Annotated in this window: 54 protein-coding genes (2 of these 54 cut by a window edge); 25 read left to right on the top strand and 29 right to left on the bottom strand. The window is 73.2% G+C overall.

The annotated features are described in order from the left end of the window. A protein-coding gene (locus GA0070623_RS08630; RefSeq protein WP_067314995.1) for a deoxyguanosinetriphosphate triphosphohydrolase family protein crosses the window boundary here: on the bottom strand, positions 1–1086 show its 5' portion. The gene continues 426 nt to the left of window position 1, outside the view; only the first 1086 of its 1512 coding nucleotides appear in the window; it begins with the start codon at positions 1084–1086; its stop codon lies off the left edge, out of view. Between the two features lie 228 nt (positions 1087–1314). On the opposite strand from GA0070623_RS08630, the gene GA0070623_RS08635 reads away from it, so the two are divergent. Continuing rightward, positions 1315–3759: a Tex family protein gene (locus GA0070623_RS08635; protein WP_089003968.1), complete on the top strand. Its 2445-nt coding sequence runs from the start codon at positions 1315–1317 to the stop codon at positions 3757–3759. A gap of 137 nt (positions 3760–3896) precedes the next feature. Further along, on the top strand, positions 3897–4331 hold the full coding sequence (locus tag GA0070623_RS08640; RefSeq protein ID WP_067303534.1) for a hypothetical protein: 435 nt from the start codon (positions 3897–3899) through the stop codon (positions 4329–4331). Here GA0070623_RS08640 and GA0070623_RS08645 read toward each other — a convergent pair. From GA0070623_RS08645 to GA0070623_RS08655, 3 genes are read right to left on the bottom strand one after another with little or no spacing between them, the layout of a single operon-like run. Further along, on the bottom strand, positions 4294–5565 hold the full coding sequence (locus GA0070623_RS08645) for a glycosyltransferase family 4 protein (protein WP_067303532.1): 1272 nt from the start codon (positions 5563–5565) through the stop codon (positions 4294–4296). The genes GA0070623_RS08640 and GA0070623_RS08645 overlap by 38 nt on opposite strands. Before the next feature lie 5 nt (positions 5566–5570). Continuing rightward, a complete protein-coding gene (locus GA0070623_RS08650) occupies positions 5571–6605 on the bottom strand; it encodes an NAD-dependent epimerase/dehydratase family protein (protein WP_084261106.1) in 1035 nt (344 codons plus the stop codon). Continuing rightward, positions 6602–7342 (bottom strand): sugar transferase, encoded by a 741-nt coding sequence (locus GA0070623_RS08655; RefSeq protein ID WP_084261105.1) that lies wholly within the window; start codon positions 7340–7342, stop codon positions 6602–6604. Before GA0070623_RS08655 ends, GA0070623_RS08650 begins: the two co-directional genes overlap by 4 nt. Positions 7343–7563: 221 nt before the next feature. On the opposite strand from GA0070623_RS08655, the gene GA0070623_RS08660 reads away from it, so the two are divergent. The 3 genes from GA0070623_RS08660 to GA0070623_RS08670 are packed head-to-tail and all read left to right on the top strand — an operon-like array spanning position 7564 to position 11120. Continuing rightward, complete coding sequence (locus tag GA0070623_RS08660) at positions 7564–8607, top strand: polysaccharide biosynthesis protein (protein WP_067303529.1); 1044 nt, start codon at positions 7564–7566, stop codon at positions 8605–8607. After that, a complete protein-coding gene (locus tag GA0070623_RS08665; protein ID WP_197700065.1) occupies positions 8604–9608 on the top strand; it encodes a dTDP-4-dehydrorhamnose reductase family protein in 1005 nt (334 codons plus the stop codon). Before GA0070623_RS08660 ends, GA0070623_RS08665 begins: the two co-directional genes overlap by 4 nt. 54 nt (positions 9609–9662) lie before the next feature. Next, positions 9663–11120: an O-antigen ligase family protein gene (locus GA0070623_RS08670; RefSeq protein ID WP_157517464.1), complete on the top strand. Its 1458-nt coding sequence runs from the start codon at positions 9663–9665 to the stop codon at positions 11118–11120. Positions 11121–11164: 44 nt separating this feature from the next. On the opposite strand, the gene GA0070623_RS08675 is transcribed toward GA0070623_RS08670, so the two are convergent. The 4 genes from GA0070623_RS08675 to GA0070623_RS08690 all read right to left on the bottom strand — a co-directional run bounded on the left by GA0070623_RS08675 (position 11165) and on the right by GA0070623_RS08690 (position 15979). Beyond that, complete coding sequence (locus GA0070623_RS08675) at positions 11165–12418, bottom strand: glycosyltransferase family 4 protein (RefSeq protein ID WP_157517463.1); 1254 nt, start codon at positions 12416–12418, stop codon at positions 11165–11167. Positions 12419–12423: 5 nt separating this feature from the next. Beyond that, a complete protein-coding gene (locus GA0070623_RS08680) occupies positions 12424–13626 on the bottom strand; it encodes a glycosyltransferase (protein WP_067303520.1) in 1203 nt (400 codons plus the stop codon). After that, entirely contained in the window at positions 13611–14960 is a 1350-nt protein-coding gene (locus tag GA0070623_RS08685; protein WP_157517462.1) for a lipopolysaccharide biosynthesis protein, read from the bottom strand. Before GA0070623_RS08685 ends, GA0070623_RS08680 begins: the two co-directional genes overlap by 16 nt. Before the next feature lie 62 nt (positions 14961–15022). Then, positions 15023–15979 carry an NAD-dependent epimerase/dehydratase family protein gene (locus GA0070623_RS08690; protein WP_067303515.1) on the bottom strand — a complete coding sequence of 319 codons (957 nt, stop codon included), beginning with the start codon at positions 15977–15979 and terminating at the stop codon, positions 15023–15025. A 238-nt stretch (positions 15980–16217) separates the two neighbouring features. On the opposite strand from GA0070623_RS08690, the gene GA0070623_RS08695 reads away from it, so the two are divergent. Continuing rightward, the gene (locus GA0070623_RS08695; protein ID WP_067303511.1) at positions 16218–18248 is read left to right on the top strand and encodes a hypothetical protein; all 2031 of its coding nucleotides are present in this window, start codon (positions 16218–16220) and stop codon (positions 18246–18248) included. A gap of 59 nt (positions 18249–18307) precedes the next feature. Here GA0070623_RS08695 and GA0070623_RS31375 read toward each other — a convergent pair whose 3' ends face one another. Beyond that, complete coding sequence (locus GA0070623_RS31375; protein ID WP_269458977.1) at positions 18308–18814, bottom strand: acyltransferase; 507 nt, start codon at positions 18812–18814, stop codon at positions 18308–18310. A gap of 143 nt (positions 18815–18957) precedes the next feature. Beyond that, positions 18958–20091 carry a glycosyltransferase family 4 protein gene (locus tag GA0070623_RS08705; protein WP_157746963.1) on the bottom strand — a complete coding sequence of 378 codons (1134 nt, stop codon included), beginning with the start codon at positions 20089–20091 and terminating at the stop codon, positions 18958–18960. Between the two features lie 364 nt (positions 20092–20455). On the opposite strand from GA0070623_RS08705, the gene GA0070623_RS08710 reads away from it, so the two are divergent. After that, a complete protein-coding gene (locus tag GA0070623_RS08710; RefSeq protein ID WP_231932720.1) occupies positions 20456–21148 on the top strand; it encodes an LbetaH domain-containing protein in 693 nt (230 codons plus the stop codon). Here the strand turns inward: GA0070623_RS08710 and wecB are convergent. Together wecB and GA0070623_RS08720 are read right to left on the bottom strand one after the other, a co-directional pair. After that, positions 21077–22201 (bottom strand): non-hydrolyzing UDP-N-acetylglucosamine 2-epimerase, encoded by a 1125-nt coding sequence (gene wecB / locus GA0070623_RS08715; RefSeq protein WP_067303498.1) that lies wholly within the window; start codon positions 22199–22201, stop codon positions 21077–21079. The two genes, GA0070623_RS08710 and wecB, sit on opposite strands and share 72 nt — an antisense overlap. Before the next feature lie 10 nt (positions 22202–22211). Further along, entirely contained in the window at positions 22212–23507 is a 1296-nt protein-coding gene (locus GA0070623_RS08720; RefSeq protein ID WP_067303495.1) for a glycosyltransferase family 4 protein, read from the bottom strand. A 179-nt stretch (positions 23508–23686) separates the two neighbouring features. Between GA0070623_RS08720 and gmd the strand changes: the two genes are divergently transcribed. From gmd to GA0070623_RS08735, 3 genes are read left to right on the top strand one after another with little or no spacing between them, the layout of a single operon-like run. After that, complete coding sequence (gmd, locus tag GA0070623_RS08725) at positions 23687–24700, top strand: GDP-mannose 4,6-dehydratase (RefSeq protein WP_067303492.1); 1014 nt, start codon at positions 23687–23689, stop codon at positions 24698–24700. Beyond that, on the top strand, positions 24697–25899 hold the full coding sequence (locus GA0070623_RS08730; protein ID WP_067303490.1) for a glycosyltransferase: 1203 nt from the start codon (positions 24697–24699) through the stop codon (positions 25897–25899). Before gmd ends, GA0070623_RS08730 begins: the two co-directional genes overlap by 4 nt. After that, positions 25896–27020 (top strand): DegT/DnrJ/EryC1/StrS family aminotransferase, encoded by a 1125-nt coding sequence (locus GA0070623_RS08735; protein ID WP_067303487.1) that lies wholly within the window; start codon positions 25896–25898, stop codon positions 27018–27020. Before GA0070623_RS08730 ends, GA0070623_RS08735 begins: the two co-directional genes overlap by 4 nt. Before the next feature lie 79 nt (positions 27021–27099). Here the strand turns inward: GA0070623_RS08735 and GA0070623_RS08740 are convergent, their stop codons facing one another. The 5 genes from GA0070623_RS08740 to glgC all read right to left on the bottom strand — a co-directional run bounded on the left by GA0070623_RS08740 (position 27100) and on the right by glgC (position 32821). Next, complete coding sequence (locus tag GA0070623_RS08740) at positions 27100–28374, bottom strand: MATE family efflux transporter (protein ID WP_067303484.1); 1275 nt, start codon at positions 28372–28374, stop codon at positions 27100–27102. A gap of 22 nt (positions 28375–28396) precedes the next feature. Further along, positions 28397–28573 carry a hypothetical protein gene (locus GA0070623_RS29885; protein WP_157517460.1) on the bottom strand — a complete coding sequence of 59 codons (177 nt, stop codon included), beginning with the start codon at positions 28571–28573 and terminating at the stop codon, positions 28397–28399. A 26-nt stretch (positions 28574–28599) separates the two neighbouring features. Continuing rightward, positions 28600–29658 (bottom strand): hypothetical protein, encoded by a 1059-nt coding sequence (locus GA0070623_RS08745; RefSeq protein WP_157517459.1) that lies wholly within the window; start codon positions 29656–29658, stop codon positions 28600–28602. A gap of 222 nt (positions 29659–29880) precedes the next feature. Further along, positions 29881–31518: a phosphoglucomutase (alpha-D-glucose-1,6-bisphosphate-dependent) gene (gene pgm / locus GA0070623_RS08750; protein WP_067303476.1), complete on the bottom strand. Its 1638-nt coding sequence runs from the start codon at positions 31516–31518 to the stop codon at positions 29881–29883. A gap of 70 nt (positions 31519–31588) precedes the next feature. Further along, entirely contained in the window at positions 31589–32821 is a 1233-nt protein-coding gene (gene glgC, locus GA0070623_RS08755) for a glucose-1-phosphate adenylyltransferase (RefSeq protein ID WP_067303473.1), read from the bottom strand. A 95-nt stretch (positions 32822–32916) separates the two neighbouring features. On the opposite strand from glgC, the gene glgA reads away from it, so the two are divergent. Then, on the top strand, positions 32917–34119 hold the full coding sequence (gene glgA, locus GA0070623_RS08760) for a glycogen synthase (RefSeq protein WP_067303550.1): 1203 nt from the start codon (positions 32917–32919) through the stop codon (positions 34117–34119). Between the two features lie 58 nt (positions 34120–34177). Here glgA and GA0070623_RS08765 read toward each other — a convergent pair whose 3' ends face one another. After that, positions 34178–34633 carry a type II toxin-antitoxin system VapC family toxin gene (locus GA0070623_RS08765; protein ID WP_067303470.1) on the bottom strand — a complete coding sequence of 152 codons (456 nt, stop codon included), beginning with the start codon at positions 34631–34633 and terminating at the stop codon, positions 34178–34180. After that, positions 34623–34862 (bottom strand): AbrB/MazE/SpoVT family DNA-binding domain-containing protein, encoded by a 240-nt coding sequence (locus tag GA0070623_RS08770; protein WP_067303465.1) that lies wholly within the window; start codon positions 34860–34862, stop codon positions 34623–34625. The genes GA0070623_RS08765 and GA0070623_RS08770 overlap by 11 nt, the downstream gene beginning before the upstream one ends. Positions 34863–35035: 173 nt before the next feature. Here GA0070623_RS08770 and GA0070623_RS08775 point away from each other — a divergent pair, with 173 nt between their 5' ends. Together GA0070623_RS08775 and GA0070623_RS08780 are read left to right on the top strand one after the other, a co-directional pair. Next, a complete protein-coding gene (locus GA0070623_RS08775; RefSeq protein WP_067303547.1) occupies positions 35036–35311 on the top strand; it encodes a type II toxin-antitoxin system Phd/YefM family antitoxin in 276 nt (91 codons plus the stop codon). Then, positions 35308–35565, top strand: coding sequence for a Txe/YoeB family addiction module toxin (locus GA0070623_RS08780; protein WP_067303462.1), 258 nt, complete (start codon positions 35308–35310; stop codon positions 35563–35565). Before GA0070623_RS08775 ends, GA0070623_RS08780 begins: the two co-directional genes overlap by 4 nt. Positions 35566–35574: 9 nt before the next feature. Here the strand turns inward: GA0070623_RS08780 and GA0070623_RS08785 are convergent, their stop codons facing one another. Continuing rightward, entirely contained in the window at positions 35575–36777 is a 1203-nt protein-coding gene (locus GA0070623_RS08785; protein WP_067303458.1) for a helix-turn-helix domain-containing protein, read from the bottom strand. 16 nt (positions 36778–36793) lie between these two features. After that, positions 36794–36991, bottom strand: coding sequence for a hypothetical protein (locus GA0070623_RS30930; protein WP_231932721.1), 198 nt, complete (start codon positions 36989–36991; stop codon positions 36794–36796). A 252-nt stretch (positions 36992–37243) separates the two neighbouring features. Between GA0070623_RS30930 and GA0070623_RS08790 the strand changes: the two genes are divergently transcribed. Together GA0070623_RS08790 and GA0070623_RS08795 are read left to right on the top strand one after the other, a co-directional pair. After that, the gene (locus GA0070623_RS08790) at positions 37244–37471 is read left to right on the top strand and encodes a winged helix-turn-helix domain-containing protein (RefSeq protein ID WP_067303456.1); all 228 of its coding nucleotides are present in this window, start codon (positions 37244–37246) and stop codon (positions 37469–37471) included. A gap of 174 nt (positions 37472–37645) precedes the next feature. After that, positions 37646–37873: a winged helix-turn-helix domain-containing protein gene (locus GA0070623_RS08795; protein ID WP_331715205.1), complete on the top strand. Its 228-nt coding sequence runs from the start codon at positions 37646–37648 to the stop codon at positions 37871–37873. A gap of 263 nt (positions 37874–38136) precedes the next feature. Here GA0070623_RS08795 and GA0070623_RS08800 read toward each other — a convergent pair whose 3' ends face one another. Both GA0070623_RS08800 and GA0070623_RS08805 read right to left on the bottom strand, forming a co-directional pair. Next, complete coding sequence (locus tag GA0070623_RS08800; RefSeq protein WP_067303453.1) at positions 38137–38448, bottom strand: hypothetical protein; 312 nt, start codon at positions 38446–38448, stop codon at positions 38137–38139. 76 nt (positions 38449–38524) lie between these two features. Further along, a complete protein-coding gene (locus GA0070623_RS08805; RefSeq protein WP_157517458.1) occupies positions 38525–38833 on the bottom strand; it encodes a hypothetical protein in 309 nt (102 codons plus the stop codon). 416 nt (positions 38834–39249) lie between these two features. On the opposite strand from GA0070623_RS08805, the gene GA0070623_RS08810 reads away from it, so the two are divergent. The 4 genes from GA0070623_RS08810 to glgB all read left to right on the top strand — a co-directional run bounded on the left by GA0070623_RS08810 (position 39250) and on the right by glgB (position 44479). After that, positions 39250–39642: a type II toxin-antitoxin system RelE/ParE family toxin gene (locus GA0070623_RS08810; protein ID WP_067303446.1), complete on the top strand. Its 393-nt coding sequence runs from the start codon at positions 39250–39252 to the stop codon at positions 39640–39642. After that, positions 39642–39956, top strand: coding sequence for a transcriptional regulator (locus GA0070623_RS08815; protein WP_067303443.1), 315 nt, complete (start codon positions 39642–39644; stop codon positions 39954–39956). Before GA0070623_RS08810 ends, GA0070623_RS08815 begins: the two co-directional genes overlap by 1 nt. A gap of 204 nt (positions 39957–40160) precedes the next feature. Beyond that, positions 40161–42389 (top strand): alpha-1,4-glucan--maltose-1-phosphate maltosyltransferase, encoded by a 2229-nt coding sequence (locus tag GA0070623_RS08820; RefSeq protein ID WP_269458978.1) that lies wholly within the window; start codon positions 40161–40163, stop codon positions 42387–42389. Then, positions 42377–44479 (top strand): 1,4-alpha-glucan branching protein GlgB, encoded by a 2103-nt coding sequence (glgB, locus tag GA0070623_RS08825; protein ID WP_067303439.1) that lies wholly within the window; start codon positions 42377–42379, stop codon positions 44477–44479. The genes GA0070623_RS08820 and glgB overlap by 13 nt, the downstream gene beginning before the upstream one ends. Before the next feature lie 33 nt (positions 44480–44512). On the opposite strand, the gene GA0070623_RS08830 is transcribed toward glgB, so the two are convergent. Continuing rightward, complete coding sequence (locus tag GA0070623_RS08830) at positions 44513–45496, bottom strand: App1 family protein (protein WP_407937993.1); 984 nt, start codon at positions 45494–45496, stop codon at positions 44513–44515. Between the two features lie 237 nt (positions 45497–45733). On the opposite strand from GA0070623_RS08830, the gene yaaA reads away from it, so the two are divergent. The 3 genes from yaaA to GA0070623_RS08845 all read left to right on the top strand — a co-directional run bounded on the left by yaaA (position 45734) and on the right by GA0070623_RS08845 (position 48369). Then, the gene (yaaA, locus tag GA0070623_RS08835; RefSeq protein ID WP_067303436.1) at positions 45734–46543 is read left to right on the top strand and encodes a peroxide stress protein YaaA; all 810 of its coding nucleotides are present in this window, start codon (positions 45734–45736) and stop codon (positions 46541–46543) included. Positions 46544–46639: 96 nt separating this feature from the next. Beyond that, entirely contained in the window at positions 46640–47308 is a 669-nt protein-coding gene (locus tag GA0070623_RS08840; RefSeq protein ID WP_067303433.1) for a hypothetical protein, read from the top strand. Positions 47309–47406: 98 nt separating this feature from the next. Then, positions 47407–48369: a TAXI family TRAP transporter solute-binding subunit gene (locus tag GA0070623_RS08845; RefSeq protein ID WP_269749283.1), complete on the top strand. Its 963-nt coding sequence runs from the start codon at positions 47407–47409 to the stop codon at positions 48367–48369. Positions 48370–48372: 3 nt separating this feature from the next. Here GA0070623_RS08845 and GA0070623_RS08850 read toward each other — a convergent pair whose 3' ends face one another. The 5 genes from GA0070623_RS08850 to GA0070623_RS08870 form a co-directional block, all read right to left on the bottom strand. Next, positions 48373–49797, bottom strand: coding sequence for a sensor histidine kinase (locus GA0070623_RS08850; protein ID WP_067303430.1), 1425 nt, complete (start codon positions 49795–49797; stop codon positions 48373–48375). Positions 49798–49807: 10 nt separating this feature from the next. Beyond that, the gene (locus tag GA0070623_RS08855) at positions 49808–50464 is read right to left on the bottom strand and encodes a response regulator transcription factor (protein ID WP_067303428.1); all 657 of its coding nucleotides are present in this window, start codon (positions 50462–50464) and stop codon (positions 49808–49810) included. 164 nt (positions 50465–50628) lie between these two features. Beyond that, positions 50629–52383: a CDP-glycerol glycerophosphotransferase family protein gene (locus GA0070623_RS08860; RefSeq protein ID WP_067303425.1), complete on the bottom strand. Its 1755-nt coding sequence runs from the start codon at positions 52381–52383 to the stop codon at positions 50629–50631. Between the two features lie 214 nt (positions 52384–52597). Continuing rightward, positions 52598–54706: a DUF6077 domain-containing protein gene (locus GA0070623_RS08865; protein ID WP_067303422.1), complete on the bottom strand. Its 2109-nt coding sequence runs from the start codon at positions 54704–54706 to the stop codon at positions 52598–52600. 176 nt (positions 54707–54882) lie between these two features. Then, positions 54883–55521, bottom strand: coding sequence for a TetR/AcrR family transcriptional regulator (locus tag GA0070623_RS08870; RefSeq protein WP_172898380.1), 639 nt, complete (start codon positions 55519–55521; stop codon positions 54883–54885). Positions 55522–55698: 177 nt separating this feature from the next. Here GA0070623_RS08870 and GA0070623_RS08875 point away from each other — a divergent pair, with 177 nt between their 5' ends. From GA0070623_RS08875 to GA0070623_RS08885, 3 genes are all read left to right on the top strand, one after another. Continuing rightward, positions 55699–56592, top strand: coding sequence for an ABC transporter permease (locus GA0070623_RS08875; protein WP_067303420.1), 894 nt, complete (start codon positions 55699–55701; stop codon positions 56590–56592). Beyond that, the gene (locus GA0070623_RS08880) at positions 56585–57403 is read left to right on the top strand and encodes an ABC transporter ATP-binding protein (protein ID WP_067303417.1); all 819 of its coding nucleotides are present in this window, start codon (positions 56585–56587) and stop codon (positions 57401–57403) included. Before GA0070623_RS08875 ends, GA0070623_RS08880 begins: the two co-directional genes overlap by 8 nt. Positions 57404–57570: 167 nt before the next feature. Continuing rightward, positions 57571–57671, top strand: partial view of a bifunctional cytidylyltransferase/SDR family oxidoreductase gene (locus tag GA0070623_RS08885; protein ID WP_067303414.1) — the 5' portion only. It continues 1414 nt past the right edge of the window; the window shows 101 of its 1515 coding nt (coding positions 1–101); the start codon lies at positions 57571–57573; its stop codon lies beyond the right edge, outside the window.

Genomic DNA, 57671 nt, shown 5'->3' on the forward strand with positions numbered 1-57671 from the left:
GGTGGTCCACCGGGCCGAGAACCGGGCCACGTACTGCTCGGCCTCGATCGAGCCGTCGAAGGGGAGCGCCAGCAGCCCGTCCACCAGCTCCTCCCGGACGTGCTCGACGGCGGCGGCGAAGGCGTCGTCGGCGGCGATCCAGCTGTCCTTGCGGTGCAGTTGGCGGCGCAGCGCCTCGATCGCCGAGCCGGGGCGGCGGGCCGCACCGGCCAGCGCCGCGTCGGTGACCGCGCGCAGGTGCCCGGCCTCGCGCTGCCAGGCCATCAGCTCGGCGGCGACGGTGCCCTGCTGGAGCACCCCCACCCGGTAGAAGTCCTCCACGTCATGGATGGCGTACGCGATGTCGTCGGCGGTGTCCATCACCGACGCCTCGACGGTCTGCTGCCACTCGGCGATCCGACCGGCGAACGGCGCGCGGGCCTGCCGCAGATCCTCGAGCTCGGTGCCGTACGCGCCGAACTTCAGCGAGCCGCTGTCCGGTTCGTCCGGCGGGGCGGCGGCACCCCGGGGGGCGGGACGCAGGTGCCGGGGGTGCGGATCGGGGTGGTCCAGCCGGGTCCACGGGTACTTCAGCATCGCCGCCCGGACGGCCGCGGTCAGGTCGAGGCCGGTGGTGGCCGCGCCGCGGATCTCGGTGCTGGTGACGATCCGGTACGACTGCGCGTTGCCCTCGAACCCGTCGGCCAGCCCGAGCCGCTGCCGGGCCAGCCGGTCGAGCACCCGCTCCCCCAGGTGCCCGAACGGCGGGTGGCCGAGGTCGTGGGCGAGGGCGGCGGCCTCCACCACGTCCGGGTCGCAGCCGCCGAGCTTGTCCAGCAGGCCCCGGTGCGCCGGGTCGGCGGTCAACCGTTCGGCGATGGCGCGGGCCACCTGGGCCACCTTGAGACTGTGGGTGAGCCGGTTGTGCACCAGCAGCCCGGAGCCGACCGGGCTGATCACCTGGGTCACCCCGCCGAGCCGGGCGAAGAAGGGCGAGGCGACGATCCGGTCCCGGTCGGCCCGGAACGGGCTGGCGGCGAGGTCGCCGAGCGCTCGGGCACTGCCACCGAAGAGCCGACGGGCGCGCGGATCCGCAGGTTGGTCCATGATCGCCACGCTAGCGCAGCGGGCCGACCGGCACGCCGGCTCGCCCCGGTCCCGGCGCGGCCGGACAGGCCGGGCACCGGCACGGCGGTGCGCGCTGCTCTCCGGCACAGCGGTGCGCGCTGCTCCCGGCACGGCCGTGCGGGGCGGGCACCGGCGGGGGTGGCGCGCGGCGTCGGGGGTGGGCGGCAGAATGCAGCAGGGAACCCGACACGAAGGCGGATCAACATCGTGACCCAGTCAGTCCATCAGCGGATCGCCGACGAGCTCGGCGTCGCCGAACGCCAGGTGCGGGCGGCCGTGGAGCTGCTCGACGGCGGCGCGACCGTGCCGTTCATCGCCCGCTACCGCAAGGAGGCCACCGGCCTGCTCGACGACGCCCAGCTGCGCACCCTGGAGGAGCGGCTGCGTTACCTGCGGGAGCTGGACGAGCGGCGGGCCGCGGTGCTGGAGTCGATCCGCGGCCAGGGCAAGCTGGACGAGGCGTTGGAAGCGCAGATCATGGCGGCCGACTCCAAGTCCCGGCTGGAGGACATCTACCTGCCCTACAAGCCGAAGCGGCGGACCCGGGCGCAGATCGCCCGGGAGGCCGGGCTGGAGCCGCTGGCCGACACGCTGCTCGGCGACCCCACCCGGGAACCGAAGGAGACGGCCGCCGCGTTCGTCGACGCCGGGCGCGGGGTGGCCGACGCCGCCGCCGCGCTGGAGGGCGCGCGGGCCATCCTCATCGAGCGGTTCGCCGAGGACGCCGACCTGATCGGCACCCTGCGCGAGCAGATGTGGTCGCGGGGCCGGCTGGTCTCCCGGGTACGCGACGGCCAGCAGGCCGCCGGCGCGAAGTTCGCCGACTACTTCGACTTCGCCGAGCCGTACCCGAAGCTGCCCTCGCACCGGATCCTGGCGATGTTCCGGGGCGAGAAGGAGGGTGTGCTCGACCTCACCATGGCCCCCGACGCCGAGGAGGACCCGGACGCCCCGCCGACCGGCCCGACCCGCTACGAGGCGGCCATCGCCGGCCGGTTCGGTGTCACCGACGCGGGTCGGCCCGCCGACCGGTGGCTGGCCGACACGGTGCGCTGGGCCTGGCGTACCCGGATCCTGATCCACCTCGCCGCCGACCTGCGCACCCGGCTGTGGCAGGCGGCCGAGGAGGAGGCGGTCCGGGTCTTCGCCACCAACCTGCGTGACCTGCTGCTCGCCGCGCCCGCCGGCAGCCGCGCCACCATGGGCCTCGACCCGGGCCTGCGCACCGGGGTGAAGGTGGCGGTGGTGGACGCCACCGGCAAGGTGGTCGCCACCGACACGATCTACCCGCACGAGCCGCGCCGGCAGTGGGACGCCTCGATCGAGACGCTGGCGAAGCTGGCCGGGGCGCACCGGGTGGAGCTGGTGGCCATCGGCAACGGCACCGCCAGCCGGGAGACCGACAAGCTCGCCGCCGACCTGATCAAGCGGTATCCCCAGCTCGGCCTGACCAAGGTGATGGTCTCCGAGGCCGGCGCGTCGGTCTACTCGGCCTCCGCGTACGCCTCGCAGGAGCTGCCCACGTTGGACGTCTCGCTGCGCGGCGCGGTCTCCATCGCCCGCCGCCTCCAGGATCCGCTCGCCGAGCTGGTCAAGATCGATCCGCGCTCGATCGGCGTCGGCCAGTACCAGCACGACCTGTCCGAGGTGAAGCTCTCCCGCTCGCTGGACGCGGTGGTGGAGGACTGCGTCAACGGGGTCGGAGTGGACGTCAACACCGCCTCCGCTCCCCTGCTGACCCGGGTCTCCGGCATCGGCGCGGGCCTGGCCGAGAACATCGTGCTGCACCGGGACGCCAACGGGCCGTTCCGCACCCGAGCCGAGCTGAAGAAGGTGGCCCGGCTCGGCCCGAAGGCGTTCGAGCAGTGCGCCGGCTTCCTGCGCATCCCCGGCGGCACCGACCCGCTCGACTCGTCCAGCGTGCACCCGGAGGCGTACCCGGTGGTCCGCCGGATCCTGGCCAGCACCGGGCAGGACCTCCGCTCGCTGATCGGCAGGTCGGCGATCCTGCGCGGGCTGCGGGCCACCGACTTCGTCGACGACACCTTCGGCCTGCCCACCGTCACCGACATCCTCGCCGAGCTGGAGAAGCCCGGCCGGGATCCGCGACCGGAGTTCCGCACCGCCACCTTCGTCGAGGGGGTGGAGAAGATCGGCGACCTGACCCCGGGGATGTTGCTGGAGGGCGTGGTCACCAACGTGGCCGCGTTCGGCGCGTTCGTCGACGTGGGCGTGCACCAGGACGGCCTGGTGCACGTGTCGGCGATGTCGCACACCTTCGTCAAGGACCCGCGTGACGTGGTGAAGTCCGGCGACGTGGTCCGGGTCAAGGTGCTCGACGTCGACGTGCCGCGCAAGCGGATCTCGCTGACCCTGCGGCTGGACGACGAGGTGCCGGCGGGCGGCGGCCGTCCCCCGGCCGACGGGGAGCGGCGCGAGCGCGGCGCCCCCCAGGGCGGGCGCGGCGACACCCAGGGCGGCCGCCGGGGCGGCGCGGGCGGGGCCGGCGGCCAGCGGGGGGACCGGGGTGGTTCCCGGGGCGGGGCGGCGCAACGGCAGGGCGGGGCGCAGCGGCAGGGCCGGGGCGGCTCCGCGCCGACGCCGGCCAACGACGCGATGGCCGAGGCGTTGCGCCGGGCCGGCCTGGCCTGACCCCGACCCGCGCCGCTCCGTCCCGGCACCAGACCGGGCGGAGCGGCGAACGGCCGGGCGCTGGGGCCGAACCAGGCTCGGTCGGGACGGTGTAACGGGTCGTCGCCGGGTCGCCGGCGGTGGCGTACCGTCGCGGCATGGGTGCTGACGGCGGTCCGGAGTGGCGGGAGCAGCAGCGGCGGGCGGTGCGGGCGCACGCGGCGGCCGACGCCCGCCAGCGCGACGGCGAACACGCGCAGGCGGAGGAGCTGGTGGCCCGGTTCACGGCCGAGGCGACCCGGCGCGGGCTGCGGACCACCCGGCTGGCGGCCCAGGGCTACGACGGGCGGAGCCGGTACCGGACCGGACTGACCGGGTGGTACGTGGACCGGGCCGGCCTGCGCGCGGTCGACGTCGACGGCCGGTTCTACCTGCTCACCGTGCCGTCGAGCGTGCGCGCCCGGGTGTTCGGCGTCGACCCGCCGCCGGCCCGGCCGCCCCTGGTCGTCGGCCGGGGCGGTCGGGACGGCGAGTCGGTTCCGCTGGGTGACCTGCTCACCCGCCGGCTCGCGGCCGGCGACGACTGGCCCTGAACCCGGGCCACTCCACCATCTCGCGCAGGGTCCGCTCGACCCGGTCGGCACCGGCGGCCACGGAGAACACCCGGTCGTAGTGCGCCCGACCCGCCTGGCCGAGCAGTTCCAGCTTCTCCCGGCCCAGGTCGCAGACCTCCCGCAGGGCGTCGCCGATCGAGTCGGCGTCACCCGGCCGGGCGGTGATCCCCGCGCCGCTGTCGCGGGCCACGGCGGCGGCGTCGCCCTCCGCGGCGACCAGCAGCGCCCGCCCGGCGGCGAGGGTCGCCTGCACCTTGCTCGGCATCGTGTACGCCGACATGCCGCCGCGCCGCAGGCTCACGTAGTGCACGTCCCCGGTGGCCATCAGCGCGGGCATCCGCTCCCGGGGCAGCTGCCCGAGGAACCGCACGTTCGTCGCCCCCACCGCCCCGGCCCGGCGACGCAGCCGCTCCTCGGTGGTCCCCGAGCCGGCGATCAGGCACACCAGCCGGGGGTCGCCGACCCGGGCACAGGCGTCGATCAGCGAGTCGAGCCCCTGCGCCTCGCCGAGCGCGCCGGCGTACACCAGCACCACCTGGTCGGTGCGGATCCCCAGCTCGGCCCGCAGGTCGGCGGTGCGGACGCCCAGCGTCTCGTCCGCCCACACCGGGACGTGCACGAGCTTGTGCCGGGGCACGCCCCGCCCGGCGAGCAGGTCGGCGGCCCCCGGCGAGACGTGGGCGACCCGGCTGGCGCTGCGGTACATCGCCCCGCACCACGCGGCCATCCCCCGCTCGATGACCCGCGACGCCCGGCCGGTGCCGAGGAAACCGCTCGCCACCACGCTGTCCGGCCACAGGTCCAGCACGTGCAGCAGCACCGGCACCCGGAGCGCGTACCGGGCGAACCACATCGGCAGGGCGACGCTGATCGGCGAGTTGCCGACCCAGAGCGCATCCAGGCCCCGCAACGCCGGGGTGCCGGAGACCAGCGCGGAGACGGCGAAGGACCCGTAGTTCGCCACCCGACGCGCGGCGGAACGGTCGTGGCTGGGATAGAGGGCCACCCGCCGGATCCGGATCGGGCCGTCGGCTTCGTCGAGCCGGCGGGCCAGCCGGTAGCCGTCGGCCAGCCGGCCGGTCGGGTAGTTCGGGAAACCGGTGAGCACCTGCACGTCGTGTCCCCGGTCGGCGAGTGCCCGGGCGAGCATCCCGGGCAGCGCCGCCGGCCCCGGTTCCGGGTCGAACCACTGGCTGAGCAGGCCGATCCGCATCGGCCTCACCCCGCCGCCACGCCGGCCACCGACCGGTCGGCCGGCTCACCGTCCACGCGCTCACCGTCGGGCCGCCCACCGTCGGGCCGCTCGCCGTCGGGCCGCTCACCGTCGGGCCGCTCACCGTCGGCCCGCTCGCCGTCGGGCCGCTCGCCGTCGGCCCGCCACAGGGCGCGCAGCGAGGCGTCGAGGTCGTACGTCGGCGTCCAGCCGAGCACCCGGCGGGCGCGGTCGACGTCGGCGCACATCCAGGGCACGGCCGCCGAACGGGTGGCGTCCGGCGGGAAGCCGCCCTCCCGGATCCGGCCGGTGAAGCCGGCCACGTCGGCCAGCAGCCGGACCACGTCCCGGGTCGCCACCGCACGGCCGCTGCCCACGTTGACCACCCGCTCCGCGCCCACGGCCGCGCACCGGGTCGCGGCCAGCACCGCCGCCGCGACGTCCCGGACGTCCACCAGATCCCGGTACGTGTCGTGCAGGCCCAGCGCGATGTCGCCCGCCCCGCCGGCCGCCGCCGCCCGGACCATCGCGGTCACCCGGGCCAGCATGTTGCCCGGCGGCATCCCCGGCCCGACCGGGTTGAACACCCGCAGCACGATGGTGTCGAGGCGACCGACGTCGCCCGCCAGCTCCGCCAGCCGGGTGGCGGCGAGGTGGCTCAGCCCGTACTCGCTCACCGGCGTGCCCGGGTACTCCTCCCGCACGGCGCGACCGTGGGGCACGACACCGTACTCGGCCGCCGAGCCGATCCGCACCAGCCGTGCCCCGGGGGCGGCGGCGGCCACCGCCTCGATCAGTTTCGCGGTCGTCACCACGTGCGCCTGCACGAAGTCGTGCCCCGATCCGACGATCCGGCCCGCCGCCGTCACCACCGCGTCCGGCCGTTCCCGGGCGATCAGCGCGGTCAGCTCGGGCAGGTCCATCCGGACCAGGTCGCACCGGGTGCGGTCCGGCGACCGGACGGTGGTGTGCTCGGCCAGCAAAGCACGGATGTGCCGGCCCAGGAATCCACCGGCACCCAGCAGCAGCACCCGGTTCATCGGCGGGGCGCGGCGTCCCGGTCGGCGGCCGCCGACGGGGCGGGTGGCTGGTCGTTGCCGGTGAACTCGTGCCAGGTGGCCGCGCCGGGGGCCGAGATCCCCTCCCGGCTCAGCACCACCCGGACGGTGGCCAGCAGGATCCTCAGGTCCAGCAGGAAGGACCGCCGGTCCACGTACTCGACGTCGGAGGCGAACTTCGCCGTCCAGTTCAGCGCGTTGCGCCCGCGGACCTGGGCGAGGCCGGTGATGCCCGGCCGCACCTCGTGCCGGCGGGCCTGCTCGGCGTCGTAGAGGTCGAGGTAGCGCACCAGGTGCGGGCGCGGGCCGACGACGCTCATCTCGCCGCGCAGCACGTTCCAGAACTCCGGCAGCTCGTCGAGGCTGCTCGCCCGCAGCCACCGGCCCACCCGGGTGAGGCGCTGCGCGTCGGTCACCAGGCCCCGGTCCGGGTCGGGGTGGCGCATGGTGCGGAACTTCACCACGTCGAACAGTTCGCCGTACAGGCCGGGCCGGGTGTGCCGGAACAGCACCGGCCGCCCGTGGGTCACCAGCACCAGCAGGGCGACGGCGGCGAACAGGGGAGCGCCGACGGTCAGCACGAGGAGCGCGCCGACCACGTCGAGCAGCCGCTTCCACCGGTCGTACGGCCGCCGGGTCGCCGGGTCGGTCCCCGGCCGGGTCGACGGGGCGGAGCCACCGGCGCGCGGCTGGGCCGCATGGACAGCAACTTTGGACATGGAACACACCTATCACCTTTACGGCGGGCGGCCGGCGCTTTCACATTTGCCACCCCGGGCGGGTCGACAATGGCCGGCGAGCCAACTCGGCGAACGTGAGACGTGACAGTTCCTCCCTTTACCGGAAAGCGCGCCCGGTCTCGTTACGGCAACAGTATGGTCACCTTTGACGAGATCGCTATTCCCGAGGATGGTCCACCGGGAAGCAGGCAGGGGGCGACATGAATTCCTCGCTTTCGGACAGGCGTTTCCTGATCACCGGAGGCACCGGGTCGTTCGGCCAGACGATGGTCGCCCGGCTGCTCGCCGCCGGGGCCGCCGAGGTGCGGGTCCTCAGCCGGGACGAGTCGAAGCAGGACGCGATGCGGCACCGCCTCGGCAACGACCGGGTCCGTTACTACGTCGGTGACGTGCGCGACTACGACAGCGTGCTCAAGGCCGCCCGGGGAATGGAGTTCGTCTTCCACGCGGCGGCCCTGAAGCAGGTGCCCTCCTGTGAGTTCTTCCCACTCGAAGCCGTCCGCACCAACGTGCTCGGCAGCGCGAACGTGGTGGACGCCTGCGAACGGGTGGGTGTGGAGACGCTGGTCCTGCTGAGCACCGACAAGGCCGTCTATCCGGTCAACGCCATGGGCATGACCAAGGCGTTGATGGAAAAGGTGGCCCAGGCGCACTGCCGTAACAACGCGGCGGCCCGGACCCGGGTCTGCTGCGTGCGTTACGGCAATGTCATGTACTCGCGCGGATCGGTGATTCCGTTGTTCATCGACCAGATCCTGCGGGGCGGGCTGCCGACGGTCACCGATCCGTCGATGACGCGTTTCCTGATGTCACTGCCCGAATCGGTCGAGCTGGTGGAGCACGCCTTCGCCCACGGCCAGCCGGGGGACGTCTTCATCCGCAAGGCCGACGCCTGCACCATCGGCGACCTGGCCACCGCGCTGTGCAACCTGTTCGGGGTGCCGGCGAAGTTCAACGTGCTCGGCATCCGGCACGGGGAGAAGCTCTACGAGACCCTGGCCAGCCGGGAGGAGCTGGCGTTCGCGGAGGATCTCGGGGAGTTCCTCCGGGTGCCGGTGGACAGCCGTGACCTCAACTACTCCCTCTACTTCGAGGAGGGGGACGTCGAGCACGGCGGCCTCGCCGACTTCCACTCGCACAACGCCCGCCGGTTGTCCGTACCCGAGATCGAGGCGCTGCTGTTGACGCTGCCCGAGGTACGCGCGCAGGTCCAGGCCGCCGCGGCGGCCGTGGTGACGAGTTGAGCCCGGCCACCGACGCCGTCCGCCCCGACCGGGTTCCCCGTCGGCGCAGCGACCACCGGGCGGATCCGCCCGGTGACCGCCGGTCCCCGACCCGGCGGGTCCTCGTCGTCGGCGTCACCGGCATGCTCGGCCACGCCCTCCTGCGGGAGCTGGACGACGACCCGGATCTCGACGTCCACGGTCTGGCCCGCAGCATCGCCGACCGGGCCGACCGGTTTCCACCGCACCTGCTCACCCGGATCGTCCCGGCCGTCGACGTGACCCGGTTCGGTCAGGTCCGGCACCTCGTCGACGAGCTACGACCGGACGTCGTGGTCAACTGCGTCGGCGTCATCAAGCAGCGGCCGGACGTGCAGGACGCGGTGCACACGGTCACCCTCAACGCCCTCCTCCCCCATCAGCTGGCCGACGCCTGCGCGCAGGTCGGCAGCCGGCTCGTGCACGTCAGCACCGACTGCGTGTTCTCCGGCCGGCGGGGCGGCTACCACGAGGACGACCTGCCCGATCCGCCCGACCTCTACGGCCGGTCCAAACTCCTGGGCGAGGCGACCGGGGCGTCGGCGCTCACCCTGCGCACGTCGATCGTCGGCCACGAGCTGACCACACACCGTTCCCTGGTGGACTGGTTCCTCGCCCAACGGGGTCAGGTCCGTGGCTTCACCAGGGCCGTCTACAGCGGGGTGACGACCGTGGAGTTCGCCCGGCTGCTGCGCACGGTGGTCCTGCCCCGCCCGGAGCTGACCGGGCTGTACCACGTCGCCGCGGAGCCGATCGCGAAGTACGACCTGCTGCGGCTGGTCGCCGAGGTGTACGGGTGGCGCGGCGAGCTGGTGCCGGACGACGGGTTCGTCTGCGACCGCTCGATGCGCGCGGACGCCCTCGCCCGGGCCACCGGCTACCGTCCGCCGAGCTGGCCGGACATGATCGCGGCGATGCACGCCGCCCGGGACCGCTGGGCGGGCGACCCGGCCCGGCCGGGCCTGGCCGGCGTGCCGCTCTGACCGAACACACGACCACGCCGGCAACGCCGGCCTGCCGGAGTCAAAGGACGTCACGTGGGGAACCGAGTGGGTCAACTGTGCCTGGTCATCGGGGCGGTCGTCGGCGTGGTGGCCATCACCGTCGCCAGCGTCAACGACCCCCTGGTCGCGGTCGGCGCGGTGGCGCTGCTGCTGCTCGCGCTGTTCGCGGTCGCCCAGCAGATGGACGGCTGGCGGTGGCTGCTGGGCCTGACCATGGTGCTGCTGGTCTGCGCCTCGTCCCGGCTGCCGGCCCTGGTGGAGGCGAGCTTCTATCCCCGGTACGCGGCGGTCGCCGGCCTGGTCGTCTGGGCGTTGCGCATGCCACGTCGGGCGGCGGACCGGACGGACCCGTGGACCCGGGTCCTCGTCGCCGCGCTCTGGGCGATGGCGGGTCTGGCCACGGTGAGCTTCACCTGGTCGGTGGTGCCGATGGAGACCCTGCAACGGGGGGTGGCGCTGCTCCTGCTGGCCGCGCTGGTGCACGTCCTGGTCCGACACCGCTGGCCGGACCGGGCGGTCATGCTGGCCGACCTGCGGATGGTCTACCTGGTCCTCAGTGGTTCCGCCCTGATCAGCCTCGGTTTCGGGTTCGCCGACGGCACGCTCTTCGCCGCGCTGTCGCAGACCGACCGGTTCGAGGGCCTCTACAACAACCCCAACATGCTCAGCATCGTCTGCGCCCTGGCCACCCCGTTGGGCTGGGCGGTCTACCGGGAGTCCCGGCGGCGGTGGGAGCTGCTCGGCGTGGTGCCGACCGTCGCCTGCCTGCTGCTCTCCCAGTCCCGCACCGGGCTGATCGCCGTGCTCGTCGGCGCCCTCTGGGTCGTGCTGCGGCACGGGCTGGGCCGGGTGGTCCGGCTGGGCGCGGGGCTGGCGGTAGGGCTCCTGGTGGCGTACCTGTTCAACCTCTTGCCGGTCATCTTCGCGGGCACCTGGATGCGGCGCTTCGTGCTGCGCTTCACCGATCCCACCGGCGGCGACCTGTCCAACGGCCGCACGGAGATGTGGCAGGCCACTGTCGACCTGTGGTGGCAGAACCGCCCCACCCTGGGCTTCGGGTACGCCTCCCGGAACCACCTGTTCGCGCTCGCCAGCCTCGACGAGTCCCTGGGGACGGGGGTGAGCGTGGTGCACAACAGCTACCTGCAGCTGCTGCTGGAACTGGGGCTCGCCGCCGTGGCACCGCTGGCGTTGCTGCTGCTGGCCGTCGGGCGGGTGGCCCTGCGGGCGCCGGTGCGCCGGGCCGACTCGGGTCTGGTCTGGCTCGTCGTCACCGGCCTGCTGATCCAGGTCACCGAGTCGGCCATCTTCGGCACCGGGCAGACCTACCCGTACGTGTTCTGGTTCGTGGTCGCCGGGGTGCTGCTGCACATGCCGGCCGGTCGGGCGGGCACGGACGACGCCGAGGAGTCCGGGTCGGTGACCCCGCCGCCACGGATTCTCCACCCGGTGGACGGCTCCCCCCGCCTGCCGGTCCCCGCGCTGCGCTGAGGCCCCCGGGCGACAGGCCCGCCGGGTGGTACGAGCCGGCCGGCTCAGCGCCGGGAGCCGGCCGCCACGAAGGCGCTCACCCGGTCCCGCCAGGCCCGGTGGTCGAACGACTCGCGGGCCCGCGACCGGGCGGCCCGGCTCATCGCCGTCCACTCCTCGTCCCGCAGTCGCAGCGCGCGGACGACCGCCTGCCGCACGTCCTCCGGCGTGTTGCCGGCGAGCACCAGCCCCTCCACGCCGTCGTGCACGTAACTGGCCAGGTCGCTGGTGTGGTTGAGCAGCACCGGGCAGCCGGCGGCCAGGCTCTCCGGCACCTTGGACGGGAAGCCGTTGGCCGCGTATCCGCCGGTGGGGCGGACCAGCATCGAGAAGTGCGACTGGCCGAGCAGCGTCAGCACGGTGTCGCGGGGAACCCGGCCGAGGAACCGCACCTCGGCCGCCACCCCGTCGAGCAGGGCGACGTCCAGGTCGGAGCGGGCGGCGGCGTCGGCGCGGGTGACGCCGGCGATGGTCAGGCTGACCCGGCGCTGCTGCTCCGGCGTGAGCAGGCTGATCCCCCGCACGATCACGTCCAGCATGTCCTTGCGGCCGGGGGTGCCGGCGTACAGCAGGCGCAGCCCGGTGGAGGGCGCGGGCGGGCGGCCGACCGGGAAGTCGTCGCAGTCGACCTGCGGCGGCACCACCAGCACCTCCAGCCCGTGCCCGGTGAGGTACCCGGCCAGCGTGGTGGAGACCGCGGTGGCCCGGGGCACGAGCCGGGTGGCCAGGAACGTCGACCAGCGGTGCCGGACGTAGTACGGGGTGAGCCACCCGCGCCGGAACTGCCGCCGGTCGTGGCGTTCGCTGGCGTCCACCACCACCGGGCAGCGCAGCACGAGCCGCAGCACCGCCCAGTTGCCGAGGGTCATCAACGCCATCGGCAGGAGCACCACGCTCACGTCGCCACGGCGTACCCCACGGCCCCGCACGGCCCGCAGCACCCGCACCGGGCGGGCCAGCCGGGCCGGCATCCGGGTGAGCCGGTGCAGGCCACGGATCCGCAGGGTGACCAGGTCGACGCCGGTCGCGTCGGGCGGCCGGGCCGGGAAGGCGACCTCGCAGGGCCAGTCGTTGACGACCAGCGTGCGGGTGCCCTCGGGCGCGGCGGACCGGGCGAGTTGCAGCAGCCGGTTGGAGGTGGCGTCGCCGTGCGGGAAGGCGTAGGCGCCGACGAGCAGGGGACGGGGCCGCACGGCCCGCCCGGTCGACGCGTCGTCCGGCTGCGGATGCCGGTCGACGGCCACTGTCTGATCGGTCATCTCGCTCACCGTCCCGAGCCGACCGGTGGCCGGCTGCTCGTTTCCGAATCCCGGTCCCGCCCCGGGCGGGTCGCCGCCCACCGCCGGTAGATCTCCAGGTGGACGGCGGCGGCCGTGTCGATGGCGAAGGCGCTGTCGGCGAACCGCCGGGCGGCCACGGCGGCGGCGGTCGCCGTGGTGTACGCCGTCGCCTCCTCCACCGCCCGCGCCCACCGCTGCGGCGGGGCGTCGACGTCCACGATGGTCACCCCGGGTAGTCGTTCCCCGATGAAGCGCACCCCCGGCAGGTCGGCGGCGACCGTGCCGACGCCCAACGCGACGGGCTCCAGCACTCCCCCGGGCAGCCCCTCCAGGCAGGAGGGATGGACGACGACGTCGGCCTGGCGCAGCAGCCCGCCCACGTCCGCCCGCGCACCCAGCAGGTGCACCCGGTCGGCGACCCCGGCGGTGGCCGCCGCGGCCAGGACGCGGGCGTCGTCCGCCCGGTCGCCCGGCCCGACGAGCACGGCGTGCGCCGGCACGCCCCGGTCCCGCAGCGCGGCCAGGATCGGCGGCAGCAGCCAGCGGCGTTTCTCCGGCGAGGCCCGGCCGACCGTGACGCAGACCAGCTCCCCCGGTGCCGCGCCGATCAGCGCCCGCAGGTCGTCGGGGCTGGGTCGGCGGAGCCGGTCGAGGTCGAGCCCGTTGAGCACCACCCGGCAGCGGGGGTCGTCGCGCCAGCCCGGGTGGTAGCCGAACGTCAGCGAGCTGGGCGAGACGCCGAGGATGTCGGTGGCGACGCGTCGCAGCAGCCGCCCCGCGATCCACCGGTAGACCCGTCGCCGGACGTTGCGGGGCCGGTTGTCGTCGCCGCGGAAGTGCGCGACCCGGCCGGGCACCCCGCGCAGCGCGCCCAGGGCGAGCAGCACACCGGAGAAGTTGGCGCAGTCGACGTGCAGCACGTCCGGGCGGAGCTGCCCGAGCAGGCGCAGGAACCGGGCGGGGAAGCGCACGTCCAGGGGCAGCGCGGTGACCGTGCCGCCGTGGCGGGTGACCACCTCGGCCAGCGGTCCCGGCCCGATCACGTCGCTGAGGGTCACCAGGTGCAGCTCGGTGCCGGCGGCGGCGAGCCGGGGCAGCAGCTCGGCCGTACGCATCTCGGTGCCGCCGAAGTTCAGCGCGCCGACCACCCGCAGCACCCGGTGCCGGCCGGTCACGACGGCCCGCACCGGGCGAGCGCGCCGCGGTATCCCACCAGCGCCGCCGGCACCATGGTGAGCAGGTACGCCAGGCAGGCCGCCGCGGGCAGCCCGGCCAGGCCGAACTGGCGCAGGCCCCAGATCTTGAGCGCGGTCGCCAGCACCAGGAACGACGCCCAGCCGACGAACTGCGGCCGGAGCAGGCCGATGCTGTTCTGCACCATGATCAGCGGGGAGGTGACGGCGACCAGCAGGGACCAGCCGGCCAGCCCGACGAGGACGGGGAGCCGGATGGTCGACCGGTCGACGGTGCCGATCCAGAGTTCGATCAGCCGGTGCCCGTAGCCGACCAGCACCAGCGCGGCCGTGCCCACGATCAGCCCGTAGAGCGCGACCATCCGGCGGGTGTTGCGGCGGACCCAGGCCGTCTCGCCCCGGGCGAGGGCCGCCCCGTTGACCGGCCAGATCGTCATGCCGACCAGCCCCACGAAGATCCACAGGACGCCGAACAGCTTCCCCACCACCGCGTAGTGCGCCGCCACCGCCAGCCCCAGGACGTTCGCGACCAGGGGGTTGTCCACGTTCAACGCGACCGACGACATCGTGGTGAGCGCGAAGAAACGCAGACCCAGCCGGAGCAGACCGGTGACGGTGCCCCGGTGTACCAGGCCCGGTGCCGGCCGGTGGCCGGGGGCGCAGGACCAGAAGTAGGTCACCGTGTTGAGCAGGTTGGTCACCGGCACGGCCAGCACCGCCGCGGCGATGACGGTCAGCGGTCCCCGGCCGGTGGCGATGGCGACCAGCACCAGCGCCATGGCGGCCAGCGCACCGGCCGACTGCCAGACGTTGCTCTGCACCATCTGGCCCCGGGCGTACTGGACGCGCTGGATCAGCGACAGGGGGATGTTGACCGCGAACGCGCCGAAGCAGATCAGGACCACGGCGGGGGTCTGCGCGGCGACGGTCGGGTCGCGTACGTCGAACAGCTCCACCCAGGGCACCACGGGGGTGACCACCATGAGCGCGGCCAGCAGCAGCACGGCGACCACGCCGAGGGTGGCGAAGGCGCTGGATATCTCGCGGGCCTGCTGGCGGGGGTCGTCGGTCAGGTGGCCGAGCCGGGTCAGCAGCCCGTTGCCCAGCCCCAGGTCGGCGAACCAGGCCATCCCGGTGAGCGCGGTGACCGCCATCCACAGGCCGTACCGCTGGTCGCCCAGGTAGCGGAAGCAGGCGGGGGTGACGGCCAGCGGCGCGGCCAGCCCGATCCCCTTCGCCACCAGGGCGGTGGCCACCCCCACGGTGACCGCCCGGTCCCGGTCCCACCCGGACGGCGGGGCCGGCGCCGGGGCGACCGCGACCGTCACGCCGGTCGGCGACCCGGTGGCGACGGCGGCCGGCTCGGGTGCCGCCCGACTGGCGGCCCGGGTCACCGCGGTGCGGCGGGTGCGGTGCCCAGCCGCCCGGCCATCCACTCGCTGGTCGCTCTCAGGCCCTGTTCCCGGGCGACCGGCGTGACGTCCGGGAAGAGGTACCGCAGGGTGGTGTCGTCGGCCAGCGAGTGCGGCACGTCGCCGGTGCGCGGCGCCACGTGCTCCCGGGCGATCGGCCGGCCGAGCAGGCTCTCCAGCTCGTCGAGGACCTGGAGCAGGCTGGCCCGCGCGCCGAAGGCGAGGTTGACCGGATGCGGGTGGCGCACCCGGCGGCGCAGCGCGTCGAGGATGACCTCGCAGACCGTGCCGACGTAGGTGAAGTCGCGGGACTGGGTGCCGTCGCCGTGCACCACGACCGGTTCGCCGCGCAGGGCGGCGTGGGTGAACCGGGGGATGACGGCCGCGTACGCGTGGTCGTGCCGCTGCCCGGGGCCGAAGACGTTGAAGAACCGCAGGGCCAGCGTCGGCAGCCCGAACGACGCCTGGTGGGCCAGGGCGTACGCCTCGGTGGCGAGCTTGCTGGCCGCGTAGGGGCTCATCGGGCGGGTCCAGGTCAGCTCCACCTTGGGCAGCGCCGGGTTCATCCCGTACACCGACGAGGAGGAGGCGACCAGCACGTGCGCGACATCGTGGCGGCGGGCCGCCTCCAGCACCATCAGGGTGCCGGTGGCGTTGGCGTGGTGGGAGGCGAGCGGGTCGCGCAACGACCGGGGGACGCTGGGCAGCGCGGCCAGGTGGACGACCGCCTCCCGACCCGCCATCGCGGCATCCAGCGCGGCCGGGTCCAGGATCGACCCCTCGACGAGGTCGACGTCCAGGCCGTCGAGGTTGCCGCGCAGCCCCACCGAGAAGTCGTCCAGGACGCTGACCTCCTTGACGGCCGGCTCGGCCAGGGCGGCGCGGGCCAGGTTGGCGCCGATGAAGCCGGCCCCACCCGTGATCAGAATCCGCATGAACTACCCCCCGACGACGCACCTCGCCTGTTCATCGAGCCGACCTGCGGCACGTTACGGCAGCAACCGGAAATTCATCCCATTCAGGACACCGGGTGGGACTTCCCGGCCGGACCGGTCCCACAGTGCTCCACCGAACGGCCGGTGCTGCTGTCCGGGAATTGACCGACGACCGCCACGAGCTGGGCAAACGCGCAGAGTGACAGGGCCGTCGTGGTTCTCGGTGGAGGTGTGCAGGATGGCGGAGCTGATCGTCTACCGGTCCAACGCCCTGATGTCCGTCAGGTCGCGGATCGACGCCACCCGGGACGTGGTCATGCCCGTCAACCTGGCGTACGCGGAGAGCATGGTCGGCCTGTGGCACTCCGGCCTGCCCCAGGTGAGCCTGGTGCCCTCCACCGCGACCGACGCCCAGGTGTGGCCGGTCCTCTCCGCAGTAGGCACCCGGATCCACGACACCTCGGACGACAACTGCCCGATCAACACCGGCTGGTCGTACGTCGGTGGCAACCACGGCTACAACGTCGGCAACCAGATCGCCGTCACCAACCACGGCAAGACCACCGCCGACGTGGGTTCGCAGTGGAGCGACGGGACGCGTGTCTTCACCCTGCTCGCCGTCACCAACGCCAGCAGCCTGCTCTTCGGCAACCCGTACACGATCGTGGACGGCATCGCCCAGGGTGCCCGGGTCAAGCCGGCCGCACCGCTCACCCACGTCTCGGGGGCGACCAACCGGACCACCGTGCCGATCACCGGCCTCACCCCGGACGTGCAGATCCGCCCGGTCACCCACTCCCACACGGTCGCCGTCGAGCTCGACGGCCGACCGGTGCCCGACGGCCGGTCGACGGGCCTGGAACTGGTGATCCGGGAGTCCTACGTGATCCCCTCCTACCAGGGGATGATCGACACGGCTCGGGCGAACATCGGCACCCCGATCGCCACCATCATGCCGAGGATCCCGTCGCTGTGCCGGATCTCGAACGTCTACCGCTGGTCGCCCGGTGGCGGGCTGCTCGTCACGCAGCAGGTGACCGCCCTGACGCGGTTCACCCTGAACGCGGGGGTGACCCAGTGCGCCCCGTTGACCCCGGTGCCGGGCGGCACCCGCCGGCAGTTCATGCCGAACGTCGGCGCGGCCGGCGGCCTGAACTGGTCCGCCTGGGCGAACATCGACACCCTCGCCGCCCTCACCGACTTCACCCCGGCGACCCTCACCAACCGGCTGATGCCCGCCAGCAGCATGACCCAGTGGGTGGTCGCCGGCGGGGGCACCCAGCAGTGGGGCATCGCCGTCGGGCTGCTGCCGGTCGCGGACGGCACACCCGAGATCCGGGTCCGCAACACCACCGCCAAGGGCTGGTTCATCAGTGCCAGCCTCAAGAAGAACTATCCGCAACTGGTCTGGGGGCGCACCCTGGCCGCCGGGGAGTCGGTGACCGGCACCGCCTACCGCCGCTACCTGACGCCCCCCTCGACCGCCACCGAGATCGTGGTCTCCGACGGCGGCCGGGACTTCGTGCTGATCGAACGGGTCGGCACCGTCGCCCAGGCCCAGATGGCTGCCCCGCAGCTGTACCAGCGGCTGCTGGTGCCGGTGGGTCCGACCAACCTCACCGTGCCCGACCGGGTCACCGTCGCCGGGGTGCCGTACACCGTGCCGGTCTCCCCCGGGTACGGGATGTGGCGCGCGGACCCCGACGCCGCCCCGCCGCAACCGCTGCCGGGGGTGACCCGGACCCGGGGAGGCTACTTCCTCGCCCGGTGCGGCCCGACGGCGGAGAGCAGCTGCGCCGGCACCTACCAGCGGCTCCTGCTGCACCCGTTCTTCCTGGCCGAGCCGACCCCGGTCGACCGGGCCTGCCTGGAGGTCACCCGGGCGGGCACCGGCGTGCTGCGACACGGCGTGTACGCCCACGACCCGGCCACCGGCCGCCCCGCCGTCCTCGGCCCGGTCGCCGACTTCGGCAGCGTCGCCGTCACCTCCGTCGGGGTGCGGGAGTCCGTGCTGGACACGGCCGTGACGCTGCCCGCCGGCTGGCACTGGTACGGGCACGTGTGGCAGGTCAGCGGGGTCACCCCGCCCTCGGTCCGCACCGGTGGCGTCGACGTCGGCACCGTACTGAGCCTGGGTGCCACGGCGGCGGCGATGACCGGGGACCGGTTCGGCTACGAGGTGACCGGCACGACCGGTGCCCTGGGCGCGATCACGGTCACCGGGGTCCACCAGTTCCCGCCGCCGCAGGTTGCGTACCGGCGGGCCTGACCCGGGGGCGGTGCCGTCGCGGGACCTCGGCCTGCCCGGGGGCGGTGCCGTCGCGGGCCTCAGCCGGTGGGCACGCCGTAGATCCGCTTGATCGCCTCGTGCTTGGCCGGGACGGGCAGGTGCCCGATGCCCAGCGACTTGGCCTGGAGGCGTTCGAGGTACTCGTCGGTGCTGCGCAACGGTCGCGCCGGGACACCGGCCGCCACGGTGTTGTCCGGGATGTCCCGGGTGACGATCGAGCCCGCCCCGATGACACAGCGGTTGCCGATGGTGACGCCCGCCAGGATCATCGCGCGCATGCCGATGTAGACGTCGTCGCCGATCGTGATCGGCGCGGTCCAGTCGAGGTCGGGATGGTCCTTGCGCAGGATCAACGTGCCACCGTCGTGGGTGACGAACTGCACCTCGGAGGTGATGTAGACGTTGTCGCCGATGGTGATCAGCCACGGTTCCGAGCCGAACATCGCCCGGTTGACCCCGTAGAACCTGACCCGGCCGGTCAGGTTGACCCCCAGGGACCGGACGAACGCCGCCGGGTCACGCGACGCGGCGAGATGGTCCCGCACACGCCGAGTGATCGTACGAAGACGACTGGGCACGGACTGTCCTCGATCGCAGGTACGGCTACTGGCGGACCGGGGCAGGCCCGGTCACGTGGAGAGAACGACTCGGGCCCGGCCCCGGTGACGGGCTGCGCCCGGCAGGAGGTTCAGCGGCAGAATTCGCGGGCGTGCGCCAGCACGTGGGGCTCCCGACACTCCTGCCGCCAGCGCCGGTACCGCTCCCCGGCGGTCACCTTCGCCGCGGCCCGCTCCCCGGGCGTCCGGTCGGCCAGCAGGTCGAGCACCCGGCTGAGGCCGGCGGCGGTCGTCGGCCGGACCACCGTCCCGCCGGTGTCGCGGATCAGCTCGCTGAACGGCGTGTCGTCCGAGCAGACCACCGGGCAGCCGGCCGCCAGGCTCTCCAGGATCACGTGACCGAAGTTCTCGCCGAGGGTGGGGAAGAGGAAGGCGTCGTACCGGCTGAACGTCGGCACGACGTCCGCCGCCGCGAGTTCACCGAGGTAGCGGACCCGGACGTGCTCCGGCATCGCCGCGACGAGCCGCTGGCAACGCGACCAGTACCGCGCGTCCTCCGCCGGCCCGAAGATGTCGAACTCCACCGGCCGGGTGGTGCCGGCCACCGCCTCCAGGGCCGTGGACAGGTTCTTCATCGGCGAGATCCGGCCGACGAAGACCAACCGCAACGGCCCGTCGTGCGGCACCACCGGTGGGACGGGGTGCGCCGGGATGGGGCTCTCGTTGCCGTTCACCATCACCCGCGCCCACGGCACGTTGGCCCGGATCTGCCGCTCCTCCAACCGGCTGCAGGCCTGCCAGCGCACCCGGAGCCGGCGCAGCACCGGCGCCCACAGCGCGAGGAAGAGCCGCTTCTTGGCCGTCCTGATGGCGAGGGCGCCGGGTGACAGCTCACCGCGCGGGGCGACCAGGACGGCCCCGACGCGCACCAGGCGCAGCGCCACCGCCAGGATCGACAGCACCGAGAACAGCGACCAGATGCTGTTGACGTAGAGCAGGTCGACCGGCCGGGCGCGGACGTGCCGGGCCATCCGCACCCAGTGCCGCGGCGACCACGGATTCAGGTAGAAGACGGCGGAACGGCCGTCGCGTCGCAGCAGTCGTCCGGACAGGCCGGGGTACGGTGCAGGCGAGCCGAGATCCCGGTCCCGGGTGACCAGGGTGACGTCCAGGTCCCCCGGAAGGGTGTCCAGGATGTACCGCAGGGAACGGATCGGGCCGCCCCCGCGGAAGCCCGGCTCGAACACCCCCGCGGTCGCGATCACCCGGTAGGTGCACACGGCACCGGCGGACCGTCGCGAGGTCGCGGCGTCGCCCAGGGAGGGTGTCCTTGTCAGCTTGTGCACTACCGGCCCACCTTCACCGTGCCGGCCGGAGACCGGCACCCCGCAGGAATGTCTGGAACGCATGGACAGTGAGGAGCGCATCCGCCGGGCGTGGCCCGTGCCGGATGCCGGAGCCGGCGGGACGGGCGCGTTCACGGGCCGTGGCCTCTACCCCCGCCGGCACCCGCACCGGGCCGGCGGCGCGGATGCCGGGCGGGGGCGGATGGCGGAACGCGACCGGCGTTCTCCACGGCCGAGGGGGCGACGGGTGACCACCGACGTAGTGATCGTAGGTGCGGGCGGGATGGGCCGGGAGATTTTCGGGGTAATTCGGTTGTTGAACGCCCATTCCACCGGCGGCCCCCGGTGGCGCGTCCTCGGCTTCGTCGACGACTACCCCACCGAGGCGCACGTGGCGCAGGTGCGCCGGCTCGGCGTGCCCTTCCTCGGCCCGACCCGCTGGCTCGCCGGCCGGCCGGCGACCACCCGGGTGGCGCTGGGCGTCGGGCATCCCCGGCTGCGTCGCGAGACCGACCAGGTTCTCGCCCGGTACGGCCTGCCCGCCGCCACGGTGGTGCATCCGGCGGCGGAGATCGGGCCGGACTGCGTCTTCCAGGAGGGCCTGTTCGCGGCCGGTGGCGCCCGGGTGACGACGAACGTGGTGCTGGGCCGTCAGGTGCACCTCAACCAGAACTGCACCGTGGGGCACGACACCGTCCTCGGTGACCACGTCTCGGTCAACCCGCTCGCCGCGGTCTCCGGCTACTGCCGGCTGGACGACGGCGTGCTGGTCGGCACCACCGCCGCCGTCCTGCCGGGGCTGCGGGTCGGCCGGGACGCCGTGGTGGGTGCGGGCGCGTGCGTGACCCGGGACGTGCCGGCGGGCACGGTGGTCACCGGCGTGCCCGCCCGGCCGGTGGACCGGTCAGCGGCGGATGCCGGCCCAGTCGTGGTGCCGCCGCACGGTCGAGAGGATGAAGTCGACCACCCGGCGTGAGGTGTCCGGCACCTGGTAGTCGGCCGGGCAGCCGACCGGTCCGGCCGCGACCTGGGCCACCACCACCCGGACGCCCTCCACCACCCCGGTCGGGTCCAGGCCGGTCATCACGATCGCGCCGGAGTCCAACGCCTCGGGGCGCTCGATGGACTCCCGCAGGGTCACCGCCGGGAAGCCGAGGATCGCCGCCTCCTCGCTGACGGTGCCGCTGTCGGACAGCGTGCACCGGGCGTGCCGTTGCAGGGTCACGTAGTCGAAGAACCCGAACGGCTCGTGGAAGGTGATCCCGTCCAGCAGCGTGCCGTCGACGGCGAGCGACTCCAGCCGCTTGCGGGTACGCGGGTGGGTGGAGACCAGCAGCGGCAGCCGCCACTCGTCGCGTACGGCGCAGAGACAGTCGAGCAGCCGGCGGAGCCGCTCCGGGTGGTCGACGTTCTCCTCCCGGTGGGCGCTGACCACGAAGTAGCCGCCCGGTTCGAGGTCGAGCTGCGTCAGGACGCTGGACCGGGCGATCTGCGGCCGGTAGTGGTCGAGCACCTCCCGCATGGGTGAGCCGGTGTGCAGGATCCGGCGGGGGTGCAGCCCCTCGGCGAGCAGGTTGCGCCGGGCGTGCTCGGAGTAGACCAGGTTGAAGTCGGCGACGTGGTCGACCAGCCGGCGGTTGGTCTCCTCCGGGACGTTCAGGTCGAAGCAGCGGTTGCCCGCCTCCATGTGGTATACGGGCACCTTCATCCGTCGGGCCATCAGCGCCGCGATGGCGCTGTTGGTGTCGCCGAGCACCAGCAGCGCGTCCGGCCGCAGTTCACCGATGATCTTCTCGGTGCCGACCAGGACCGCGCCGAGCAGGCTGCCGAGCGACCGGGTGTCGGCCCGCAGGAAACGGTCCGGGGGGCGTACGCCCAGCTCGCTGAAGAAGATGTCGGACAGCGCGGGATCCCAGTTCTGCCCCGTGTGCACCAGCGTGTGCTCCACGGTCCGGTCCAGCGTGTCGATCACGCGGGCCAGCCGGATGATCTCCGGCCTGGTCCCGACGACGGTCATCACCCGGGTCACGGATGCCTCCTCATGGTTGCTCGGGGTCCTGCGGGCACCGCCGGACGGGCGGCTCGGTCGGTGTCCCGGGCGGTCGGCCCTGTGGCGGCACCCGGCGCGCCGGAACGCCGATCGCCTGCCGGGCCTGGTCGAGGACGCTGACCCGGCACCGGCCGAGCCGCCACCGGCGGTACGCCTCCCCGGCCGCCCGCCGGGCCGCCTGCCGCTGCTCGGGTGTGGCGGCGGCGATCCGGGAGAGCAACGCGCCCAACGCCACCGGGGTCAGCTCGGTGAGCACCTGCCCGCCACCGTCGCGCAGCACGGTCGTCCAGGGGGTCCGGTCCGAACAGACCACCGGGCAGTACGCCGCCATGCTCTCCGCGATGGCGTTGCCGAAGTTCTCCCCCCGGGTCGGCAGGACCGACGCGTCGTACCGGGCGAAGGTGTCGCCGACCTGCTCGGGGCGGAGTTCGCCGCAGTAGCGAACGACGGAGGGGTCCGGCAGGGCCGACCACAGTTCCGCACACCGTTGCCAGTACCGCGCGTCCTCCACCGGGCCGTAGACATCCAACCGCACCGGGGGCCGGACGTGGGCCAGCGCGGCGAGCACCAGGTCCAGGTTCTTCATCGGTGAGATCCGGCTGAGGAATACCAGGCGTACCTCGTCGGTGGCCGGCAGCGCGGCCGGGGCGGGGCGGGGCTCGGGGCCGGCGGCGGGCGCCACGACGGCCATCCGCGCCCGGGGCAGGATCCGCCGGATGTCGGCGGCCTCGTGCGGGCCGGTGGCGTGCCACAGCACCCGGGGTCCACGTAGCATCCACCGCCAGCCGGCCAGGAACACCCGCTTGCGGAACCGGTGCAGGTCGAGGGCGGCCGCGCCGAACTCCCCCCGGGGGGCCACCAGGATGCGGTCCGCCCGCAGCAGGCCGAGCCGGGCGGCGGCGACGGGCAGGATCGAGAAGGCCGACCAGACGCTGTTCACGTAGAGCAGGTCGTACCGCGCCGAGCGCAGCGCCCGCCAGAGCGTCCACCAGTGCGCCGGCCGCCGTACCCCGAGATAGAAGACGTCCGTCCGGCCGTGTCGCGCCCAGGTGCCGGACAACCCGGGATAGGCCGTCCGGGTACCGAGGTCCCGGTCGCGGGTCAGCAGGGTGGTGGAGACCTCGCCGCTGGCCGTGTCGAGGGTGTCGGCGATGGACCGGACGGGACCGCCGGCACGCCAGCCGGGGCTGAAGTAGCCGGCCGTGACGAGTACCCGGAAGCTCTTCTTCCCGGCATCGGCCGCCCGTTCGTCGACGTCCGTCGCGGAGCTGGTGTCGCCGGCCATCCTCGCTCCTCGCTGAAGACACGGAACTGGGTGGCCCAACGAGCGAGAACCATTCCGGTAACTGTGCCCGGCAATTTACGTGAACGTGCCGGACATTGCCGCAACACTCGTGGTGAGCAGCCCGTTAGCCGGTATAAGGAAGTCCCGCGAACAATCCGATCCGGCACGAGAGGAACCCCATGTCGCGAGTGGCACTCATTTCCGGCACCACCGGTCAGGACGGTAGCTATCTGTCCGAGTTCCTGCTCGACAAGGGATACACGGTGCACGGGATAAAGCGAAGGTCCTCCTCGTTCAACACCGAACGCATCGACCGGGTCGACGTCCATCCCCGGCACGGGGAGGCGCGGCTCTTCCTGCACTACAGCGATCTGTCCGACCCGGCCTCGTTGACCTCGCTGGTCCGCGACATCCGGCCGGACGAGATCTACAACCTCGGCGCGCAGAGCCACGTGCGCGTCTCCTTCGACGTCCCGGGCTACACCGCGGACGTCACCGGGCTGGGTGCCCTACGGATGCTGGAAGCGGCCCGGGCGGCCGACGTCGACTGCCGCTTCTACCAGGCGTCCTCCTCGGAGATGTTCGGCTCCACCCCGCCCCCGCAGCGCGAGGAGACGCCGTTCCACCCGCGCAGCCCGTACGCGTGCGCCAAGGTCTACGCCTTCTGGACGGCGGTCAACTACCGCGAGTCGTGGGACATGTTCTGCGTCAACGGCATCCTGTTCAACCACGAGAGCCCACGGCGGGGCGAGAACTTCGTGACCCGCAAGATCACCCGCGCGGTGGCCCGGATCGAGGCCGGCATCCAGGACAAGCTGTACCTGGGCAACCTCGACGCGGTGCGGGACTGGGGCTACGCCCCGGAGTACGTCGAGGCGATGTGGCTGGCGCTCCAGCAGGACACCCCGGACGACTACGTGGTGGCCACCGGCGAGGGGCACTCGGTCCGCGAGTTCGTCGAGGCCGCCTTCGACCGGGTCGGCCTCGACTGGCAACGGTACGTGGAGGTCGATCCGGTCTACTTCCGACCGGCCGAGGTCGACGCGCTGATCGGCGACTACACGAAGGCCCGGCGGCGGTTGGGGTGGGCGCCGAAGACCCTCTTCGGCGACCTGGTGCGGGTGATGGTGGACGCCGACCGGCAGCTCCTCGAGGACGAGCGGATGGGACGCCTGGTGCGGGTGGACCGGTGAGGGTCACCGTCGACGCCACCGCGATCCGTCCCGGACACGCCGCCGGGGTCGAGGCGTTCACCTACGGACTGCTGTCCGGGATGACCGCCGACACCTCCTGCGAGCTGCGGGTGAACGTCCTCCGCGGCACTCTCGACCAGTGGCACGGCCAGGTGCCCGCCACTCGGATCGGCTGGACCGAGGTCGCCCAGCCGCTCCGCTCGGACACCGCGCCGGGGCGGGTGCTGCGCCGGTGGACACCGGTCCGGGTCCGCGACTCCCTGGCCGTCCGCCGGGCGGTCAACGCGGTCCGGCAGCGCGCGGTCCCCCGGCAGCGGGGGGCGGACGTCACGCTCTACCCGTTCCACGGCGCCCCGATCGGTCCCGGACCGTCCGTCGTCGTCCTGCACGACCTGCGGCACCTCCACGCCGCCTTCCACTCCCCCGGCTTCGCCGCCGTGGTCCGGGAGAACGTGGCCCGCGCGTCCGCCCTCGTGGTCACCTGGCCCCACCCGTACCGGGAGACCCTGCGGCTGTTTCCCGAGGCGGCGCAGCGGACCGCGCTCATCCCGACCCCGACCTTCCAGCCCGCGCCGGACCGTGCCGCCGCCCGGCCCGAACCGGGCCTGCTGGTGTACCCGTCCTCCACCGCGTCCCACAAGAACCACGCGACCCTGCTGGAGGCGATGGCGCTGCTCCCGCAGTGCCGCCTGGTCTGCCCCGGGCCGCTGGTCGAGCCGGACGCCAGCCGCCTGCTCGCCCGCGCCGCGCGGCCCGACCTGCGGGGCCGGGTGTCCTTTCCCGGCTTCGTCACCCTCGACGAGCTGAACGCCCTCTACGCCCGCGCCGACGCGGTGGTGATCCCGTCGCTGTGGGAGGCGGCGAGCGGGGCGATGCTGGAGGCGTTCAGCTGGGGGCTGCCGGTCGCCTGCGCGGACGCCGAGCCGCTGCTGGCCCAACTGGAGTTCACCGGAGCCGAGGCGACCGTCTTCCGGGCCACCGAGCCGGCGTCGCTGGCCGAGGCGGTCGGGCGGCTGCTGGCCGACCGGCCGCGCTACGCCGCCGCCGCCCGGCACGCCGACAACCGGTTGGCCGTCCGCACCTGGACGGCGACCGGCGGCGACTACCTCGACGTGCTGCGCTGGGTGGCGCAGGGAAGGCCGGGACCGATGCCGAGATCCGCGTTCGCCGCCGAACTCGCCGGGGAGGGAACGGCATGAGCACCGTCGACGACCGGTATCCGGTGGCCCGGCCGAGCCTGTCCGACCTGGAAGAGCGGTACGTGGTGGACGCCCTGCGCAGCGGCTGGGTCTCCTCCCAGGGCCGCTACCTGACCGACTTCGAGGACCGGTTCGCCCGCCGGTGCGGTGCCGGCACCACGGTGGCGACCGCCAACGGCACCGTCGCCCTGCACCTGGTCCTCGCCGCCGCCGGGATCGGTCCGGGCGACGAGGTCATCGTGCCCGCGCTGACCTACGTGGCGACCGCGAACGCCGTCGCGTACTGCGGGGCGCGTGCGGTCTGCGTGGACGTGCTGCCGCAGAGCTGGTGCGTCGACCCCGCCGCGGTCCGGGCCGCGATCGGCCCACGGACCCGGGCGGTCGTCGCCGTCGACCTGTACGGCCACCCCGCCGACTATCCCGCCCTGCGCGAGCTGTGCCACCGGCACGGCCTGCTCCTGGTCGCCGACGCGGCGGAGTCCTTCGGCGCCACCGTCGACGGACGTCCGACCGGTGCCCTGGCCGACGCCACCACCTTCTCGTTCTTCGGTAACAAGGTGATCACCTCGGGCGAGGGCGGCTGTGTCACCACCTCGGACGCGGCCCTGGCCGAGCGGATGCGGCTGCTGCGCAACCAGGGCATGGATCCCCACCGGCGGTACTACTTCCCGGTGCTGGGCTTCAACTACCGGATGACCAACCTGGCCGCCGCGCTGCTCTGCGCCCAACTCGACCGGGCCGACGAGATCATCGCCCGGCGGGACGCGGTGGTCGCCGGCTACGAGACGCAGCTGGCCGACGAGCCGGCGCTGTCGGCGCAGCCGGTGGTCCCCGGTGTCCGCCGCGCCCCGTGGATGGCCGCCTTCCTGGTCGGACCGGAAGGCGATGACGCCTCCCGGGACACGGTGGCCCGCACGCTCGACCGGCTCGGGGTGGAGACCCGGCCCTTCTTCGTGCCGATCCCCGAGCTGCCCGCGCACCGCGACCCGACCGCGCACTGCCCGGTGACCGTCGACCTGAGCAGGCGCGGCCTCAACCTGCCGACCTACCCCGACCTGACCGGCCCGGGGCTCAAGACGGTGGTGGAGCGGGTCCGCGCCGCCCTGGCGACCCTCGCCTGACCCGCCGGCCCCGGCCCTGCGGCGCGCACTGCCGCCCGGTCCCGCGCTCCGGTCGGCCTGACGCCCGGGCCCGCCCGGTTCACCCGCCGGGCGGGGCCGGGAGGAGCCGGGGGTGCGCCGACGCGCGGTGCGCCCCACGGTGCCGCAGCAGCGACAGGTAGCTGCCGGCCCAGGCGACGGCGCTGACCAGCGCGAGCGCCGCGAGCGCGCCCGCCGCGCCGGTCGCACCGCCCAGCACCGCCGCGACGACGACCACCGGCACCCGCAGACCCCCCAGCAGGACGCCGAGCAGTATCGCCCGCCGGCCCGCCTGCTCCACCCGTAACCCGGCGAAGCCGACGGCCGCCGGCACCGCGAACAGGCTCTCCAGGGCCAGCAGCACCAGCAGACCACGGGCCAGGTCCCAGTTGCCGCCGAGCAGCGTCCGGCCGGCCGCGTCGGGCAGCAGGGCGATCGCGGCCGTCAGCGGCAGGATGCCGGCGGCCACGAGCAGGGTGACCCGGACGGCCGCCCGGGACCGCGCCGCCCGGGAGCCGGTCCGGCCACGGGCCAGGTAGGGCAGGGTCAGCGTGGCGGCGGTGGACAGGACCAGGTTCACCGGCCCCAGCAGGGTCCGGCCGGCGCTCAACGCGCCGACCACCGAGGTACCCGCGACGGCGGCCACCGCGCTCAACGACACCTGAGCCGACCCGGTGGTCAGCAGGAACTGGGTGCCGAACCCCACCGCGACCCGGCTCTCCGCCCGGCCGGCACCCCAACCGGGTCGTCGGGCGTACCCCCGGCGCAGTCCGACGAGCACGCCGATCAGGCCACCGGCGAGCGCCCAGACGGCGACCACGAAGGGCGCGCCGACCAGCCGGAACAACGCGCCCAGCGCGGCGGCGCAGGTGACCGCCGTCCAGGTGGCCTCCTGGAGCAGTGCGCCCGCCGGGGTGCCCAGGCCCAGGGCGGTCGCCTTGGCGTAGTCGTAGAGCACCAGGCCCGGCAGGGCCAGGCCCACCAGCAGCAGATAGGCCGAACCGTACGCCGCACCCGCGACGGCGAGCGGCGCACCGCAGAGCGTGCCGAGCAGCAGCACCCGGGAGGCGGCGGAACGCACCCCCGTCCCCGCCGCCAGGACGGCCTCGGTCACCATGCTCCGGACCAACCCGGAGACGAGGACGTAGCACGAGAAGGCGAGGGCGAACCGGCCCACCCCGCCGATCGACTCCAGCCGGGTCACGGTGATCGCCACCAGCAGGTTCCCGCCGCTGGACAACCCGCCGACCACCAGGGCGAGCAGCGCCCGTCGGCCGGTCCGCGGACGGACCCCGCCCGGGTGCCCGGTGACGCGGGAACGGACCCCGACGGTCACCGGTCGGCGCCCACCGGCAGCGTCACGCAGGTCGTCCGGTACGGCGGGGGAACCCCGGGGCGGCCACGGTGCCCGGACCGCCCCGGCCGAGGGCGATGGTGCGGGTCAACCACAGCAGGAAGAAGACGGTGGCGGCCGACACCACGTGCTGCATGAAGCCGATGGTGGAGTCGGGGTAGGTGCCGGACCAGAGCAGCACGTCGGAGCAGACCAGGCAGAACAGGCTCAGCCGGGCCGGGCCGGGCCGGGCCGGGCCCGCCAGCGCAGCAGCAGCGCCACGAACCCGGCCCAGAAGGCGTGCACCGCCACCACACCGACGGGGCCGGCGAAGAACCAGATGTTGCCCAACAGCAGGAAACTGGACGCGGACGTCGGCCCGCCACCGAGAAACTGGTTGATCTGCTGCCCGGTCGACAGGGCCGGCCGGTCGGAGTCGAGAATGCGCGGAATCAGCCCGTACCGGAGATGGTCGGTGAGGCCCGGCTGGCCGAGGTCGACCGGCACCTCGATGCCCTCCACGGCCGTCAGTTGCCGGTCCAGGCGCATCCGGTCGGTGGCGGTCACCGCGCTGTCCACCGCGATGCCCTGCTCCTCCCGGATCCCGTTGCGGTACGCGAACATCGTCGGCCACACCAGGACCAGCACCACCGTGCCGAGCAGCAGGTACCGCAGCCGGAACACGCCGCAGACCGCCCCGGCGGCCACGGTGAAGAAGACGAAGGAGATCAGGGGGGCCGTGAGCGCGGTCAAGAGGGTGACGATCGTCTGACTGGCGACGAGCGCGGCGAGCCAGCCGTACAGCTTCGCCCTGGACAGCCGACCGCCCAGGTGGCTGGCGACCAGCAGCGCGAAGCCGAGCGCGGCCCAACCGGAGAACAGCTTGGTCAGCGCCACCATCGGCCCGTCCGGCACCTCGCCGTAGATCTGCGCCACGATGCTCCCGCGTCCGAGATAGGCACCGAGCAGGTCGACCACGATGCTGGTCACGGTCACCAGCCGGGCCACCGGATAGATGGCCGGATAGCGGGCGGTCGCCTGCCGCATGCCGTGCCGCCACTGTGGATCGGGACGCCCGAAGAGCAGGCTGACCGACTCCACGGAGAAGCTGCCCGCTAGGGCCAGGCCCACCAGCAGCACGATGAAACCGGTGTCCGGATTGCGGTGGAACACCGCCATCGGAAAGATCATCAGCACGTACGGGGCGAGCACCAGGAAGCTGACCGGGTAACACCGCAGCAGCCAGCCGACCACCTCCCGCTGTCGTTCCAGACGGGGGGCGCGCACCGGATGGACCGACCGGACGGCGGTGACGTCGCTCCCGGATCCAGGGTCGAGGGCCACCCCAGACCGGTTCATCAGATGTTCCCCTCACTGTTTCGGGTCGCCTCATGGGCAACGAGCCAGTCGATGCCACGACACGCTCCCGAGGGGAAACGCCGGAAAACGCGGCACGCCCCGCCCGGCCGCTCCGGGCGGCTGGGCGGGGCGCGACGGCGCTGGCGAGGACTAGCCGAGAACCCCGTCGACCAGGGACTTCGCCTCCTCCTGGATGCGGGCCAGGTGCTCCGGACCCTGGAACGACTCGGCGTAGATCTTGTAGACGTCCTCGGTGCCCGACGGCCGGGCCGCGAACCACCCGGACCCGGTGGTCACCTTCAGCCCGCCGATCGGGGCACCGTTGCCGGGGGCGCTGGTCAGGGTCGCGGTGATCGGCTCACCGGCCAGCTCGGTCGCGGTGACCTGCTCCGGGGAGAGCCGGCCCAGCACCGCCTTCTGCTCCCGGTCGGCCGGGGCGTCGATCCGGGCGTACGCGGGGGCACCGAAGCGGTCGGTCAGCGCGGCGTAGTGCTCGCTCGGGGTCCGGCCGGTGGTGGCGATGATCTCGGCGGCGAGCAGGCAGAGCAGGATGCCGTCCTTGTCGGTGGTCCAGGTGCTGCCGTCGCGGCGCAGGAAGGACGCCCCGGCGCTCTCCTCGCCGCCGAAGCCGACCGAGCCGTCCAGCAGCCCGGGGACGAACCACTTGAAGCCGACCGGCACCTCCAGCAGCGGCCGGCCCAGGTCGGCGGCGATCCGGTCGATCATCGAGGAGGAGACCAGGGTCTTGCCGACGGCCGCCGCCGGACCCCACTGCGACCGGGTACGGAACAGGTGGCCGATCGCCACCGCCAGGTAGTGGTTGGGGTTCATCAGGCCCCCGTCGGGGGTGACGATGCCGTGCCGGTCGGCGTCGGCGTCGTTGCCGGTGGAGACCTGGAACCGGTCCCGGGCGGCGATCAGCGACGCCATCGCGTTCGGCGACGAGCAGTCCATCCGGATCTTGCCGTCGCCGTCGAGGGTCATGAACCGCCAGGTCGGGTCGACCAGCGGGTTGATCACGGTGAGGTCGAGGCGGTGCCGCTCGGCGATCTCGCCCCAGTAGCCGACGCTGGCCCCGCCGAGCGGGTCGGCCCCGATCCGCACCCCGGCGTCGCGGATCGCGTCGATGTCGAGCACCGAGGGCAGGTCGTCGACGTACCCGGCGAGGAAGTCGTACGTGCCGGTGGTGTCGGCGGCCCGCGCCCGCGCGTACGGGATGCGCCTGACCTCCTTGAGCCCGGCGGCCAGGATCGCGTTCGCCCGGTCCTGGATCCACTTCGTGACGTCGGTGTCGGCGGGCCCGCCGTTGGTCGGGTTGTACTTGAAGCCGCCGTCGTCGGGCGGGTTGTGCGAGGGGGTGATCACGATGCCGTCGGCGAGCCCGTCGGTGCGTCCCCGGTTGTGGGTGAGCACGGCGTGCGACAGCGCCGGGGTGGGGGTGTAGCCGTCGCGGCTGTCCCGCAGCACGGTCACCCCGTTGCCGGCGAGCACCTCCAGCGCGTCGGCCTCGGCGGGGGCGGAGAGCGCGTGGGTGTCCCGGGCCAGGAAGAGCGGCCCGGTGAGGCCCTGCTCCCGGCGGTAGTCGCAGAGCGCCTGGGTGACCGCGAGGATGTGGTCGGAGTTGAAGGCGTTGCGCAGGCTGGACCCCCGGTGACCGGAGGTGCCGAAGGAGACCTGCTGCGCCGGGTCGTCCGGGTCCGGGTGCTCGGCGTAGTAGGCGGTCACCAGCCGGGGCACGTCGACCAGGTCGGCGGGCTCGGCGGGCTGTCCGGCACGGGGGTGGGCCACTGCGGAAACCTCCTCGGTGGTACGGGACGGGAGCGCTGTCTTCCCCGGCGGCGGCCGGGTCACACCCGGCTCAGGGTTCGACGCGCTGCCCCTTGCCGATGACGACGACGCCGTTGTCGGAGACGGTGTAGCGCTGCCGGTCCTTCTCCAGGTCGACGCCGATCTCGGCGCCCTCGGGCACGAAGACGTTCTTGTCGAGGATGGCCCGGCGGACCACCGCGTGCCGGCCGATCTCGACGCCCTCCATCAGCACCGCGCCGTCGACCTGCGCCCAGGAGTGCACCTTGACCTTCGGCGAGACGACCGAGTTCTCCACCAGCGAACCGGAGATCACCGCGCCGGGCGAGATCATCGAGCCGACCGCCCGGCCGACCCGCTCGCCCCACTGGTGGACGAACTTCGCCGGCGGGTACGGCGGCTGGTCGGTGTAGATGGGCCAGTCGAAGTTGTAGAGGTTGAACACCGGGTGCACGTTGATCAGATCCATGTGCGCGTCGTAGAACGAGTCGAGCGTCCCCACGTCCCGCCAGTAGCCCCGGTCCCGGTCGGTGCTGCCGGGCACCTCGTTGTCCTGGAAGTCGTAGACGTTGGCCTCGCCCCGCTCGACCATCATCGGGATGATGCTGCCGCCCATGTCGTGCTTGCTGGTCTTGTCGGCGGCGTCCCGCTCGACGGCCTCGCAGAGCGCCCGGGTGGAGAAGACGTAGTTGCCCATCGAGGCGTAGATCTGGTCGGGGGCGTCGGGCAGGCCCACCGCGTCGGTGGGCTTCTCCCGGAAGGCCCGGATCCGCTTGCCGTCCTCGCCGACCTCGATCACGCCGAACTGGTCGGCCGTCGACAGCGGCTGGCGGATGCCGGCGACGGTGACCGACGCCCCGGAGGCGATGTGGTCGTCGACCATCTGCCGGGGGTCCATCCGGTAGATGTGGTCGGCGCCGAAGACGATCACGTAGTCCGGCTGCTCGTCGTTGATCAGGTTAAAGCTCTGGTAGATCGCGTCGGCGGAGCCGGCGAACCACCACGGGCCCCGGCGCTGCTGCGCCGGCACCGGCGTGACGTAGTTGCCGAGCAGCGTCGACATCCGCCAGGTCTTGGTGATGTGGCGGTCCAGCGAGTGGGACTTGTACTGGGTCAAAACGACGATCTTGAGAAAGCCGGCGTTCGCCAGATTGGACAGGACGAAATCGACCATGCGGTACATCCCGCCGAACGGGACGGCCGGCTTGGCCCGGTCCGCGGTGAGCGGCATCAGGCGCTTGCCCTCTCCGCCGGCCAGGACGATCGCGAGCACCTTGGCAGCCATGACCAGACGCTATCCATACCGCTGCGACTTCACCACTCGTACGGGCACAGTTCCGCGACCGGTGCGCGGCCGGATTCTGCACTAGGGTGCCGGTCATGACCGACTCCGCCCCGCTGCGCGTGGACCTGCTGACCCGCGAGTACCCGCCGGAGGTCTACGGCGGGGCCGGGGTGCACGTCGAGTACCTGGCCCGGGAACTGCGCCGGCTCGCCGACGTCCGGGTGCACTGCTTCGGCGCGACGCGCGACGAGCCGGGCGTCACCGCGTACCCCGAGCCGGCCGACCTGGGCGGCGCGAACGCCGCGCTACGCACCATGGGCGTGGACCTGGCGATGGCCGCCGGGTGCGCCGGCACCGACGTGGTGCACAGCCACACCTGGTACGCCAACCTGGCCGGGCACACCGCCAAGCTGCTGTACGGGGTGCCGCACGTGGTGACCGCGCACAGCCTGGAGCCGCTGCGCCCGTGGAAGGCCGAGCAGCTCGGCGGCGGCTACGCGCTCTCCTCCTGGTGCGAGCGGACGGCGATGGAGTCCGCCGACGCGATCGTCGCGGTCAGCGCGGGGATGCGCCGGGACGTGCTGACCGCCTACCCGGCGGTGAACCCGGACCGGGTCCGGGTGGTCTACAACGGCATCGACACCGCCCAGTACGCCCCGGACCCCGGCACCGACGTGCTCGACCGGCTCGGCATCGACCCGGCCCGCCCCAGCGTGGTCTACGTCGGGCGGATCACCCGGCAGAAGGGCCTGCCGTACCTGCTGCGGGCGGCCCGGGAGCTGCCCGCCGACACCCAGCTCGTGCTGCTCGCCGGTGCCCCGGACACCCCGGAGATCGCCGCCGAGGTGGAAGGGCTGGTCGGCGAGCTGCGGGCCAACCGGTCCGGGGTGGTCTGGGTGGCCGAGATGCTGCCCAAGCCCGAGGTGATCCAGGTGCTCACCCACGCCACCGTCTTCGTCTGCCCCTCGGTCTACGAGCCGATGGGCATCGTCAACCTGGAGGCGATGGCCTGCGAGACGGCGGTGGTGGCGACCGCCACCGGCGGCATCCCCGAGGTGGTCGCCGACGGCGAGACCGGGCTGCTGGTGCCGATCGAGCAGGCCGGCGACGGCAGCGGCAACCCGCTGGACCCGGACCGGTTCGTCGCCGACCTCGCCAAGACGATCAACGAGCTGCTGGCCGACCCGCAGCGCACCGAGGAGTTGGGTCTCGCCGGCCGGCGGCGGGCCGTCGAGCACTTCTCCTGGGACGCCATCGCCGTCCAGACCCTCGAGCTGTACCGCTCGCTGCGGGCATAGGGCGGGTTCCTCCCCCCGTCCCTCCGCTGCCACGCAGGCTGGACGAAGCAGGGACCGGTCACTCCCCGGGCGCGATCAACTCCAGGGTCGGGAAGTACGAGCGGTAGCGGCTGCTGTCGCGGGTGAGCAGGCGGTAGCGGCAGACCGCCGCGTGCGCGCCGATGGAGAAGTCGGCGATCGGCGAACGTTTGGAGCCGCCCTGCCGGCGGTACCGCGCGTAAGCCTTGCCGGCCAGGAAGCCCGCCGGGTACGGCAGGTCCTCGCGGAGAAAATCCGTGGCGGGCAGCGCGGCGTCGAGTTCCTCGACACCGTCGAACCGCACTGACACCTCGGCGTACACGATCGGATTGATCACCAGAACGCCCTCGTCGCGGGCGCTGGCCAGGGCCTCAGCCGACCAGTCGGCCCAATGCGGGTCCTCGGTGAAGATGTCCAACAGGACGTTGGTGTCGACCAGCGTGGCAACCGTCTCCGGCACCCGACCGGCGACAGCCCGGATCCGTTCACTCCCCACGGAGCAGGTCCATCAGGTCCTCGGTCGACATGCCCCGCACCTCCGGGGCGTTGCCCCTGCCGCGCATGTGCCGGACCAGACGCTGACCACGGGTCTCAGCGTCACTGACGCGCACGATGCGCAGTGCGCCGCCTTCCTCGATCACGTCGACCTCATCACCCTCGTGCAGGTTGTACCGGACCCGCAGTTCCGCCGGGATCGTCACCTGACCCTTGCTGTTCAACTTCACCGCAGCCCCCTAGATACGTATTACAGATGATACGTGTCGCAGGTCTCTGTCTGGCTGCTCTCAGGTGATGTGGAGGGTGGCGGCGAGGCGGCCCCGGCGTCGCGGGCGTACCGCTCGCTGCGGGCATAGGGAGAGGTCAGGTACAGTTTTCTGTACCTACCTCGGAGGTGGTCATGCGGACCGTGAACTTCACCCAGCTACGGCAGAACCTGGCCGCCGAACTCGACAGCGTCATCAACGACGCGGAGGAAGTGGTGGTGACCCGGTCGGGTCACGAGCCGGTGGTCATCGTGCCGCTGGCGGAGTACGAGTCGATGAAGGAGACCGAGTACCTGCTGCGCAGTCCGGGCAACGCAGCGGCCCTGCGCCGATCGATCGCGGAGCTCGACGAGGGTGACGCCACCGAGCGGGAACTGGTCGACCCGACGACCGTACGGGACGTCGCGTGAGGCTGGTCTTCACCGCGACGGCATGGGGCCAGTACCTCAGCCACACGGATCGCAAGCTGGTCAAGCGCATCAACGATCTCATCGCGGACGTCATGCGCAACGAATACGAGGGCATCGGCAAGCCGGAGCCCCTGCGGGGTGAGCTGTCCGGGTTCTGGTCCCGCCGGATCGATCGTGAACACCGGCTGGTGTACCGGATCACGAAGGACGACGTCGAGATCATCGCCTGCCGGTACCACTACGGCGACAGGTAGGCACCAGGCTCAGGTGACGTGGAGGGTGGCGGCGAGGCGGGTCAGGGCGGGCGGGGCGGCGGCGGAACGGGCCACCACGGCAACCAGGGGGCGTACCGCCGGGCGGTGGTGGACCTCGCTGCGGGCGGTTCGCTCCGCTTCGAGCACCGCCCGGCCGGCGCGGAGCAGGTTGCCGTCGAGCACGTAGGCACGGGCGGCGTCGAGCAGGTACGCGGCCCGGTGCTCAGGGGGCAGCCACCGCCACTCGTCGCCGGACACCAGCCGCTCGTGGCGTACCGTCGCCGCCGTGACCTCGCCGAGGGCGGCCTCGGCGACCACCCGCGCCGCCTCGACCGCCGCTGTGCCGCCCTCGGCCCCGGCGTCGCGGGCGGCTCGGCCGGCCCGGTCGAGCAGGTCCCGGGCGGCCCGGCCGTCACCCCGCCCGGCGGCGGCCAGGCCGGCCTGGAGCAGCAGCGTGGCGAGCAGCGCCGGGTCGGTTGACGGGTCGTCACCGGGTGTCGACGAGGTCGGCCGTGGCGCGCCCGGGGAGCGCCCCGGCAGGAGGCGGTGGGCGGCGACGGCGGCGGCCTCCATCGCGGCCCGCCGCCGGCCGCCGTGGCGTAGGGCCTGGGCCAACGGCACCGTGGCGGCGGCGGCCACCCACGGGTCCTTCGTGACCTTCGCGGCGGCCACCGCCCGGTCGGCGGCCAGCCAGGCCACCTCCGGCCGGTCGACCTTGAGCAGCACCAGCGCGACCAGGCCGTACCCCTGGGCCAGTAGGCCGTCGGTAGCCCGACCGGGCCGCAGTGCCCGCGCCGCGCGGACCGCGTCGACCAGTCCGGGCAGCAGGACGAGCAGTTCCGGGTACCGGGCGTGCCGGTAGCTCTGCTCCGCGTGGGCCAGCCGGGTGCGCAGCTCCGCGATGTCGGGCGGCCGGGCCGGCGGCTCGACGTGGTAGCGGGCCAGCGCGGCCAGCACCGCGTCGACCCCGGTGGTGGCGGCTTCCGGTCGCGCCGACTCCCCCGCCGACCCGGCGAGCAGCACCTCCAGGTCGATCCGGAGCGTTTCGGCGACCATCCGGAGGTTGGACACCTGTTCCAGCCGGCGTACCCCGCGCTCGACCTTGTCGACCCAGCTCTTCGACTTGCCGAGATGGTCGGCGAACTGCTGTTGCGTCATGTTGCGCCGCACCCGCCACTGGGCGACCCGGCGGCCCACCGGCAGCTCGTTCACCGCCGCCCCGTCCCGCTCACCGCAAGACCCCCACCACGAGCAGCACGAGTACGCACACCGCGACCGCCACCCCGTAGGCGAACCGCCGCCGACGCAGCAGCGTGCGGCGCGACCGGACCGGCACGGGCACCCGGTCGCCGTCAGGCAGCGGAGCAGGGCCGCCCGGGACCGGGTACGCCCCTCCCCGCAGCCCTTGATGTGAATGCTCATCCATCCCGGCCTCCTCACCGACACGCCAAGATGCAGTTCGCACGGCTCCGAGCAGGGAACCGACGTTGCTGAAGCGGCAGGGCGGAGTGGCCTGGCATGGAAGCCACCCCGCCCCGGTCAGAGGCACCCCGTTTGCTGACGAGAGAGCCGCTGTCGTCACCCAACATAGAAGGCAATGCCGTCAGGGTCAACTGAGCAGGCACGGTAAGTCACCGCGGGTGCAAAGATCGGGGTGCTGACGAGAGGTGGCTCCACCATGCCGCAGGCACCGCTGTATGAGCAGATCATCGCTGATGTCTCAGCCTCGATCCGAGCAGGCACGCTTCACCCCGACGACAAGTTGCCGTCCATCGCGGAGTTGCGCGAGCAGTACCAGTCGAGCGCCTGGCCGGTCCGCTACGCTCTCCGAATCCTGGAGGAGCGCGGCTGGATCGTCACCCGACAGGGCAAGGGTTCGTTCGTGGCATCGAAGCCCCCCGCGTAGCGCGTGGACCGCTGTTGGGCACTCGACAGCCCGGAATGGCGGTGACTGCACGCACGCTGCGTAACCCCCGACAGGCGTACCACTCTCCAGAAGGTCGTATGCCTGTCCGGCATAAAAATGCCCGACAGGCATACGGGTCTCCGGCGAAAGCACTACCGGACAAAGGCAGGCTCCGTGGCCATCCCGATGGGCTATCGGAAGATCGCCGCCGACCTGCATGCCCGCATCCAGCAGGGCGAGTACCCACCGGAGAGCCGGCTGCCCACCTACGCCGAGTTGGCCCGGCTCTACTCGGCAAGCGTCTCGACCGTGCAGCGAGCGGTGATGCTGCTACAGGCCCACGGGATCATCATCGGCGTTCAGGGAGCCGGCCTGTACGTCGCCACGACTCCCACCACCTGAGCATCTCCGCTCGGGCGCAGCGGATGCGGCGGGCCACCTGGCAGTGGGAGACAGCATCCTCCGCCAGCCACTCGCCAATACGGCGTGCCCGGCTGGCAGGGACATGCCAGCCGGGCACACGTGTCTCCGGACAGGTGACGCGGGGAGGGGATTTCCGACGCGGGCAGGGGCCTGAAGGGGGCAGGGACCTACCGCACGGCCGGCCACACGGCAGCCGCCGGAGAGCTACGGGCAGGTCGGACGCCTGCGCGAACCCCGGGGAACTACGAGCAGGGCCGGACCCAGGCGGTGCTGACCCAGCCGTTGGTGTCGCCGCTGTCGTTCCACAGCGAGACGTGGTAGCGGCCGTTGGCCTCCTGCGCGGCGAACATCCGGGTGTTGTAGCCGACCGAGTGCGGCCACTTCGTGGTCGACGAGGTGCTGTCCACGAACACGGACAGGCTGACGGCGGTGGAGCACTTGCTGTACTGGTAGTAGGCCGCCTGGGCGGCCCCGCCGGTCGCCACGGCCGTGCCGAGGCTGGTCAGGGCGGTCACCGCCAGGAGGGCGAACGCGCGCTTGCTGGTCGTTCTCACGGAGTACCTCCGGGTCGTCGGGTGTGGTGGGTGCGGGCCGCGTCGGCGTCACCGCCGATACGGTGCGGGGGCCGGCTCAGCAGGCGCGGACCCAGGCGGTGCTGACCCATCCGTTGGTGTCACCGGAGGTGTCCCAGAGCGAGACGTGGTAGCGGCCGTTGGCTTCCTGCGCCGCGTACATGACGTTGTTCCAGCCGATCGAGTGCGGCCATCGCGTGGTCGACGAGGTGCTGTCGACGAAGAAGGAGAGCGAGACCGCGTCGGAGCACTTGCGGTACTGGTAGTAACCGGCCTGGGCGGCGGTACCGGGCACCGCGCCCACGACGAGGCCGGCGGTCGCGGCACCCGCCATGAGGGCCGCCACGCGGGATTTGAGCCGATTCATCCGACCTCCACATCATGATCAGTCGATTGACCCGGCCGACCATACACACGCGGTGATCAGCTCGCAACGCCATGTGTCCGGAGCTGGGCAAACGTCCCACCGGACGGTCGGCGGGAGAAGGGGACGCTTGGTTGAGCGCGAGGGGATCTCGCACAGGAGGTTGAGCGGGTGAGCGGACGGTTCCCGATCGAAGACGTCTCCCCCGTCGTCGCCTGCGGTCGCTACCCGGCGAACCGGGGCAGGACCGCTGGCACGCCACAATCCGCACTGCCGGACGGAGGCAGGCTCCATGACCATCCCGATGGGCTACCGGAAGATCGCCGCCGACCTGCACGCCCGCATCCAGCAGGGCGAGTACCCACCGGAGAGCCGGGTTCGGCTGGCACGCCTGGTATAGCTCGGGCTATAGTTTTGCCATGACCGGCGAGCCCGCCCGTCGCTGGGCGATCAGGACGACAGGCGATGTCCGTGACTGGTTACGGGCTCTGAGCAGGGCCGACCCGGGGGCGTACCGGTCCGTCAACGTGGCGATCGACATGCTCGCCGAGAGCGGGCCGGGTCTGGGCCGACCCTTGGTCGACACTCTCAAAGGTTCGAGCATCAGCAACCTCAAGGAGTTGCGGCCGAGATCTGGGCGGGAAGTCGCCATTCGCGTCCTGTTCGTCTTCGATCCCTGGTCACAGGCAGTGCTGTTGGTCGCCGGCAACAAGGCCGGAGACTGGACGCGATGGTACGAGAAGGCGATTCCCGTCGCGGAGGTCACGTACGAAGGCTGGCTCGCTGTCGAGAGGAAACGGAGGCAGGGCTGATGAGTGACTTCCATGACTGGGACGACATCCGCGCCGATCTACACGACGGCGACGACGACGCGCTGGACGTGGAGCGCGCACGCACCGAGGCGTGGGCCAGCGCGTTCCACCTTGCCGAGGAGCGGAAGCGACTCGGCCTCACCCAGCGGCAGGTGGCCGAACTGATGGGAGTGACGCCCGGCCGGGTGAGCCAGATCGAGAACGGCGACCTGGAGGCCAACGAGGTGGCCACCCTCGGCCGGTACGCACGAGCCCTGGGCGCCCGGATGCGGATCATCTTCGACTACGGCAGCGACCTCCGTCAGATTGCCTGACCTCGGCCCATCGCGTCGTCGGCGGACAGGCTCGACCGCGCCCGCTCCCCACGGCCGCGCACGTGGCGCACCAGGCGCTGACCCCGGGTTTCCGCGTCGGCGACCCGGACGGCGGTACGTGTCAGAGGCGCAAACCCGGCCTTCCAGCGGGTGGCGGACCGGCCGGGCCGAGCGCGAGGGGATCTCGCACAGTAGGTTGAGCGGGTGAGCGGACGGTTCCCGATCGAAGACGTCTCCCCTGTCGTCGCCTGCGGTCGCTACCCGGCCAAGGCGGTGGTCGACGAGCTGGTGCCGGTGTCGGCCCGCGCCTACCGGGAGGGCCACGACGCGCTCGGCTGCAACGTGGTCTGGCACGGCCCGGACGGCGTGACCCGGCCCTTCACCCGGATGCGCCCCGGCGAACCGGGGCAGGACCGGTGGCACGCCACCATCCGCCCGGATGCCGTCGGTGAGTGGACCTTCACCGTGGAGGCGTTCCAGGACCCGTACCTGACCTGGCAGAACGCGGTGACCAAGAAGGTCGCCGCCGGGCAGGGCGCGGCCGAGCTGGCCAACGACCTGGCCGAGGGCGTCCGGGTGCTGACCGCCGCGCTGGGACTCGTACCGGCCGGCGACGTCGGGCGGGTCGAGGCGGCGGTGGCCGCGCTGGGCGACAAGGAGGCCGACCTGGCCCGACGGGTCGCCCCGGCGCTCGACCTGGCCGACCTGCTCTGGGCGCACCCGGTGCGGGAACTGGTCACCACCGGCACGCCGCACCGGCTCTGGGTGGACCGCCCCCGGGCGCTCTTCTCCGCCTGGTACGAGTTCTTCCCCCGCTCCGAGGGCGCCATCCCGGCCACCGTCGACGCCCCGGCCCGCTCGGGCACCTTCGTCACCGCGCTGGACCGGCTGCCCGGGGTCGCCGCGATGGGCTTCGACGTGCTCTACCTGCCACCGATCCACCCGATCGGCCGGGTCAACCGCAAGGGCCGCAACAACGCGCTGACCGCCGGCCCCGACGACGTCGGCTCGCCGTGGGCGATCGGCGCGGCCGAGGGCGGCCACGACGCCATCCACCCCGACCTGGGTACGCCGGAGGACTTCCGCGAGTTCGTCGCCGCCGCCGCCGAGCAGGGCCTGGAGGTGGCGATGGACCTGGCGTTGCAGTGCGCCCCCGACCACCCGTGGGTCACCGAGCACCCGGAATGGTTCACCACCCGCGCCGACGGCAGCATCGCGTACGCGGAGAACCCGCCCAAGAAATACCAGGACATCTACCCGGTCAACTTCGACAACGATCCCGACGGCATCCGGGCCGAGGTGCTGCGGGTGGTGCGGCACTGGATCGGCGAGGGCATCCGGATCTTCCGGGTGGACAACCCGCACACCAAGCCCTTCGACTTCTGGCACTGGCTGATCGCCGAGGTCAAGCGGACCGACCCGGACGTGCTCTTCCTGGCCGAGGCGTTCACCCGGCCGGCGATCATGCACGGCCTCGGCAAGATCGGTTTCACCCAGTCGTACACCTACTTCACCTGGCGCACGACGGCCGCCGAGATGCGGGAGTACTGCGAGGAACTGGTCGCCTCGGCCGACTGGATGCGGCCCAACTTCTGGCCCAACACGCCGGACATCCTGCACGAGTCGTTGCAGCACGGCGGACCGCCGATGTTCAAGATCCGGGCGGTGCTGGCCGCGCTGCTCAGCCCCTCCTGGGGCATGTACGCCGGGTTCGAGCTGTTCGAGCACGTCGCCCGACCCGGTGCCGAGGAATACCTCGACAACGAGAAGTACGAGCTGCGGCCCCGGGACTGGGCCGGCGCGCAGGCACACGGCCGCTCGCTCGCCCCGTTCGTCGCCACCCTCAACCGGGTCCGCCGCGAGCACCCGGCCCTGCACCGGCTGCGCAACCTGGTCTTCCACGACATCGACAACCCGACACTGCTCTGCTGGTCCAAGCACGACCCGGACACCGGCGACACGGTCATCGTGGTCTGCTCGTTCGACTCGCACACCGTGCAGTGGGGCAACACCACCCTGGACATGCCGGCCCTCGGCTTCGACTGGCACGAGCGGTTCACCGTGCACGACGAGCTGACCGGGGCCGGCTACGAGTGGGGCCAGCGCAACGCGGTCCGGCTCGACCCGTACCTGCAACCCGCGCACGTGCTGACGGTCCGCCGGCCGCCGGCACCACCCACCCCGGAGCCGGCCGGGGCCGAGCCGGCCGAGCTGACAGTGGCCGACGTCCCCGACGAACTCTCCGGCGGCACCGCGCCGACCACCCCCGCCCCGGAGGACGGCCAGCCGGCCACCCCGACGGGAACCGGCCCCGCCGTGGCCCGCCCCACCACGGCCCGCCGCACGGGGAAGGGCAGCCGCAGGGCTGGCCGTCCCACCACCGGCAGCACCCCGACCGACCCCGCCTCGAAGGACGCCAGATGGACCAGCTGATCGCCGGCGCGACCCACGATCCGCACGCCCTGCTCGGGGCGCACCCCGCCGACGGGTGGACCACCATCCGCACCATGCGGCGGGGCGCCGGTGACGTGGTGCTGCTCGTCGGCGACGACCGGCACCCGATGAAGCGGGTGCACGACGTGGGCGTCTTCGAGGCCCGCGTCGAGGGCAGCGTGCTCGACTACCGGGTCGAGGTCGACGGGTGGGTCACCGACGACCCGTACCGCCACCCGCCGACCCTGGGCGAGCTGGACCTGCACCTGATCGGCGAGGGCCGGCACGAACGGCTCTGGGAGGCGCTCGGCGCGCGGGTCCGCGACGGGGGCGTCGCCTTCGCGGTGTGGGCCCCGAACGCCCGGGGGGTACGGGTCATCGGCGACTTCACCGGCTGGGGGGCCGACGAGGGCTGGCCCATGCGCTGCCTCGGCTCCAGCGGCGTCTGGGAGATCTTCGTGCCCGGCGCGCCGGAGGGTGCCCGGTACAAGTACCGGGTGCTCGGCGCGGACGGCCGGTGGCGGGACAAGGCCGACCCGATGGCCGCGTACGCGGAGGTGCCGCCGGCCACCGCCTCGGTGGTGCACCGGTCCCGCTACGAGTGGTCCGACGCGCAGTGGCTGGAGCAGCGGGCCCGCCGGCAGCCGCACCGGGAACCGATGAGCGTGTACGAGGTGCACCTCGGCTCGTGGCGGCCCGGCCTCGGCTACCGGGAGCTGGCCGACCAGCTCACCGCGTACGTCACCGAGATGGGCTTCACCCACGTGGAGTTCCTGCCGGTGATGGAGCACCCGTTCGGCGGTTCCTGGGGCTACCAGGTCACCGGCTACTTCGCACCGACCTCCCGGTTCGGCGACCCGGACGACTTCCGGCACCTGGTGGACCGGCTGCACGCCGCCGGCATCGGGGTGCTGCTCGACTGGGTGCCCGCGCACTTCCCCAAGGACGAGTGGGCGCTGGCCCGCTTCGACGGCACCCCGCTCTACGAGCACCCCGACCCGCGCCGCGGCGAGCACCCCGACTGGGGCACCTACGTCTTCGACTTCGGTCGCCGGGAGGTGCGCAACTTCCTGGTCGCCAACGCGCTGTACTGGTGCGACGAGTTCCACGTCGACGGCCTGCGGGTGGACGCGGTCGCCTCGATGCTCTATCTGGACTACTCCCGCCCCGAGGGGCAGTGGCTGCCCAACCAGCACGGCGGCCGGGAGAACCTGGAGGCGATCGCCTTCATGCAGGAGGTCAACGCCACCGTCTACAAGCACCACGCCGGGGTGGTGATGATCGCCGAGGAGTCCACCGCCTGGCCCGGGGTGACCCGGTCCACCAGCGACGGCGGGCTCGGCTTCGGCTTCAAGTGGAACATGGGCTGGATGCACGACACCCTGCTCTACACCGCGAAGGACCCGATCTACCGGCAGCACCACCACCACCAGCTCACCTTCTCCCTGGCGTACGCGTGGAGCGAGAACTACGTGCTGCCGATCAGCCACGACGAGGTGGTGCACGGCAAGGGCTCACTGGCCGGCAAGATGCCCGGCGACACCTGGCAACGGCTGGCCAACGTCCGGGCGCTGCTGGCGTACATGTGGGCGCACCCGGGCAAGCAACTGCTCTTCATGGGCTGCGAGCTGGGCGACGACCGGGAGTGGAGCGAGGAACGCGGGCTGGACTGGTACCTCCTGCACGATCCGGCGCGGGCCGGGGTGCAGCGGCTGGTCGCCGACCTCAACGCCGCCTACCGGGGCACCCCGGCGCTGTGGGCGCAGGACACCGACCCGGCCGGGTTCCGCTGGATCGCCGGGGACGACGTCGCCAACAACGCGGCGTCCTTCGTCCGGATCGCCCCGGACGGCGCGACCCTGGTCTGTGTGGCCAACTTCTCCGCGACCCCGCTGGAGGACTACCGGGTCGGCCTGCCGGCCGGCGGCGCCTGGACCGAGGTGATCAACACCGACGCGCACCACTACGGCGGCTCCGGGGTGGGCAACCTCGGCACGGTGCACGCCCAGGACGTCCCCTGGCACGGCCTGCCGGCCTCGGCGGCACTGCGGGTGCCCCCGCTCGGCGTGCTCTGGCTGCGCCGCGACTGACCCGACCGCGCGGGACGCCGGTCGGGCCGGGGATCAGACCAGGCCGGCGTCGCGGAGCAGCTTCCACAGGCCCGCCCCGTCGGGGGCGGAGAGCCACTTCTGGCCCACCGGCCCCGCCGACGACGGCCGGTCGTTCGGCACGGGCAGGCTGCCGGCGAGCACCGACTGGGTCGGGGAGAGCCGGCGGATCGCCACCCCGGCGACGTTCTCCGGGTGCGCGGCGGCGAACTCCCGGTAGATCTCCTGGTCGTGCTGCCCGTCGTCGCCGATCAGCAGCCAGCGGACGTCGGGGAACTCGGACGCCAGCCGGGCCAGGGTGGCCCGCTTGTGTTCCCGGCCGCTGCGGAACCAGCGGTCGGCCGTCGGCCCCCAGTCGGTGAGCAGCAGCGGACCGGCCGGGTAGAGGTGCCGGGACAGGAACCGGGTCAGCGTCGGCGCGACGTTCCACGCGCCGGTGGACAGGTAGAACACCGGGCTGCCCGGGTGGGCGGTGACCAGCCGCTCGTAGAGCACCGCCATGCCCGGGACCGCCGTGCGCGCATGCTCGTCGAGGACGAACGTGTTCCACGCGGCCAGCATCGGCCGGGGCAGCGCGGTCACCATGACCGTGTCGTCGATGTCGGAGAGGATGCCCAGGCGCACCTTCGGGTCGATGACCCGCACCAGCGCCTCGACCGGTTCGGCGTCGGCGACCCGCAGCCGCACCGACGCCCAGCCGGGGGTGAAGTCGGCCTTGACCACGGTGTCGACGAAACCGCTGCGGTCGGCGCGGGCGGTGTGCACGCCGTCCCCGGCCTCGATGGTGACCTCGACGTGCTTTGCGGGCAGGGTGGCGAAGCTGCGCCAGCCGCGGACCTTCTCCAGCCGACCCTTACGCCGCTCGGGGCGGCTGAGCAGCACCCGGCACAGCACCCGGGCCCAACCGGGGGCGCCGTAACCGGCGTAGGCGACGATGTTGGGTTGCCAACCGGTCCGCCGCAGCCGGCGCTCCACCAACTGGTGCAGGGCGTCCTCGATCCGCGCGGCCCGGTGCAGGGTGGGTACGGCCAGCTGGCTCGCGGTGGTGGAGGGCACGCTGCAACCCTGCCACAGGACTCCGGCAGCGGCCAGGCGAGCGACCGGGAGCACACCGGGGCGCGTCGGCCGGGCCGCCCCAGGTCGCCCCCGGCAGGACGGGACGGCCGGTTGTCGGGTGCGCCACCCGGTGGGCGTCGTACGGCCGTGACACCGGCCCCGGCCCGTACGCTCTTGCGGGTGCTCATCCTGCTGCCGCCCTCCGAGGGGAAGGCCGACACCGGCACCGGTCGCCGGCTCGACCTGACCCGGCTCTCCCTGCCCGAGCTGACCCCGGCGCGGGAGGAGGTGCTGACCGCGCTGATGGCGCTCAGTGCCGCCGGCCGGTCGGAAGAGACCGCCGGTGCCGGGGACGCCGCGCTGGCCGCCCTCGGGCTGACCGCCGGCCAGCGCGGCGAGCTGGCCCGCAACGCCCGGCTGGACCGGGCCGCCACCGCACCGGCCGGGCAGGTGTACACCGGGGTGCTCTACGAGGCGCTCGGCCTGGCCACCCTGCCGCCGGGGGCGCTGCGGGCGGCCCGCCGCTCGGTGCTGGTCAGCTCGGGATTGTGGGGCGCGGTACGGCTCACCGACCGGATCCCGCCGTACCGGTGCCCGATCGGGGCGCGGTTGCCGGGGGTGGGGGCGCTGTCGGCGTACTGGCGCGGGGTGTTGTCGCCGGTGCTGACGGCGGCGGCCGGCGGCGGTCCGGTGCTGGACCTGCGCTCCGCCGCCTACGCGGCGACCTGGACGCCCCCGGCGGAGCTGGCCGGGCGGACGGTAACCGTGCGGGTGCTGCACGAGCGCCGGCCGGGGGAACGCACGGTGGTGAGCCACTTCAACAAGGCGACCAAGGGCCGGCTGGTCCGCGACCTGCTGCTGGCCGGGGCCCGGCCGCGCACCGCGACCGCGTTGGTCGGTGCCCTGCGTGACCTGAAGTACCCGGTCGAGGAGCAGCCGGTGACGGCGGGCCGCCCGCGGCGGGTCGACGTGGTGGTCACCGACCTGTAGGAACGCAAGATTTCCTCAAATCCGGTGCGGATGGCTGGAGCCGGCGGGACCGGCAGGCGACCGTAAGGGAACCCGAAACCGAGAAGGAGCGGTCCGATGACCCCCGAACCCCGCCTGCTCGACCGGCCGCGCCTCCCCTCGACCCCGCCGCCACTGGACTGGATGACCCTGGCCGACGCGTTCGAGGTGGCCTGCCTGGTGCGCTGCACGCCGGCACCGGCGGTCACCCGCCCCGGCCCGACCCCGCCACCGGACCGGGGCGTGGTGGAGTTCAACCGGGAGGACGCCGCGCTGCGGATGCGGCAGCTGCTGGCCCGGCTCGACGTGCCGGTCGAGCACGAGGTGGTCACCGGTGGCCTGCGCCGCCGCTACGAGCTGCACCGGTTGCACGTGCCCGCCGACCGCCGCACCGGCTACACGGTGCTGCGCGAGACGGGTTGGCGGCAGGGACGACGGGAACTGCTCGGCCCGGCCGTGGGTTCCTCCACCCCCCGGGCCGCCTGGCGGACCCGGCTCGCCGCGGCGGCCTGGCGCTCGGCGCTGATGGCCGGCGGCCGGCACGTGCGACGGCACATCCTCGGCATCCGCCTGGCCGACCGGGAGCTGGCCGCGGTACTGGTCCGGTCGGCGTCCCTGCTGGAGGTGTCGGCGCTGCTGCGGCCGGGGGCCGGCTGCCTGGTGGTGAGCGTCGCCGACGGCCCGGACCGGCTGCGGATCCTGGAACGGGCCGCGCTGTCCCCCGCCCGGCTACCCACCGGAGCCTGACCCCCGTCACGCCCCACGGGTTCCCCCACGTACCCCGGAACGACCGCCCCGACCGGCTGAGCTTGCGCCGGAGGCGGTGACAGCGCAGAGTGCACCGCGTGAGTCGTGGCCGGACCGGACGCGGCCGGCGGGCCACCTCCGCCGGCGCGGTGCTGCTGATGCTGCTGTTCGTCGCGTTCGGCGGGATGGCCGGCTGCCGGGACTCCCCCGACGAACCGGTCCCCATCCGGATCGCCACCGGCAGCCCGACCGCCGTCTACTACGCCTTCGGCCGGTCGTTGGCCACCGTCCTCAACCGCGAGCTGCCCGGCGTCCGGGCCAGTGTGGTGGTCACCGCCGCCTCCGCCGAGAACGTCCGGCTCGTCGGCTCGGGCGCCGCCGAACTGGGCTTCACCCAGGCCGACGTGCTGGACACCAACCCGGCCGACCCACCGAAGGTGCTCGCGGTGGCCCGCGTCTACGACGACCTGCTCCACCTGGTCACCACCGCCGGTGGCCCGATCCGCGACGTCGCCGACCTGCGCGGGCGGCGGGTCTCGATGGGCGCCGCCGGCTCCGGCACCCAGATCACCGCGACCCGCCTGCTGGAGGTGGCCCGACTCGGCGGCGACCAGGTCCGCCGGGAACACCTCGGCCTGGACGACTCGGTGGCGGCGTTGCGGGCCGGCCGGATCGACGCCTTCTTCTTCTCCGGCGGCCTGCCGGTACGCGGGGTGGCGGCGCTCGCCGACGCCACCTCGATCCGGCTGGTGGACCTGGGCGAGTGGACCGAGCCGCTGCGCCGCAGCTACCGGGAGGTCTACGTCTCCCGGGACATCCCCCGCTCGGTGTACGGGGTGGATCCGGTCACCACCGTCGCCAACCCCAACTATCTGGTCGTCCGGGCGGACCTGCCGGAGCCGCTGGTGCGGGAGGTGACCCGGCTGCTGATGGAGCGCCGGGCGGAACTGGCCACCGCCCATCCGGCGGCCGGGCGGATGAGCCCCCGCTCGGCGATCGCCACCACCCCGCTGCCGCTGCACCCCGGCGCGGCCGACTGGTACCGGTCCGCCAAGCCCTGACGCTCAGCCCGCCCCGGTGCCGGCCGTGGCCGGATCGGCGGCCTGCGACGGCGGGTCGGTCTCGGGCGGGGCCGGGAACCACAGCTCGGCGACCAGGCCGCACGGTTCGCCGGGGTACATGGTGAGCCGGCCGTCGGACGCGTCCACCAGCACCGCCACGATCGTCAGGCCGAGGCCGGCACCGTCGATGTTCTGCGCGTCCGGTGCCCGCCAGAACCGCTCGGTGGCCTGGTCGAGCTGGCCGGGAGTCATCCCCGGGCCGGTGTCGCGCACCTCCAGGGCGGTGCCCCCGTCGGCGTGCCGGACCGCCACGGTCACCTCCCCGCCGTCGCCGCTGAACTTGATCGCGTTGTCGATCAGCGCGTCCAACGCCTGGTCGACGGCGGTCGGCACGGTCCGCGCGTACGCCGGGCCGCAGGTCGCCAGACGCAGGGTGACCGACCGGTGCCGGGCCAGCGGCTGCCACGCGGCGACCCGGGAGGCGGCCACCGCCGCCGCGTCCACGGTCACCCGCTCGTTCTGTTCGCGCTCGGCCCGGGCCAGGGTGAGCAGCCCGTCGAGGACCAGCGCCAACCGGTCGGTCTCCTCCAGGGCCAGCCGGTGCTCGGCGCGGCCGTCCTGGTCGGTCACGCTCGGCCCCAACTCCTCCACCCGCAGCCGCAGCGCGGTCAGCGGGTTGCGGAGCTGGTGGCTGGCGTGGGCGACGAAGGCCCGTTGCCGGTCCATCACGTCGGCGACCACCGCCGCCATGTGGTTGAAGCTGGCCGCCAGCCGGCGCAGCTCCGGCGGACCCCACCGGTCCTGCACCCGGGCGCCCCGGTCCCCCTCGGCGATCTCGTGGGTCACCGCGTCCAGCTCGGTCACCGGGCGCAACACCCAACCGGCCAACCCGAACGCGGTGGAGACGCAGGCCAGCACGGCGAGCAGCCCGATCCCGGCGAGCAGCAGCCACCAGGCGGTGACCGTCCGACGCACCTTCGCCACCGGGGTGGCGGTGACCACCGCGCCGAGCACCTCACCGCCGTCGTTGATCGGCACCGCCACCACCAGCGGACCGTCCACCCACGGCCAGACCGAGTCCGGCCCGTTGAACTGCTGCCCGGCCAACGCGCTGTCCAGGGCCGCCCGGGTGTCCCGCCCGGAGTTCCAACTGGCCGACACCACCAGCGTCCGGCCGTCCCGGTCGACCACCGCCGCGCCGATGCCGTACAACTGGTCGTAGCTGACGAGCTCGCCGGTCAAGGGCCCGGCGCCGCCGCCGCGCAACGCCGGCCCGGCCAGCGAGGCGAACCGGGTCGCGTCGGCCAGCCGGTCGGCGCGCACCCGGTCGGTCTCCCGGGACGCCAGGGTCGCCGCGAGCGGGGTCTCCAACGCCAGGAGCACCAGCACCATCAGCAGCAGGTAGCTGATCACCAGTCGACGACGCACCGGCTGCCCCTCACGCGGCCCGGAGCCGGTAGCCGACCCCGCGGACCGTCTCCACCAGCCGGGGGTCGCCCAGCTTGCCCCGCAGCGAGCCGACGTGCACCTCGACGGTGTGCCGGTCGGCCCAGGTGGTGCCCCAGACGTCGAGCAGGATCCGGTCCCGGGGCACCGCCGTGCCGGGCTGGCGGGCCAGCGAGAGCAGGATGTCGAACTCCTTACGGGTCAGCGCCGCCGGTCGGCCGCCGACGGTGACCGTCCGGGCGGACACGTCGATGCGGACCGGACCGACCTCGATGAGGTCCGGCGCCGGCGGGGCGTGGGCGGCCCGCCGTAGCACCGCCTCGATCCGGGCCTGCAACTCCACCATGGAGAACGGCTTCACCACGTAGTCGTCGGCGCCGAGCCGCAACCCGAGCACCCGGTCGCGTTCCTCGCCCCGGGCGGTGACCGCGATGATGCCGAGCTGGCTGCTGCGTCGCCGCAGCTCCCGGCACACCTCGGTGCCGTCCCCGTCCGGCAGGGTGAGGTCGAGCAGGACCAGGTCGCAGGGGGCGGCGGAGAGCGCGGCGGCGACGGTGGCCGCGTGCTCGACCTCGTAGCCCCGTCGGGTCAGCGCCGAGGCGAGGGCGGCAGCCACCCGTCGGTCGTCCTCGACCAGCAGGATCCGCACCGGTGACTCCCCTTCGTCGTACGAGATGACGAGCGAATGGTGGCAGAAGGGCCGGGCCGCGGGAAACGGCGGGAGCCGCGGGCCGGACGCGGGACGCCCGGCCGCCGGGGGAACGACGCGGGACCTGGGACGAGTGGTCGTCCCAGGTCCCGCGCCCCGGTCGGTCAGCGGCAGAGCCGGCCGATCTCCTCCTGGAACCGGTCCATCGGGTTGGCCTCGGCCGGGCCGAGCAGGTAGGTCTTGAGCTCCCGCCGGGCCTCGGTCATCGGGTCGTCACCGGCCCGGGTCAGCGCCAGGATCTTCGGCAGTTCGCCGCAGTCCCGGGAGAGCAGGTACGCCCCCCGGGAGGTGGGGAACTCCCGCCGGAACTCGTCCTCGGGCAGCCCGCTCGGGTTGGCCACCACGTACGGCCGCTGGCTCTGCACGAAGTCGGAGACCACGCTGGAGATGTCGCTGATCAGCAGGTCGGTCTGGTTGAAGCAGTCGAACAGGGCGGGCACCCGGCCGGTGACCACCCGGTGTCCGGGGCCGTCCAGCGAGCCGGCGTCCGGGTCACCACCGGCGGCCCGGATCAGCGACACCAGGCGCTCGTGCACCGCCTTGGCCTCCTTGGACCGGGAGCCGGTCAGCGGGTGCGGCTTGTAGACCAGCCGCACCTGCGGCGAGGCCAGCACACCCCGGACGATCCGCTCCCCCATCAGCACCAGCGAGGTGTGGTAGGGGTCGTCGTCCAGCCAGCCCTCCCAGGTGGGGGCGTAGAGGACGGTGAACGGCCGGTCGGGGGCGGTCGAGCCGAAGGTGTGCACCCCGGCGAGCTGCGGCCGGCCGATCTCCACGATGTCGTCGTCCCGGACGCCCACCGCGGCCCGCGCGTACCGCTCCCGGCCGGCCAGCCCGGCGACCCAGACCTCGTCGTACACCTTGCTGTACGGGTTGACGCTGGCCTGCTTGTCGCTGTCGCCGTGGCCGACGAAGACGTGCTTCATACCCGGCTCGCGGAGCATGTGGATGTTCGCGCCGACGTTCGCCGCGTAGAGGGCGGCCCGGACCGTACCCAACTCGAGGTTCATGAAGTCCGGCCCGGTCGGCACGCAGATCACCGGCAGCCGGGTGTCGGCCAGCTCGAAGAACGCCTCCCTGCTGCGCATCAGCACGACGGCCCGCTGGTCCAGCGCCTCGGTCGGGGCCAGCCACATGTTGGCCTGGTAGACGTCCTTGGCCGGGCCGGCGAAGTAGAGCGCGACCTCGGGACGGTAGCCGTCGAGCCAGCGCTGGAGCACCGGCAGTACCGGGCTCTTGCCGGTGCCCCGGCCGCGCAGCCAGGTCACCGCGACCACCGCGCCGATCAGCGCGGCGAGCCCTGCGGCCACCGCGGCGACCGCGAGCACGGGGGTGGCGTCGGTGCGGACCGCCGCCACCACGGCGGCGGGGATCAGCAGCACGTTGAGCACGGCGAGCTGCACACCGGCCAGGTCGGCGATCCAGCCCGGCGGGCGGGGGGCCGAGCGGATCGGACCCAGCTCGATGTTGCGGACCAGCGCGGAGACCGGGTTCCGCCGGTCGATCATGGTGTTCAGGGCGCCCGCGAAGACGGCGATCACCCAGACCGCCGCCGGGAGCACCAGCAGCCAGGTCAGCTCGGCCCGGGTGAGCGGGACCGTGGTGGCGACCAGCAGCACGGTCGCCAGGTCACGGCTCAGCTGCCGGTAGCCCCGGTTGAGGCCGACCTTCTCCAGCAGCGTCTCCGAGGGCGGCGACCAGCGGGTGACGGCGTACTCGCCGACCACCGCGACCAGCCCGGCCACGGCGAACAGGGCCACCCATCCGAAGCCGCCCGCGACGAGCATGACCAGGTAGGACAGCACCAGCAGGGCGCCTCGGGCGGCGGTGCCGGTGCGTTCCAGTAACGTGCCGAACAAAGGAGGACGCTCCCTACAAGATCGATGACGGGCGGGGCCCGACGGTCTGCGTCGTCGTCGTCCGACGGGCGTGACCGCAGCACCGCGACCGACCGAGCGGCCTGCGGGTGACTGCGACTTTAACGTGAGCGGACGTCCCGGTGTCGCTCGGGTATCCAGGTCCATTTCGGGCAGACGCGACGATACCTCCCGGGTGGCACCAGACGTCCGTCGCTCAGCCCGACCGGCCGTAGCAGGTCGTCGCGCCCGGCCCGGGGCGGCTGGCCAACTTCTCGAAGCCCAGCTCGACGGCCATGTCGCGGGCGTACCGGTTGCCGTTGTAGACGCAGATGGTGCCCACGCCGAGCCGCTCCAGCGCACCGCCGACCTGCTCCCGGTCGGGTTTCTCCCGCCCGTCGGCGAAGTGGGCCAGCAGCAGCCGGTCCTTGGCGAAGTCGGAGTTCAGGTCGTACTCCACCAGGTAGAAGTCGCGCGGCAGGACGACCCGGACCCGGCTGGTGACGATCAGTGAGGTCCGCATGATCGTCGAGGGGGCGAGGACCAACCCGTCCGGACGGTCCTGCCGGGCGATCCAGAAGGCGATCTCCTGCCGCTGCTGGGGCAGCTTCCAGGTGGGGCGGGTGTGTGTCTCCACCCAGCTGTCCGGCGACCACATCGGGGTGGCCCAGACAGCGAACGAGGTGACCATCGCCGCGGCGACCAGGCCGCCGACCGCGCCGCGCAGCAGCCGCGACGGCGACGGGACGGACACCGTGCAGAGCAGGCCGATCAGGGTCGGCAGGGCGAGCAGCCACGGCACCCGCCAGAGCACCACGGAGATGCCGGTCAGCGCGCCGAGCGTCTCCAGCACGCCGGGCACCAGCAGCACGCTCATCACCAGGGCGGCCCCGGCGGCCAGCAGCGCCGGGGTGCGGCGGCGGGCCAGCAGCGGACCGCACCACAGCGCCAGGCCGCTGATCACCCCGACGATCCCGACCAGCAGCGTGCGCCGGTAGGTGTACTCGGCGTCGAAGAAGGCGTCGTCCGCGCCGGCCGCGTCCATCCCGCCCAGCACCAGCCGGGACACCACGATCGCCCCCACCGGGTACGCCACCGCGGCCAGCCCGCCGACCACCGCGTCCTTCCACCGGCCGACCAGCAGCATCGCCAGCCCGGCCGCGCCGACCAGCATCGGCAGGATGATCGCCGAGGTGGTGGTGAGGCCGGCGGCGGTGACCGAGAGCGCGAAGACGAGCAGCAGCGAACGGCGGGACCGGGTGTCGAACCATTCGGTGAGGTAGAGCCACATCAACGGGATGACCGCCGAGACGAACATCCCCTTGCCCTCGTAGAGCCGGGGCAGGTGGAACGTGCCGAGCGCGGCGTCCGAGCCGGCCACCAGGTAGAGGTAGGTCACCGCGACGCTGAACGCGAGCAGCGGCCGGCGCGGGGCCCACCGGTGGGTGAGCCGCCACAGCGCCAGGACGGCCAGCACCGCCATCACCGGCAGCGCGAGGTACCAGGTGGCGGACGCGCCGTGGATGCCGAGCACGTGCGCGAGCGCGCCGTCGAACACCTCGATCGACGGGGTGGGCGGCAGCGAGCCCATCGCCGGGGCGACGTTCTCGGTGAACAGGAAGTCGTTGGTGGGCACCAGGTCACGCTCGGCCACCCAGACCGTCTTGCCGACGTAGTAGACGTCGTCCGGGGTGTTGCGGGCCAGGTAGAGCGAGGAGATCGCCACCCCGACCGAGATCAGCAGCGCGTACCCGGACTGGAGGGCGGTGGGGGTGGGCGGGCCGGGCGGGGCCGCGTCGTCGGCCCGCCAGGCCCGGCGGGTGAGCAGCATGACCCCGACGCCCGCGGCGGCACCGGCGACGGCCGGGATCCACCAGGACAGCACGTCGCCGGCCGGGGTGCCGGCGAGGCCGGCGGTGACGGCGGCCACCACCCCGGCGGCGACCACCGGCAGCAGCCAGCGACGCGGCTGACCCGTCCCGCCGGCCGGCGGGGTGTCGCCCGCCGATGCGGTCGGGGCGCCCGGGGTGGTGGTGGCGGCGCGGCTGCGGCGGACGGCCCGGACGCCGGCCAGCCCGGCGAGCAGGACGCAGCCGACGATCCAGCCCAGGAAGGTCACCGACGGGCGCAGGTCGAACAGGAAGGACACGTGGTAGAGCACCGTCCACAGCGCGAAGCCCAGCACCGCGGCGTCGGTGACGACGGCCGGGGTGGCGGCGAGCGTCGACCGCAGTCGACGTGCGGGCTGCGGTCGGCCGGCGGCCGGCGCGGCGGAGGGCGGCGCGGGGGGCGGCGGCGCGACGGCAACGGGGTCGGCGTTCGGCACGGTTCGTCCTTGTCGTCGTACGGTGCGCGAGGGTCGTGCGGTGGGCGGGCGGCGGTCCACGACGGCGGCCGCCCGGCTGCGGTCCGCAAAGCAGGGTAACCGCAACCACCGTCCGGAGTTGGCCGGCGGGCGGCGTGGCGGCGTCGCGGAGGTGACCTGGTGGGGTGCGGAACCGGTCAGCGGGGCACCGGCGCCTCCCGTTGCCGGGGCACCGTGCCGTTCGCGGTCAGCCCGATGGCCACCGACTCCACCAGCAGGTCCAGGTAGGTCGGGGTGAGCGGGGTACGGGCGATGGCCAGCCGCCAGTACAGCGGGCCGACGATCAGGTCGACGGCCGCGTCGGCGTCGGTGTCGGCGGGCAGCTCGCCCCGCTCCACGGCGAGGCTGATCAGCCGTCCGCCGATCTCCTGCTGCTTGGCCCGCAGCAGCTGCTGGAGGGTCTCGTCGATGGTCGGGTTGCGGGCCGCCTCGGCGAGCAGGTCGGGGATGATCTGCGAGGCCAGTGGATGGCTCAGCGCGTGGGCGACCACCTGGAACAGCAGGGTCAGGTCGCCGCGCAGGCTGCCGGTGTCCAGCGCCGGCAGTTTGCTGCCGGCGGCGGCGACCACGGTCTCGATCACCAGGTCCAGCTTCGAACTCCACCGCCGGTAGATCGCGGTCTTGCCGACCCCGGCCCGCCGGGCGACCGCCTCGATGGAGAGCCGCCCGTACCCGACCGCGGCGAGTTCCTGCATCAGCGCACGGCGGATGGCCCTGGTGATGTCTCCCCTCAGCACCGCCGCACCGGCCGGCGCACGCCTCTTGTCGCTGGTCATCGGGAACTCTTCGCACCTGTCACGTGGGCTAATGTAGCGCAACGACGGTACGGTTGCGTCCCGACGTGTTATGGACTACCGTCCACGCAGCGACGAGGCTGCCCCGGCACCGTGCCAGCCCACCGAATCCATCGTCGCGCGCATCCCGTTGGTACGAAAGATCGGAGCGCCCTTCCCATGGCCACCACCGCGCTGGTCGACCCCGAAACGGGCCTGACCCAGGCGCAGCTGGCCGCTCGGCACGGACTACGGGTCGCCGGCGAGCGCCCCTCCCTGACCGAGTACAGCCGCAGACTGTGGGCCTACCGGCACTTCACCGCCGCGTACGCCAACGCCAAACTGGTCGCTTCGTACAGCAACGCCAAGCTGGGCCAGATCTGGCAGGTGCTCACCCCGCTGACCAACGCCGCCGTCTACTACCTGATCTTCGGCGTGGTGCTCGGGCAGAACACCATCCCGAACTTCATCGCGTATCTGACCACCGGGCTGTTCATCTTCAACTTCACCCAGAGCGCGGTGCTGGCCGGCACCCAGTCGATCAGCGGCAACCTGGGGCTGATCCGGGCGCTGCACTTCCCCCGGGCCTGCCTGCCGCTGGCCGCCACGCTGACCCAGTTCCAGCAGCTGCTGGCCTCGATGATCGTGCTGATCGGCATCGTGCTGGTGACCGGCGAGCCACTCACCCTGGGCTGGCTGATGCTGCCGCCGGCCCTGCTGCTCCAGGCGGCCTTCAACGCCGGGGTCGTGATGGTCGTCGCCCGGATGGGCTCCAAGGCCAGCGACCTCAAGCAGGTCATGCCGTTCATCCTGCGCACCTGGATGTACGGCTCCGGGGTGCTCTACAGCGTCAAGCTGTTCGACCGGCTGCCGGAGTGGGCCTCGACGCTCATCCAGTTCAACCCGATCCTGGTCTACATCGAGCTGGCCCGGTACGCCCTGTTGGAGCAGGCGCCACTGCTCAACGAGTCGCTGACCCAGCTCTGGCTGGTGGCGGCCGGCTGGGCGCTGCTGGGCGGGATCGCCGGGTACGTCTACTTCTGGCGCGGCGAACAGGAGTACGGCCGTGGATGACCGGTACGAGACGTCCAACGACGTCACCGTGACCCTGCCCCGGGTCGTCGAGCGGATCCCCACCGTGGTGGTGGACGACGCGCACGTGATCTACCGGGTGCACAAGGGCGCCGGCGGCGGGAGCACCCCGGTGGCCGCGCTGCGCCGGCTGGTCAAGCGCTCCTCCGCGCCCAACATCCAGGAGGTGCACGCGGTCAAGGGGGTCTCCTTCACCGCGTACCGGGGTGAGGCGATCGGCCTGATCGGCAGCAACGGCTCCGGCAAGTCCACCCTGCTGCGGACCATCGCCGGGCTGCTCCCGGTCAACCGGGGCGCGGTCTACACCCAGGGCCAGCCGTCCCTGCTCGGGGTGAACGCCGCCCTGCTCAACGACCTGTCGGGGGAGCGGAACGTCACGCTGGGCTGCCTCGCGATGGGGATGCAGCCCGACGACGTGGCCCGGATGACGCCGGAGATCATCGAGTTCTCCGGGATCAACCAGCGGGGCGACTTCGCCAGCCTGCCGATGCGGACGTACTCCTCGGGCATGGCGGCCCGGCTGCGGTTCTCCATCGCCGCCGCCAAGAAACACGACGTGCTGCTGATCGACGAGGCGCTCGCCACCGGCGACAAGGGCTTCCGCAAGCGCAGCGAGCAGCGGGTCCGGGAACTGCGCGAGGGGGCCGGCACGGTCTTCCTGGTCAGCCACCAGCTCTCCTCGGTACGCGACACCTGCGAACGGACGATCTGGTTGGAGTCGGGGCTGATCCGGATGGACGGCCCCACGGACGAGGTGATCCGGGCGTACGAGGCATTCGCCAACGGCAAGTAGTATTCCGGGCGCACGTACGGCATCGACCCGGTGCCCGACGGACCGCGTCGTCCCGTGGGGCGGCGCGGTCCGCGCGTTAAGGTTCATCCCGTCGCCACGCTGGCGCAACCTTCCGTTCAGGGCGACCCCCGGAACACGTGCAGACATCCCGAGAGTGAGGATCGGCAATGACGCAGGACCACACCACTGGCCCGGACGCCACACCGGAGACCCCGGCACCGTGGCGGCCCTCGCGGACGGTGGCGGTGGTGCTGGCCGGAGGCACCGG

The sequence above is a fragment of the Micromonospora rifamycinica genome (assembly GCF_900090265.1).
Lineage (GTDB): Bacteria > Actinomycetota > Actinomycetes > Mycobacteriales > Micromonosporaceae > Micromonospora > Micromonospora rifamycinica.

Bases quoted from the DNA above. Each gene is read 5' to 3' on its own strand.
- GA0070623_RS08640 (WP_067303534.1), top strand. From the start codon at position 3,897: ATGGGTGCTGACGGCGGTCCGGAGTGGCGGGAGCAGCAGCGGCGGGCG.
- GA0070623_RS08645 (WP_067303532.1), bottom strand. From the start codon at position 5,565: ATGCGGATCGGCCTGCTCAGCCAGTGGTTCGACCCGGAACCGGGGCCG.
- GA0070623_RS08650 (WP_084261106.1), bottom strand. From the start codon at position 6,605: ATGAACCGGGTGCTGCTGCTGGGTGCCGGTGGATTCCTGGGCCGGCAC.
- GA0070623_RS08655 (WP_084261105.1), bottom strand. From the start codon at position 7,342: ATGTCCAAAGTTGCTGTCCATGCGGCCCAGCCGCGCGCCGGTGGCTCC.
- GA0070623_RS08660 (WP_067303529.1), top strand. From the start codon at position 7,564: ATGAATTCCTCGCTTTCGGACAGGCGTTTCCTGATCACCGGAGGCACC.
- GA0070623_RS08675 (WP_157517463.1), bottom strand. From the start codon at position 12,418: ATGACCGATCAGACAGTGGCCGTCGACCGGCATCCGCAGCCGGACGAC.
- GA0070623_RS08690 (WP_067303515.1), bottom strand. From the start codon at position 15,979: ATGCGGATTCTGATCACGGGTGGGGCCGGCTTCATCGGCGCCAACCTG.
- GA0070623_RS08695 (WP_067303511.1), top strand. From the start codon at position 16,218: ATGGCGGAGCTGATCGTCTACCGGTCCAACGCCCTGATGTCCGTCAGG.
- GA0070623_RS08710 (WP_231932720.1), top strand. From the start codon at position 20,456: ATGGGCCGGGAGATTTTCGGGGTAATTCGGTTGTTGAACGCCCATTCC.
- GA0070623_RS08720 (WP_067303495.1), bottom strand. From the start codon at position 23,507: ATGGCCGGCGACACCAGCTCCGCGACGGACGTCGACGAACGGGCGGCC.
- gmd (WP_067303492.1), top strand. From the start codon at position 23,687: ATGTCGCGAGTGGCACTCATTTCCGGCACCACCGGTCAGGACGGTAGC.
- GA0070623_RS08735 (WP_067303487.1), top strand. From the start codon at position 25,896: ATGAGCACCGTCGACGACCGGTATCCGGTGGCCCGGCCGAGCCTGTCC.
- glgC (WP_067303473.1), bottom strand. From the start codon at position 32,821: ATGGCTGCCAAGGTGCTCGCGATCGTCCTGGCCGGCGGAGAGGGCAAG.
- glgA (WP_067303550.1), top strand. From the start codon at position 32,917: ATGACCGACTCCGCCCCGCTGCGCGTGGACCTGCTGACCCGCGAGTAC.
- GA0070623_RS08775 (WP_067303547.1), top strand. From the start codon at position 35,036: ATGCGGACCGTGAACTTCACCCAGCTACGGCAGAACCTGGCCGCCGAA.
- GA0070623_RS30930 (WP_231932721.1), bottom strand. From the start codon at position 36,991: ATGGATGAGCATTCACATCAAGGGCTGCGGGGAGGGGCGTACCCGGTC.
- GA0070623_RS08790 (WP_067303456.1), top strand. From the start codon at position 37,244: ATGCCGCAGGCACCGCTGTATGAGCAGATCATCGCTGATGTCTCAGCC.
- GA0070623_RS08805 (WP_157517458.1), bottom strand. From the start codon at position 38,833: ATGAATCGGCTCAAATCCCGCGTGGCGGCCCTCATGGCGGGTGCCGCG.
- GA0070623_RS08810 (WP_067303446.1), top strand. From the start codon at position 39,250: ATGACCGGCGAGCCCGCCCGTCGCTGGGCGATCAGGACGACAGGCGAT.
- GA0070623_RS08815 (WP_067303443.1), top strand. From the start codon at position 39,642: ATGAGTGACTTCCATGACTGGGACGACATCCGCGCCGATCTACACGAC.
- glgB (WP_067303439.1), top strand. From the start codon at position 42,377: ATGGACCAGCTGATCGCCGGCGCGACCCACGATCCGCACGCCCTGCTC.
- GA0070623_RS08840 (WP_067303433.1), top strand. From the start codon at position 46,640: ATGACCCCCGAACCCCGCCTGCTCGACCGGCCGCGCCTCCCCTCGACC.
- GA0070623_RS08870 (WP_172898380.1), bottom strand. From the start codon at position 55,521: ATGACCAGCGACAAGAGGCGTGCGCCGGCCGGTGCGGCGGTGCTGAGG.
- GA0070623_RS08875 (WP_067303420.1), top strand. From the start codon at position 55,699: ATGGCCACCACCGCGCTGGTCGACCCCGAAACGGGCCTGACCCAGGCG.